We start from the raw sequence: 55107 nt of genomic DNA, 5'->3' as shown, positions 1-55107 counted from the left end.
CATGCTGGAAGTGAAGATCGCCGAGGTCAGCAAGACGCTGCTCGACAAGCTCGGTTCGAGCGTCAACCTGACCCGCCCCAGCAATGGCGGAGGCAATGTCTATTCCCTGCTATCCAGTTTCCTCAGCAATGGAGGCGGCTTGCTGCAGGCGCTGAAGATCGGCCGGACGGCGGTAAATCTCGATGGCCAAAAGGATGACGGCCTGGTACGGGTGCTGGCTGAACCGAACATCATGGCGATCAGCGGCCAACAGGCCAGCTTCCTGTCGGGTGGCAAGATCTTCATTCCTGTATCCCAGACCAACAACGCTGGCGTACCTACCATCACGCTGGAAGAAAAGGAATTCGGCATCGGCGTGAAGTTCACTCCTACGGTGCTGGACGGCACTCGCATCAATCTGAAGATGATCTCGGAAGTATCGGATCTGTCGCAGCTCGGTTCGCCGTTCACGACTGTCGGTGGCGTCACGGCAGTGCTGCCATCGCTGACGGTACGGCGGGCAGATACCACCGTCCAGCTCAACGACGGACAAAGCTTCGCCATTGCCGGCCTGATCAAGAACAATGTCACGGAAACCATGAAGCGCTTCCCTGGCTTGGGCGAGGTGCCGGTGCTGGGGGCGTTGTTCAGGAGTTCCGAGTTCCAGACCGATCAGACGGAACTGTTGTTCGTGATTACGCCGCATCTGGTGAAACCGCTGGCGGAAGCGCCTGTACTGCCAACGGATAATCATGTCGTGCCTAGTCGTGCAGCGGTTTATTTCAACGGCAGCCTGGAAGGATCCGCCCCAGCTCCGGCTCGGGCTCCAGCCCAAGCTCAAGCTCAAGCTCAAGCTCCAGTTCAAGCTCCAGCTCCAGCTCCAGCTCCAGCTCCAGCTCCAGCTCCAGCTCCAGCTCAAGCTCAAGCTCCAGCTCAAGCTCCAGCTCAAGCTTCAGCCATGGCGCCGGCAGCTGGTTCTGAAGATGCCGCCGCCACTCCTGAAACCAAATAAAAGGAAAGTCCATGAACAAGCTCGCAATCGCACTGTTGCTCGTCCTGACGGCGGGCTGCTCAACGGTGACCCCCAATTACGACACCAAGTTCGGCGAGGCCGTACGCGCAGCCAAACTCAAGATGACCATCAATCCTGACGCCGGCAAGAATCCGGACCAGGTGGCAGGCATGGATGGCAAAGCGGCCAGGGAGGCCATCAATCTGTATCACGGAAGCTTCAAGGCGCCGCCGCCAGCGGTCAACGTCATCAATATTGGCGGCAGTCTCGGCGCCACCCAGTAACGCCGGAATGATGCACCAGCGGTTTTAATGATGAAGGCGGCAGCATAAGCCGCCAGTGGAAAAAGGAAGGCCATTTTGTGGCTTTGCAGGAGAAGCAGGTTGTAACCAGGCAGTGTCAGGGTAGTCAATTTCGATTCACAATTAATCTGAAGAGGTCAAGAAATGAACGCTAATCTTAAATTGGTCAAACAGTCCATCGCTTCCTTTGCACAGGACGAAGACGGCGCTCAAGTCGTCGAGTATGCGCTGATCATCGCTGTCGTGTCGATCGCGCTGGTCGTGGCATTGAAGGCGCTTACTGCCAGCGGCGGCGGCTTTGCATCTTTTATTACCCGTGTAACAAACTGCCTGACGACAGCGACATGCGCTTGATGTTGGTCGGCATCGGCGAGGTGGCCGCACAGCCGCCTCGTTCAGCCAGTTCAAAAGGAGATTGTCATGCTTCATCAATTCTTGCGAGAGGAAGACGGCGCCCAGGTCGTTGAGTATGCCTTGATCATTGCGGTCATATCCATTGCACTGGTCGTGGCGCTCCAGGCTCTGACTACCGGCAACAGCTTCTCTAACTTCATTACCCGTGTTGCCACCTGCCTGACAGGCGGGACCTGTACTTGATTTTCTTGTCAAAGCCGGAGTCTCGAAAAATCTGTTCGCCGCAATTTTAAAAAGGCGTCACCGTGAACCGAGTTGCCATTCATCGCCAGTGTTACCGCCAGGACGGGGCCGTGATAGTCACCGTATCGCTCGTCCTGCTGTTTTTGCTGGGCTTCATGGCCATTGCCTTGGACTTTGGCCATCTTTTCGTCGTGAAAACAGAACTGCAGACGGCGATGGATAGTTGTGCGCTGGCGGCCGCGCAAGAGCTTGACGGCGAGAGCACAGCGCTGACGCGCGCCACCAATGCCGGCCTTACCGCCGGCAATCTGAATAACGTCAATTTCCAGTCTGCCACATGGAGCAGTCAAGGCAAGCTGGTCGGCGCCGATATCACGTTCAAGGATGCCGCCTATGTCGCTACTGCCGTTGCCGCGAACGCCAGGTATGCCCAGTGCCAGCACACGCAATCAGGCGTGAATATGTGGCTGCTGCAATCCATGGGCGCCTTTTCCGGCAACACGGCTGCTTACACGAATACCAAGAATGTCCTGGCGATGGCAGTAGCGACCCGGGCCAGCGCCCAGACCACCTGTCCGATTCCGGTCGGACTGAAGCCCAAGGCGGGCGGGACCGCGCCGAACTACGGATTCCAGGTCGGCGAGTGGGTCAACATGATCGGCAACGGGACACAGTCTAACGGCGAAATGGGCTGGTATAACCTGGACGGCAGCACGAGCGCCAGCGAGACCAAAAAGGAACTGGGCGAACCAGGATATTGCGGCACCAAGCTGGGCGACACCTTAGGCACGCCAGGCGCCCAGACTACCGTGGATACGCCGTGGAATTACCGCTTCGGCATATACAAGAACAATGATCCCGGGCCCAGCATCGATCATCCCGATTTTTCAGGTTATGCGTATACCTCGACCAATTGGAAGAACGCATCTCCGCAAAACGCCTGGTCGGGAACGCCGGCAGCGGGTTCGGCTCCGAGTGCAGCAAGTTTCATGGCCAAACGCGCGGCCTTTGCCTCTTATGACGACACGGGAACCAGTCTGAACGGCGGAGACAGCATTACGGGTTTGAGCACAAACGGCTTCAAGACATTGGCTACGCCGGGCGTCGGCGGACAGCACAATTTGTACGGCTTCAGCAGAAGGCTGGTGACTGCGCCGATCGTCGATACGTCGAACAAGGTCGTCGATTACGCATGCATGTTCATGCTGCAGCCGTTGAGCGGACCGACAGTAACAGTGCAGCTGGAGTTTCGAGGCAATGCCGGCAGCACCAGCAGCCCATGTACGACGAATGGATTGGCCGGCGGTACGGCCGGCCCGCTGGTTCCGGTTTTAGTGCGATAGGAGAGCAGCCATGAAAACCAGACAGAAAGGCACGGCGATCGTTGAATTTGCCTTGATCCTGCCATTGCTGCTGCTGCTGACTTTCATTACCACGGAATTCGGCCGGGCGATGTACCAGTACAACACGATCACCAAGTCGGTGCGAGATGCAGTGCGTTATCTATCGGTGCAGACGCCGGGAACCCATACTACCGAAGCACAGAATCTGGTGGTGTACGGGAATATTGCCGGCACCGGAACTCCCTTGGCGCTTGGCCTTACCGTGGCTAACGTGCTGACGCCGACCTGGCAGACCGCCGGCTCCAATCCGCTGATCAACACCGTGCAGGTGACGGTAAGCGGCTATAAATTCGTCCCTTTGTATGGCAGCGTGTTTGGCGTTGCGTTCGCAGACAAGACAGGCAAGATTTCCTACAGCAATATCAGTGCGACCATGCGGAGCCCGATATGAAAAAGCAATCTGGAGCCACCGTGGTGGAATTCGCGCTGGTGATGATCGTCTTCCTGACTTTTCTGCTGGGAATAAGCGACTTCAGCCGCATGCTGTTTACCTGGAGCGCGGCGGCTGAAGCCACCCGGGCCGGGGCGCGTTATGCGGTGGTCTGCGACGACACTGGCCAGAAGGCGAAAGTCCTGGCGAAGATGCAGGCGCTGCTGCCGCAGATCGCCGACATCAACCTGGCGTGGAGCCCTGCTGCATGCACCGCGGCGACCTGCCAAGGGGTAACGGTAACGATTACCAGCCTCAACTATCAGTGGATCTCACCCATCGCCGGCAGCGCCGCACTGGCCGCCATCCCGATGCCCGTCTTTTCGACCTATCTGCCGCGGGAAGTCATGCGGCTGGATCCGAACAGCGCTGCTATTTGTTCCTAACACCTAGGGAAAAGAAAATGAAGATCGCGGTGATTTCTCCCAATATCAACAACCTGCAGGAAATGGGCAGGATCCTGGGTACTTACTCGCATTCGGCTACCTTGGTTGAAGGCGGTAAAAGCCGGATGCGCATCGTCGCGGAACAGGAGCAGCCGGACCTGATGCTGGTCGAGGGCATGTGCTGCGATCCGGCAGAACTTGCCCAGGTCGAATATGTCACTACCCATCATCCGAGCATTGCCGTGATTTTGCTGTGCGCCACCCACACGCCGGAATTCCTGATCAACTCGATGCGCGCCGGCGTACGGGAAGTACTACCCTCGCCGGTAACTGCTGCGGCGCTGGAAGCCGCTGTCGGCCGCATCGCGGCCAAGCGCATCGGTGGTCGTGCCAAGACGCTCGGCAGGATACTGGCGTTCATGCCGTGCAAAGGCGGCAGCGGCGCTACTTTCCTGGCGACCAATCTCGGCTGGCAGCTGGCGGAAAGCAAATCGGTGCTGCTGATCGACCTGAATCTGCAGTTCGGCGAAGCGCTGTCGTTCGTGCATGATGGCGATCCCGCATCTACCCTAGCCGACGTTGCCCGCGACATCAGCCGGCTGGATGCTTCCTTCCTGGCTGCAAGCACCGTCAGGGTGGCGCCCAACTACAGCATACTGGCGGCGCCGGAGGATCCCGCGCAAGCCATGGAGTTGAAGCCGGAACATGTCGATGCCATCCTCAACCTGGCGGTAACGCAGTACGACTTTATATTGCTCGATGCAGGCCGGACCCTGGACACGCTGACGATCAGGGCGCTGGATCGTGCCGACCGCATTTTCCCGGTATTGCAGGCCGGCTTGCCCTATCTCAGGAATGCCAAGAAGTTGCTGGCGATATTCAGGTCTTTGGGCTATCCGGCGAACAAGGTCGAGTTGATTGTCAACCGCTTCGAGAAGGGCGGTGAAATCGGAATTGATCGTATCCGGAACTCCTTGGGGGCGGTCACCCTGCACACGGTTCCCAATTCGTACAAAGAGGTGAATGCCTCGATCAATCACGGCGACCCGATGATTGAAACGGCGCGTTCCAACGCCGTGACCAAGAACCTGGCGGCGTTCGCGCTGTCGCTCAGTCCCAGGGAAGAAGAAAGCCGCGGTTTGCTGGGCCGCTTGTTCAGGCGGGCGTAAACCGAGCCATATATTTCCAACCACTCCAGCGTGAGCCAGCGAGCATAACCGGAGCATATAAAATGTCTTTTCGAGAAAAACTGAACGCCGTCAGGGTAGAGCCGGCTGAGCAAGCCCAGGGGCAGGTCGCAAGCGATTCGTACAAGATGCTGAAAGGCAGGATGCATCTCAAGCTGCTGGACAAGTTCGATTTGACGGCGCTGGAAACCCTGGCGCCCGAGATGCTGCGGCAGGAAATCACCACGATGATCGAGCGCCTGCTGCAGGAGGAGCAAGCCTTGATCAACGACGCCGAACGACGTACGCTGATCCGCGACATCCAGCATGAAATGCTCGGCTTCGGCCCGCTTGAATTGCTGATGGCCGATCCGACCGTATCCGACATCCTGGTCAACTCCTACGAACAGATCTATGTGGAACGCAGGGGCAAGCTGGAACTTACCAACGTCACCTTTACCGATGAGAAGCACCTGCTGCGCATCATCGACAAGATCGTATCTTTGGTCGGCCGGCGGATAGATGAATCCAGCCCCATGGTGGACGCCAGGCTGCCTGACGGCTCCCGCGTCAACGCGGTGATTCCACCGGTGGCGCTAGATGGCCCCATGATGTCGATTCGCCGGTTTGCGCATATTCCGCTCAAGATGAACAATCTGGTCGAGGAATACAAGAGTTTGACTGCGGAAATGGCTTTCATGCTGGAAGGCTTGAGCAAGGCCAAGATCAACATGATCATCTCCGGCGGTACCGGCTCCGGCAAGACAACCTTGCTGAACATCCTGTCCGGATACATTCCGGTATCGGAGCGGATCGTCACTATCGAAGACGCGGCGGAGCTGCAGATGCAGCAGCCGCACGTGGTGCGCATGGAAACGCGGCCGATGAATATCGAGGGCAAGGGCGAGATTACCCAGCGCGCACTGGTGCGCAACGCGCTGCGCATGCGGCCCGACCGGATCGTGATCGGCGAAGTGCGCGGCGCCGAAGCGGCCGACATGCTGCAAGCCATGAACACCGGCCACGAAGGGTCGCTCACTACCATCCATGCCAATACGCCGCGAGATGCGCTTTCCAGGCTGGAAAACATGGTCGGCATGGCAAATCTGAATCTGCCGCACAAGGCCGCGCGACAGCAGATTGCTTCCGCCATCACGGTAATGATTCAATCCATCAGGCTGATCGACGGCAAGCGGAAAATCACCAGCATCCAGGAATTGACCGGCATGGAGGGCGATGTCATCACCATGCAAGAGATATTCGCCTTCAAGCAAACCGGCATTGGCATCGAAGGCGAGGTCCAAGGCTATTTTCATGCGACTGGCGTGAGGCCGAAGTTTGCAGAGCGCCTGCGCTCGTTTGGCGTGGTATTGCCGGACGCGATGTTCGATCCCACCAAACGCTATCAATGAAAGGAGCGGCAATCATGCTGCAATCAATTGGCGGCAACGTCTTCCTGATCTTGTCGGTGCTTGTTTTCGTCGCGGTGGTCCTGCTGCTGGAAGGCCTCTTCATGATGTGGAAATCATACAGAGGACCGCAAGCCAGGAAGATTGCCAAGCGCTTGCAGGCGCTCTCCGCTTCTCTTGATAAAACCAAGCAATCGCAACTGTTGAAACAGCGGATGCTGAGTGAAATTCCGGTATTCGAGCGGATATTGCTGAACCTTCCCAGGGCGCGCAGACTGGACAGATTCATTCTCCAGGCGGGGCTCGACTGGACCGTATCCAAGCTGCTGCTGTCATGCCTGGCATTGGGTGTAGCGGGGTGCCTGGCGATGACTTTCCTGGTTCATCAATCCATCCTGCTGGGGGGGGCGGTTGGCGTCGCGTTTGCGGCTCTGCCTCTGCTGTATGTGCGTCATAAGCGCAGCCGCCGTCTGACCAAGATTGAACAGCAGCTGCCTGATGTGCTTGACCTGATCACCAGGGCGTTGCGTTCCGGCCATGCCTTTTCGTCCGGCCTGCAAATGGCCGGAGAAGAAATGGCGGAGCCGATTGCCGGCGAATTCCGCATCGTCCACGATGAAGTCAATTTCGGCGTATCGCTGCAACAGGCTCTGACCAACCTGAGTGAACGGGTGCCGATCACCGATCTGCGTTATTTCGTGGTCGCGGTACTGATTCAGCGCGATTCAGGCGGAAACCTGACCGACGTGCTCAGCAATCTGAGCCGCTTGATCCGTGAGCGCCTGAAGCTGCTTTCCAGGGTCAAGGTATTGTCGTCCGAGGGACGGCTGTCGGCCTGGATCCTGGGGCTCATGCCATTCGCATTGGGCGCTGCCATGAGTCTCCTGAATCCGGATTTCATGGCGCCCTTGTGGCACGATCCTATCGGCATTGCGATCATTAAATACATGCTTATCTTGATGGTCGTCGGCATTTTTGTCCTCAGAAAAATAATCAAGATCCGGGTCTAAGGGAGAATGAAATGTTAATACTTTCCGTGCTCGTTTTCTTCACTGTAACGTTGGGGCTGGCGGGATTGTTTCTCTGGCTGGCGCCAACCAAGACAGAGCAGCGGCTGCAGGCAATGTCTAATCCGGCCGAAAAACCACGCTGGACAGAAACCATGGTCAATCTGGTCGGTCCCTTTGCCAATCTGTCTTCGCCAACCGGCAATTGGGAAGCATCGCCGCTACGGATCAAGTTTTTCAATGCCGGCATCCGGCATGGCGACGCCCGCCTGATCTATTTTGGCATCAAGACCTTGTTGCCGCTGGTCTTTGCGGCGCTGGCATTCCTGGCGCTCAGAACAACCACGCAATCTGATGGCATGGCGTTTTTGCTGTACCTGATGCTGGCAGCCATGATCGGCTGTTATCTGCCGAATGCGCTGCTGCACTGGAAGATAAAAATGCGCAGGCGCGAAATTTTCGAAAGCTTTCCCGACGCCTCCGATCTGATGCTGGTTTGCGTCGAAGCGGGTTTAGGACTGGATGCCGGCCTTACCAAGGTGGCTGATGAAATCAAGATCAAGAGCGTCGCCTTGGCAGAAGAACTGCACTTGACCAACCTGGAGATGAGGGCGGGCGGCACGCGGGAGAAATCCCTGCGCAATCTCGCGCTGCGCACGGGGGTTGAGGAAATAGGCATATTCGCCTCCATGCTGACGCAAGCAGACAAATTCGGAACAAGCATCGGCGAATCGTTGCGGGTATTTTCCGATGATCTGCGGCACAAAAGGCAAATACGCGCCGAGGCAATGGCCGCCAAGGTTCCGACAAAAATGCTGTTTCCCTTGGTGGTGTTCATATTCCCGTCAATTATCATGGTCATCATGGGGCCGGCTGTGATCCAGATTATCCGAACCATCATGCCAATGCTGAGTGGAATCCATTGAACTGCAATCAAGGTTGGGGATTTCCCAGCTGATGCTTGATTGCATACACATATAATTCAAGTCGATTACTCACGCCCAGCTTGTGGTATATGGATGTCAAATGGTTGCACAAGGTGTGTTCGGATATGTATAGCCGTTGCGAAAGCGCTTTGTTGGAAGCGCCGCTGCCCTCGACGATCGTGCGGATGATTTTTTGCTCCTTGACTGTCAGGGTGTCCTTCTTTTCCGTTTCGGGATCAGGCTTGCGGACGGCGATTGGATTCATGAGTTCGCCGAATACCCTGCCCAGCGTCTCACGGTCAAGCCACAGCTCGCCCTGATGGGTTTTTTCTATCGCCTTCAGCACCTGTTCCGCCGATACGTCTTTGCGCAGCACCCCGCGGGCGCCGCGAAGAACTGCGACGTCCAGCGTCGATTGTCGGCGTTCGGCGGTCAGGATCAACACGCGCGACACCAGATTCGACAGCAGGGCTGGAATAATATCGAGGGCGTCTTTCCCGTCCAGGTCAAGATCCAGCAAAATAACGTCCGGAACCAACTGACCGATTTTAGCAAGCGCTTCTTCGCAGGTTCTTGCGGTCCCGACCACCTCCATCTTCGGTTTTTCACCATCGATCAATTTACTCAATCCCCACAACATCGTCTGGTGATCGTCTATGAGCATTACGCGAATGGTTGCGTCCGCCGATTTCATGGCCTCACCTTTTTAGACGGGTATTTCGATCAATACGGCAGTGCCGCCGCCAGCGCCTTGCTTCACTTGGGTCTTGCCGCCTAGCGCGGTGGCCCGTTCAGTAATCGATCGCGGCGTGAAATCGACAGGCTGGACGCCAACACTTTCATTTTCAATTTGAATCCTGAGCCAGCCATCCGCGCACTGGAGCTTGACGAATCCGCTCTGCGCATCAGTGTGCTTGCAGATGTTGCTCAATCCTTCGCGCACGACCTGCAATACTTCCGCGGTCAAGCGGTCGCTCACATTAAGTTCGCCTTCCATGCTGACCCCGATGTCGATCCCGTAGAATTCCCGGACTTGCGCAGCCTGCTGGCGCAGAATGACGAGAAATATCGGTTCAGTCTGCCCCAGTTCGTTTTTAAACGTTCCGGCATAGCGGCGCAAATCGCCTATGACCTGTGCCGCCATGCTCATCAGTTTGTCGAGATCGTCGATGAGGGGATTGTCGGGAGCGGCTTTGTTCCGCACTGCGCTCAAGCCCATTTTCAAGCCGATATACGGCTGGATGGCCGTATCGTGGATATCCAACGCGATCTTTTTCCGTTCTTGCGAAACTGCCTCCGAGGCCATCCGGTCGAGCAGTTCGATGTTCTCGATAACGGGAAATGCTTGTTCGGCGATATGGCTCAGGAACAGGGCGTCCGCTTTGCTGAACCGGTGTCTGTGCGAGATTACGTAGATCCGGCCTTCTCCTTTTCTCAATGACAAAGGAACACTGATAAAGGCATCGGTCTCCAGAAGCTCGGCCATGTCCTGGCTTGTCTGCTCTGCGCATTTGATCCATTTTCCGCTGACCGTTCCATACGCCAAAGACCCGCCGAGTATGTACATGGTGGGGCCAAGTGGGCGGTTGTATACAACGATTTGATCTTGGGGGAAAGCCATCAGTCGTGATGCTGCCTCTGCACGAATTTGCACGGCATTGATTGACTGTTCTAGATCGCCTTCCTTGATTGTCCGTAATGAATCGGTCGCGGAATCTTTGTCCCGGATCACTAAAATACAGCTGCTGCCTTTGAAAAACGCCAAGGTCTTTTTCAGGATGGAGGTGATGGTGTGATCGACCCCGAAACGTGGATTCGATAGCCGGCTGACATCGCGCAGCAGGGCGATCCGGCGCTTCAGTTCTATTTTTGACTCGCCCCAACGCGCGCTCATGTAGCCGAATGTCAGCAAGAAGGTGGTGCGCAACAATAAGCGAGGAAGATCTTGCTCTGTCTCCAGCGCCAAGCCGCATGCGGCCAGCAATACCGCTGAAGCGACGGTGATTCGCGCACCTTCTTCGAAACCCCAGCGAAAAGACGAAGTGAGAATGGCGAAAAAGAAGAACAGGAAAAAAAAGCTGCTGACGCCGCCTGTGAACAAGACAATCAAGGCATACCAGCAGACATCCATCCAGTGGATCAGCTTGCTCTGAGAGAATGGTTTGTTAAGCAGCGCAAAAATATAAAGGGCAGTGCAGTGCAAAACATAGCCGGAAAAGACGAACCATGTAAAACGGTTAACGTCGCTCAAGCCCGAAGGGTCGATAAAAATCGCTAGCAGGCCGGACACGGCCAGTACCAGCCGCATCCTGCCAACCATTTGTGCGTCAGCGGCGTCCGTGGCAAGACTCGAAGCAACTTCGTTTTCTTTGCCTGGCCTGTGGACAGCCCTGGTGTTCTCGCGCCAAGACATTGAGCGTGATCCTCCCTGTGTTTCCTTGCGCGCGATTTTTTTTGTGCCCCTTATGGGCTGCGCCGATGTCCGGAAACGGTCAAACTATATTGTTGCTTTTTAATAATCTCAGTTTTTTTTGAGAAATATTTTTAATTGTTAATTATTGAATTAATTTATATTTTGATTGTTAATTTGTATATTGCCCCTCAGGTATACCTATGTCAATGCTGGAGTGAACGCATCTGTGGCAAAGCAATCAGTTGCCAACTAACAAATGAATCAGGACAGTCTCCATATCCCTATTGCGGACGGCAGGAAGCGGCACTGATTTGCGCTTTTCGACCCCCACCCGGATATGCTCGAAACAAAAGGGAATTGTCGAAACGACATAGCTGGCATAGCGGACCGCCTGCTGCCGGAAGTTTGGCATCCTGTCAGTTTCAGCATAGGCGATACGGGCTGACATCCCACATAAATTGAGGGCTGCGAATTTGCTGCGGCAAATGGTGGGAGGCAGAACTGATGCCAGGCTACAGTTTCATTCCATGCCGTGAACCGGCAGATGGGTTTCATTCCGTTGGCTAGCCGCGCTGGACACTATTGCCCAGTCGGCACGTAGAGATGAGTGGACAACCGGCCCCGACATCGCCGGAAGCGTACCGTCGCACCAATCCGCCCAATACCTGATGCTTGGCGGCAAGGGCGGTCATTTTCTGTTCTATTGGCACCGGCTTGCGAGCGACTAGCACCGCAGATGCCGTGCATCGCTGTTCAAATCATCGAGGCCGTCGGGATGGTCAGCATTGAGTAATTAGCAATTACCTTTTTTGGCCTGTCCTGGCGGGCAAAATCCATTGCCGGGTCCCCCCTGTCCGCGGCCTTGCGGGGCCACTATGGCGTCGGGATAATCCAGCCCATAGACTGCGCAACCTTGTATGGTAAGTACGAAAAAACTGCACAAGGCAAAAAGCTTTTTCATGGTTCTTTTCCTTTTTCTTGAATGATTGACTTCTCATTAAAACGTGCACATTTTGGCATATCGATCAGGGAGCTTGTCGATATTTGTATCCGGCTTGTAGCAATTCACAACAGATTACACATCCCATGCTCAGCAATGCTGGTTGCCATGGCGGTTACGAAGGGAGGAACGAACATTGTCATGCGGAGAAGAGTGGAGTGTCGAAACAATTCGATACATCTAATACACTTAATTCCTTAACTCTCCATTGGATTTGCGCGTTAATGGAACTGCAGTGTCAGTAAAATAGGCTCGCTTGATGGCGTTTCCCGCTAATTCGAAGACATGTACAAAGCGATTCAACTTCATAAGAGAGGAAAGATCATGTTTAAAAAAGCATGCATTGTTGGCGCCGCTTTGCTTTTAGCCAGTGCCAGCATTACCACCTTTGCCCGTGGCGGCGGCGGCTCACATGCCGGTGGCACGTCCACGCAACACATCAGTAGTGAAGGCTTGAAAAACACTAACGGGACTAATGCGCTTGACCGCGATAAGGGATTGCAGCGTTCGGCGGACCGTGAAAGCCAGAAGGGTTTAGCTCACAAAACAGCGAATAAGGGAAAAATGCATAAGCATGTCAAAGTGCATGAAAAAAATTGAGTCATCATTTCATTGCCCGAAAGCCCGCTTAACCACCGCGGGCTTTTTTTTGTCTGCAGGGCATGGGCTGGACCAGCGCGCATGCCGATGGACCTCAAGAGCGCAATGACCTGTGCAGGCAATCTATCCTGGCCGCAAGCGGATAAACATTGCTGCGGTGAGGAGCCTGTCCATTTGGGAAGGTTAAAGATTGTGACGTCTTGGCAAACCGGTCAACTGCAACTTTAAGCTCCCCGTTTAGAAAGCCGGACAAATGATCATCGTGCAAAAAAACATGCCATGTTCGTTTGCCAGAAGCAATTTTGAAAATAACTTTCTGGAGCAAGATTATGAAATGTTCTCTCATCGCGTCAGCAGTCATCGGCCTCGGGATAGGTATATCCGGTGCGGCGCATGCCATTGACGTCGGCATCAATATCGGGACACCGGTTCCAGTGATCGTTGCACCTGCGCCTGTCGTGGTGGTCGGCTGGCATGGCGATAGATACTACGATGGCCATCGATACTGGGAACGGCGCGAGTGGGAAGAGCGCCATCACCACGATGGGGATCACGACAGGGATCATCGCAGGGATCGCGATGAGAGGCGTGACCATTGCCCGCCGGGGCAGGCGAAAAAGGGCGAGTGCTAAAAGATATGCGCAGCGGCACTCGACACAGACGGTTTTTCACATCGGTGAAGATCGCCATGTCGATGGCTGCAGCCAAATTGCGCTATTGCGCTTGCTCATCTGCGTAAAATTTTTTTCGGTAATCGAAAAACACATTCAATCCATCAAAGAGGAAAGATCATGAACCAATTCAAGATAGGCGCCTTGGTGCTGGCGGTTACTGTGATAACAGCGGGTTGCGCCGATATGTCGGAAACTCAAAAAGGTACGGCGATGGGCGCCGGAGCAGGCGCCGTGCTGGGCGGTCTGGTCGGCGGCATCGCGGGGCCGGGCGGAGCCAAGCGGACGGCAATCGGCGCAGGCATTGGCGCCGCGATTGGCGCGGTTGGGGGCAATATCTGGTCTAACCGGATGGAAGCACAGAAAAAGGCCATGGAACAAGCAACCCAAGGTACTGGCGTGCAGGTTAGCCAGACCGCGGACAACCGCTTGAAAGTCAATATCCCAGCCGATACCGGTTTCGCCACGGGCAAAGCCGATCTCAATCCGTCCTTGCGTCCGGTACTCGACCAGCTGGCTTCAAGCCTGGCGCAAAATCCGGCTGCCTTGGTGGAGGTTTACGGCCATACCGATAATACCGGCACCGATGCCATCAACGGTCCGTTGTCGCGTCAGCGTGCGCAGAACGTCAGCAGCTATTTGAGTAGTCGCGGCGTTACGGCAAATCGCATAACCTCTGACGGGCTCGGCGCGAGCCAGCCGCTGGTTGCTAACGACACGCCTGCTAATCGCGCGATAAATCGTCGCGCTGAAATTTATGTCAGGGAACAAACGCCTCCTCAGCAAGGACAGCAAGCTGCGCGATGATTTCCGGCGGCGGGGAAGTCGGGCAGTACTGGCAGTGGAGCAGATATGCCGATTCGACGCCCGACGCTTGACGCTGTGAAAAGGTTGCAAATGCTGGAAAGCCCGCGGTAACGCGGGCTTTTTTTGTTGGCATGTACTGGCGAGCGAGCAGCTGCTCGCGGGCTTGGTGATGATCATGGCATGGCGTAGTACAACATCGCGCGCACGCACCAGGGCAAGATGTGCTGCGGGCGCACGCCGATCAAACATTTGTTGGCGGAAAGGAGGCGTGGCGCGATAAAATCACGGCATTGAACAACTGAATTTGATCTGACAACTGCACACGTCGGGCCGGGGAATGTCATATATGGACACCCTCAGTTTGCCAAACAATCAATCGATGATTTCAGAAGGTAAAGATTGCAGCCATATATCCAGATTTTCATTGGGGCGGACACCTCTGTCCCTGATGGAATATGCTGACTGGCGCCTCTATCAGATCACCGTACTTTTCGTACCCTGACATTCTCGGATGCCGCAGGGCACGATAGACGGATTCGCGCACGATAAATTTGCCGGTGCGAGAGAGGTTTTCGAGGCCAATTTCAAGAACGGAGAAGAATTGGGCGCCTCGTTCTGCGCGACAGTGGATGGCGAGACGGCGGTCGCCAGGCGCTGGCCCGAGTTCGCCGCCAACGGCAAGGATCGCATCACCGTGGACCAGCTGATGAGCCACTCCTCGGGTCTCTCCGGCTGGCGCCCGGCCGTCAGCGGCGCAGACTTCTACGATTGGGAAAAGCTTGCCTGAGCGCCGTTCCGATTTCATGGAATTTCCTGTTTCCGGGACGGAAGCGACATCGCTTGCAGAGTGCGTATTGCCGCCGCGATGTCGTCCCCGGTGTCGGCGATGAACCGGCGGTAGGCGGTCACCACGCTTTCCACTCCGCCCGATGCTGGCGAGGCTGCCTGCGTATGGCCCGACATCATTTTGCGGTCTGGCGATCGCTGCACTGTCCAGTTGATGACGGCGTCAGCGCGTCCGCCGAGTTCGGCATTCATGCGCATCACTTCGACGGTAACGCGGTACAACGGCGTCTCGCCGGACTTGCCTTGATGGTAGATGTCGATGGCGCCGAGGCTGGCTTGCAGCCGTTGCGACAGTGCGTCGCGCAGCTCGTCGGGCAGCGGCGCCGACCAGCGATCCAGTTCCATCAAGCTGAGCCTGCCGCCTCCTTTGTCCAGAAGCAAATTGCTGCGGTTGAGAGCTTCCGGGACGTGAATGGGGAGTACTTCGATCAATACCGGCTCTTTGCTCCGGATGACAGTCGGCGCGCTTGCAGCATCAATTGCCGGCCCCCGTGCCAGTGTGTAATAACGCGGCTCGGGTGAAGCGCATCCGGCTAATATGGCGGCAACGAGTATCAGTTCCGCAGACAGCGCAGACAGATTGGGAGAGTTGCTCATGGTCACCTCGAATCCGTCTTCCCGCGCAGCAAAGCTTCGGGATGGCGCTCCAGGTAGTCGGTCAGGGCACGCAAGGAGGCGGTGCTGCGCGTTATTTCCTGCATCATGCGGCGCGTATCCTGCTGCAGCGGCGCATCCGGGGCGAGCGTATCGTTAGCCGCCCGCAGAGTCTGGCGCGCGTCCTGCAGTGCGGCCATGGCTTGCGGTACGACATTGCCGTTGACCTGGGCCATCAGCTTGTCGGCATTGCCCAGCATCTTGTCCAGCGCCGCCATCGAGGTATGCAGGTCCCGGCCAATCTGCTCGAACGGCACCTTGTCGAGCTTGGTAACGATGGAGCCCAGCTTGGCCTGCAACTCGTCCAGCGTGCCCGGCGTGGTGGCGAGTTCGGGCATGGGACCGTCGACGCTGATTTTGGCCGGTGGCGCCTTGGGGAAAAAATCGAATGCCACGTAGAGCTGGCCGGTCAGCAGATTGCCGTTGCGTAGCTGTGCGCGCATGCCGCGCTTGTTCATGGTTTCGGCGATATCGTAGGCTTGCTGCTTATCCTCCAGGTCGCGCCGGCTGAAGCCCATGCGGGATGGGTAAAGTTCCACTATGACGGGAAAACGGAAGTTTTTTTTGTCGCGCTGATATTCAATCCCGATCGAGCGCACCTGACCCACCACTATGCCGCGAAAATCCAGCGGCGCTCCTGGCGACAAGCCGCGCACGGACTGGTCGAAATTGAGCACGGCAAGCGCCGGCTTCAGTTCGTCGGGCGCCTTCATGGCCTCTGTCTGGTCGCTTGCCAGCATGAATTGCGTGTCCGCGCTGGCAGCGGCAGCGGCCTTTGCATTGTCAGGTTCCTGGAAGGCCACCCCGCCAAGCAGCATGGTGGCGAGCGCCTGCGTATTCACCTTGAGACCGCCGGCGTCCAGCTTGATGTCTATGCCGCTGGCATGCCAGAAACGGGTGTTGGCGGTGACCAGCTTGTCGTAGGGCTTGTCGACGAACACCCGCAAGGAGAGGTCGCGGCCGTTTGGTTCAAGCTGGTAAGCCACTACCTGGCCTACCTGCATGCGCCGGTAGTAGACCGGGGAACCGATGTCGAGCGAGCCGAGGTCTGCAGCTTGCAGCAAGAATTGCTTGCCAGGGGCATCGGTGGTTACCGCCGGCGGTACTTCCAGCCCGCTGAAAGCATGGCTCCGTGCTTCCGACGTGCCGGCGTCCACGCCGATATAGGTGCCGGACAACAGCGTCTCCAGGCCTGAAATTCCCGAGAAGGCAAAACGGGGGCGCACTACCCAGAAGCGTGTATCTTTGGCCAGGAAGTTCTCGGCATCGTTGCTCAGGGCGATGGTGGCGACCACGTGGGAACGGTCCGGCGCCAGGCGCAGGGACTTGACCACGCCGATGTCAACGGCCTTATAGCGCACCGGGGTCTTGCCGGGCGCGAGTCCGTCCGCGGTGCGGAAGCTCACGCTGATCTCGGGGCCGCGTTCGGCCAGCGTGTGTATCAGCAGGGATAATCCAGCGACGGCGGCGACGATGGGAACCAGCCATACCAGCGAGGGTAGCCAGCGCGCGCGCTGGCGGAGTTCCGGGTGCGTCGGCGCCGGCCGTATCGGGGGATTGGAAGAATCAGGTTCAGTCATCGTTTGCGTCCAGCGTATCCCACAGCAGGCGGGGATCGAAACTCAGGGAAGCGAGCATGGTGAGTACTACCACGGCGGCGAAAGCCAGGGCTCCGGGGCCGGGAATGATGGTGGCCAGCTTGCCGGCGCGTACCAGCGCGGCCAGCATGGCGACGACATAGATATCGAGCATCGACCAGCGGCCGATTGCTTCCAGCAGACGATACAAGCGGGTTTGCTGCCGGATGCGCCGGATAGAGCGGAAATGTACTGACAGCAGCAGCATCGTCAAAGCCATCATCTTCAGGAGCGGCACCACCACGCTGGCAATCAGCACCAGGAAGGCTAGCGCCTTGGAACCTGAAATCCAGAAATAGGCGATGCCGGAGAGGATCGTGTCGTACGAGGTCCCGAGGATAGACTGCGTGGTCATCATTGGCAGCAGGTTGGCAGGAATGTAGAGAATCGCGGCAGCGATCAGATAGGCCCAGGTGCTTTCCACGCTATCTGGTTTCCGGCGATGTAAAACAGTTTGGCAGCGCGGACAGGGCTGGGCTTCAAACGCATGCGGGCTGAGCAGGCCGCAGGCGTGACAAGGCAGCATTCCCATCGACGTCGCGGTGGCTGCCAAAGACAGCGGCACGCTCATCGCGGCGGTCCCTTCGCCAAGTACTGCCACAGGTCGCGCGGATCGAACGACAGCATGGTCGCCAGCACCACCACCAACGCGCTGAACGACCACAGCGCCGGGCCGGCCAGGATATCGGCTACGCTGGAGAGCTTGACCAGCGTCACCACCACGCCGAGCAAATAGACTTCGATCATGCCCCACGGCCGTGTCAGCTGGATGCCGCGGACGATGCGCGCGAAACCTGTCGGCACGCGGCGCCGTCCCATCTGCACCAGCAGGTAGAGCATCATCATCATCTCTGCCAGCGGGAACAGGATGGTGGTCGCAAACACCAATAGCGCCACCAGCACCATGTGATCTGCATACAGCGCTTGCACCGCCCCCCATAGCGTGGTTTTCGCGCGTATGCCCTTGAGCTCCATCTCGACAATGGGAAAAACGTTGGACAGCAAAAACAAGATCAGCGCGGTCGCCACCAAAGGCAGAAGCTGCTGATAGGCGCGCCTGCTCTCGCGGTATAGCGAGCCGCCGCAGCGCCGGCACAGTGCCTGCTCGCCTGTGGCAAGATCGGCGCGCTGGTAAACGGCGTCGCAGTATTCGCAAGCGACCAGGTGTTGACGGTCCGCACCTGGAGCCGAAGCCGCAACATCCCGGTTTGGCGTCATTTCAGCTGCTCAAGCAGTGCGTCTGCCCCTTTTTCGATACCGGCTTTCGATGCCGCCAGCGATCCCATGCTGGCCCCCAGGTTCCAAGGGCGGGGGTATTGCTTGGTAATGAAGGCGTTGAGCAGGCGGTCGCTAGCCGCATCGTAGACCTCGACAGCGTAGATGACGGAGCCCGTCAGCGTTCCTTCCCGGTTGCGCGCATTCTGCACGCCGTTGTAGATGCCGCCCGCGATATCAAATCGTGAAAGCGTCGCCAGCACCGGCGTGTTGGTTTCCGCACCGGTCAATATCAATTTCAGGCGCAGCGTGTTGGGAGCAGGATCGCGGGAGAGCATGAAACGCGGCGCCAGCTTTTCTGCGAATTGAACCTGCATGTAGCTGGCAAGAGCATCCTTGTCCTTTTCCGTCATGTCCCCGAACTGTTGATCCGCTCCCCGGTAAACCACGACCTGATCAATGATGACCGCGTTATATTTTTTCCAGTCGACAGGAGTCGAATAACTATAGGGAACACGTCCGCTATCGTTGTTCCGGTTGGGCGCCAGCCTGGATGACGACGAGATTCCCGAGTACGCATTCGGTTGCGTGGTGCTGCAAGCGGCAAGCGCCATGCAGAACGCTGCAATCGCCGCCAGCCGGCCCGCCTTGATGGATATGTACATTTCAATTCCTTTTCAGATTTTCCCGGGATGACAGTCATCGCCTGGCACAGCTTGAGTCGGGGCGCCCGGCTGACGCCGGAGCCAGGCCCCGGCCCCGGCCAGCCCTTCACGCCTGCTCAGGGAGCGAATATAGCACTGAATCTCTAATTTGCAAACCGTCTGGTCGGTTTGTTGTGTAGTTAAGAAATTTCCCTGCGACCTTTGCTGCACGGGGCGCTGTGTCAGGCGGTTAAGCTCAGGTGGTTTTTTCGGGGCAAGGGGAGCGATCAGGACCGCCATCGCTGGAAGCGCTCGGCTTCCGGCGACAGGGCTGGTGCAAGGAAGTTTTTTCTGGTCTTAGCGGGATGCTGGCCACCGCTTGTTGTCTAGCAGGCGGTCAAACAGTTGCTGGCGCTCCTCATCCGAAAGCGAACATTGCCCGAGCAGGGCATTCAGAAGCAATCCCCTGGCGGCATACCAGCGCAGGACCGCCAGTTCAGGATCGACGGCCTCAGCCCTGATGGCTTCGAGCTTCCTGGCGTCAATCTCTTTGAACATGGACATGAGGCCAGGTTCTTCGCTGATGGCGCCGAGAATGGCAAAGGCAACCGATTTTTGCGTCATGATCGCTTCGCGGGCTACCGCGATCTGTGTCGACAGATTGGCTTCCGGCGAGGTCGTCCCTACCTCGGCCATATAGCTCTGAGAAAATTTCTCGAAATACTCGGATTGATATTCCAGCAATGCCTTCAGCACGGCCTCTTTCGACCGGAATTGATGCATCAGCCCGCCCTTGCTGATGCCTGCTTCGCGCGCGATAGCATCGAGCGTAAGCCGGCGAGGGCCATCGCGCGCGATGATCGCCAGGGCTGCCTGGATGACGACCTCGCGCGTCCGTTCCGATCGGGTAATGTTATCCATACTCTGTCTCCAGCGCAGATGAGTGACTGCCAAACTCACCACAATAGCTCGAAATCTCGGCGGAAACAATCTTTCTGGTCGGTTTTTTTGCCGCTTGTTACGGTGTACGAAGAGCTGAGACCTGCCTGCATACACATGCAGGCAGGGCGGCGCAGCTTTATGCGATGTGGGCGGCGAACCCTAGCTGGTCCGGCGCGATATCAGGCCGCAGCGTCAGTGCCGGGATGTCGTAGGCGCCGGCATTTTGCGGCAGAAATGGTATTGGCGCAGTTTTCCACAAGTCGTCAAGGCGTTGGCCGAGTTCGCCGCAAATCCTTGTAAATCCTGCTTCGTCGATGCGATCGGTCCGGTAGGTCACGAACGGCGGCAAGACCTCGAAGCCAGGGTAATACAGAATTCCGTGCTGGATGGGGAACAGCACATCATCCATCGGGCCGTTGATGCCGCGCGGGCCGTAGTGAGACTCCCAGCCGCCGGCGGTGACGATCAGCATCGCGCGCTTTCCCGCCAGCGTGCCTTCGCCATAACGGTCGCCCCAGCGCGCGTCGGAATGCTCGCCCACGCCATAGCCGAAGCCATAGGCATAGACGCGTTCCACCCAGCCTTTCAGGATCGCCGGCATCGAGAACCACCACAGCGGGAACTGCAGGATGAGCGCATCCGCCCAGCGCAGCTTGTCCTGTTCGAGTACGATGTCTTCGCTCTGCCGGCCGTTCTCGAACGCATGCTTGGAATCAAGGACCGGATCGAAGCGCGCATCAGGCCGGCGGTCCGTGCTGTCGTCTGCGTCGAGCGAAGCTTTCCACTGCATTGCATACAAGTCTGAAACCTGGACCGCGTGCCCGGCGTCCTCAAGGCGTTTAACCGAGAAATTCTTGAGCGAGCCGTTCAGGGACTTTGGTTCGGGATGGGCATAGACGAAAAGGATATTCATGGCAGGGCTTTCAACAGTAAGGGAGAAAGCAGCTTAGGATTTTGTAAGGTATATTGGAAATGAATTTTCAATATTCCAGGTATTACCATGAATAATCTCAGACGGCTGGACCTTAACCTGCTGGTGACGCTGGATGTCTTGCTGGCGGAGCACAATGTGACCCGCGCAGCGCAGCGCCTGAACTTCTCTCAGCCATCGGTAAGCGTTCATCTCGCCAAGCTGCGGGATATCCTGGGAGACCCGCTGCTGCTGCCCGGGCCGCGGGGCATGCAGCCCACCGCTAGGGCTAACGAGTTGCGAGAACCTTTGCGGCAGGCGCTTGATGCATTGGAGCGTGCGGTGTCGCCTGCCAGCCCCTTCGATCCTGCCAAGGCCAGCCATACCTGGCGGGTTGCGGCGACCGATTACAGTGAATCGACGGTCCTGCTGCCCGCTTTGAGCGGCTTGCGTGCGGCGGCGCCTGGCACGCGGCTGGCAGTCCTGGAACTTGTCCCTCCACGCATAGCCAAGCAAGCAGAGCAGGGGGAGATCGATCTCGCCTTCCATACCAGCGAGGGCGCTCCGTCCGGCCTGCGCCGCCGGGCGCTCTTTACGGAGCGGTATGTTCTGGCGGGCCGTGCGGGTCATCCGCGCTTGCAGCGGCGGCCGACGCTTGCGCAGTTCTGCAAGCTAGAGCACGTGATCGTGTCGCCGGACGGCGGCGGATTTCTCGGCGTCACCGATGAAATGCTTTCTGAGGTCGGCCTGGCGCGCCGGGTTGTGCTTTCCGTTCCGCACTTCCTGTTTGTCAGGTCGGTCCTGGAAAGCACCGACCTGGTGGCGATGCTGCCGTCACGCCTGGTTCGCAACACCAGTGCGCTGCAGCTGGTCGAGCCGCCGGTGGATGTGCTGGGCTACGAGATGGCCATGCTGTGGCATGAGCGTTCCCATCGCGACCCCGCGCACCAATGGCTGCGTGAGTACATCGCAAATTCCGTGTGATCCGTTTAACCCTGATTCGGAAGCCCCGCTAGACCGGCAACTGCCTAGGAGCTGGTCCATTCCACAAGCTTGGCGACGGTATTCATGTTGCGCGCAGTTCCATTTGCTGCGGCGGCAATCTTCAGTTTTGAGTCCGCCATGCCGGCGCCATAGTGCACGTAGATCTCACGCACACCCGGCGCAACTTCTTCATCCTGCTGGCCGCGCATATCATCCAGTGCATCCGGCGCTGGCGGAGCGTCAAGGAATATCGCTACCGTCCGGTTCGGCGCCGCCGACTTGAACGGATTGCCGTCGAGGATGGCGGCCATTTCCTCAGCGGTGCGCACCAGCACGCCGACGGGCTTTCCGGCATATGCCTTGAGACAGGCTTCCAGTTTCGCTTTCACCGATGCTTCTGAAAGCTTGCTGGCAAAAACGACATTGCCGCTGGCAATGTAGGTTCGCACTTTGGCAAAGCCCAAGGATTCGCACATCGCCTTCAGTTCTGACATTGGCAGCTTGCCGGTGCCACCGACATTTACGGCTCGCAACAAGGCAACGTAGCTGTACATGCAGGTCCCCTCTCGTTCAAGATCAGAAGTGCATTATTCTACCTATCTGCATGGAATTGTCTCGCGTTAATTTAATGGATTGGCGCGCATGATTCTTCTGTGCATCGTGCGGCCGGATGCCATTTCGCCGGCGAGCCGTGTTCGGCTTGAATATGGCGCAAACATATCCTATTCTGGCTTGGCGATACTACGATAAAACATCGCAAATCTGCACAAGAAGCCGAGCAAGATGATGATGGCCGCCAACAAATCCATTAACACTCCACCGCTTTGCTCCTTACCCCGGTACCTGAAAATTCGGAGATCACCGACGTGTATGTCGACCAGATCAGCAGTCCTCCAAATCCTCGAAAAAAATTTCTTTAACCGTTACGCACTCAATCGGGGAGCCGATATGAACCGGTTTCTGGAAAATTACTCCCCACGTGTTTGAGTTGCAGCTCTCCTTGTCCGCAAGGATGCAAATAGCCAGCTGTTTTTATTGCCTGGCAGGAGCGTCCGGCATGATAGCCCGGGGCGGACTTGACCGATTCCATGATGGACAGCCCCATCATTTTTGAGAAGCAATATTTTTAAAAGAGAAGATATTTTATTTTCGCCTGGTGCCGGAGCAGGACGATCAATCTCACGACGCACCCGGCCAGATTCTGTTTAAAAGAAAGGATGCCTATCATGAAAAGCCTTGTTCTTATTTCTATAATAAGCGTGTTTGCATTGGCGGCTTCAGCACAGACGGCGCCGGACAATCAGACTGTGAATGTCACCGGCCCAGCGCTGCGCATCGAACTCCCCAATCACTATCATCGGATGCAAGCCGACGAAGCCCATGACTACCTGCGTTCATACAGTCTTTCAAATGGCATGACGCTAGGCCTGTTCTACAGAGGGCCGCAGCTTTATGCCGAAGTGGAAGACCAAGGACGGCATGCCATTGTCGCTACTGCACCGAATGTTTTCGTGGCCCTGGATCAACAATTGAAAATGACGATCAATCTTCATGGGAACGATGATGCAAGCGGAGAGCTGGTCATGGTCGTTCCGCGGCACCAGCTGGCAAACGGCGACGTGGCCGGCAAGCAGCTATTGAAGTTTGCATTTCGCTAGGAACGCCAGGTTTCCTTCCAGGGAGGGACGGATAATGCAGATTTGGAAATAGCAGGTATAGGCGGGCGTTGCTATCAAAAGCCCTGCTGGAATTTACAATGGCGCGTTTTCCCTTCTTTCCCGACTGCGGGAGGGGGGGCATCCAAGTCCTATCCGGCTCGCTCAATCGCTATATTTTCCATGACCCTATCGCGCCGTTTGGCTGCCGAGGCAATCGGCACTGCTTTCCTGCTTGCTGCCATCGTCGGCTCCGGCATCATGGCCGCGCGCCTGTCCGGCGCGAGCGAGGGCCTCGCCTTGCTGGCCAATACCTTGGCCACCGGCCTGGCGCTGATGACCTTGATACTCACTTTCGCCCCGATTTCCGGTGCGCATTTCAATCCTGTCGTGACATTGCTGGAAGTGTGGCAAGGAAAAATGCCGTGGCGTGATGTGCCGCCGTATATCGCTGCGCAGACGATTGGCGCCTGTGCTGGCGTGGCTGCGGTTGATGTGATGTTTGGATTGCCGGTTTTCTCGGCGGCGACGCAAGTCAAATCCGACTGGCCGCAACTGTGGAGTGAATTTATCGCCACCTTTGGCCTGATTGCTGTGATTGTCGGCTGTTCGCGCAGACGTCCGGCGACAACGCCTTTTGCGGTTGCCGCCTACATCGTGGCGGCGTGCTGGTTTACTTCTTCATCTTCCTTCGCCAATCCGGCGGCGACGCTGGCGCGGGCGATGAGCAATACGTTTACCGGCATTCGGCCGGCCGACGTGGCCGGCTTTGTTGTCGCCCAAATCACGGGGGCAAGCTGCGCTGCCGTGGTGTTTGACTGGCTGTTCCAGCCTGCCGGCAAGTTTGATCTGAGCGCAAAGCACGAGTCAGCTGCTGACGCTGGAAACGAGATGCTTTTATAAGCGCTGCTTTTTCCGAGGCGTCTTTTGGGATTCCCATATCTTTCCTGGTTCTAGCACTGCCTGCATCATAGTTGCTTTAAAATGCTCCGCGTGATCGCGTCTTGCATCCAGGCATACGCCCTATGCGATGGACTGCCGGACGCACGATTATGCCGATGCCAGACGCATCCGGGATGAACTGCGAAAATCTTGATGGATAGGACGCTGATGCTTACTTTAGGGCGGTGCTATAGAGTGGTTTTGATGTTTCTTGCCTGTGCCGCTACCGATGCGCAGGCAGAGCAAGGCAATCTGTTTGGCCTGATAGAGAGCCAGCCGATCAGCGAAGCATGGCTGAATGGCGGCTTCTATTCCGAGCACTTCGATCGCGACAAGGGATTGAACAACAATAATTACGGCCTTGGCGGCGAATACCGGTTTTCTACCGTGGCGTCGGCCACTGCCGGCAGGTTCTACAACAGCGACCGGGAATATTCAAATTACGTCGGCGTGTACTACCAGCCGGTATATATCGGGCCGGTGCGCCTGGGCGTGGTTGCCGGCGGCTTCAACGGCTATCCGAAAATGCGGCATGGCGACTGGTTCCTGGCGGCGATTCCGGTTGCCAGCTTCGAGTACAAACAGGTCGGCTTGAATCTGGCGATCATTCCCAGCTATAAGGACAGGCTGTACGGCGCGCTGTCTTTCCAGTTGAAAATCAAGGTTTTCTGATCGCGCTGCGATGCTCGATGGCGGCGGCTTCGGTGCGAGCCTGGATTTCCAGTTTTTTTACGTTGCCGCCGTTGAGTGCGCCGAGAAAGGCGACCAGATCGCGTTTTTCATCCACGCTCAAGTGCAGCGGCTTAAGCAAGTTGTCTTTGCCGGGATTATCTATGCCTCCGCGCTCATAGAACTCGACAACCTGTTCCAGGGTGGTCAGCGAGCCATCGTGCATATAGGGAGCCGTGAGCGCAATGTTACGCAAGGTCGGCGTGCGGTAGGCCCCGCGGTCGGCGGCGTTGTGCGTGACCTCATAGCGGCCGGTGTCGCTTGGCGTTGGCTCGGACACGCTCTGCAAGGTGCGCTCGTCCACGTCCACGCGCAAGCCGGGCACGAGCTGGATGCTGTGCTTTTCCGCGGTTTTTTCCATGCTGCGCAACCAGCCGATCCCGGTGTTGTGAAAGCGGCCGTCGGCAAACAACGCGCTTTTCTCGCCGATGCCATGGCAGGCGATGCAGTTGGCCTTGCCGGAAAAAATCCCGAAGCCGGCCTGCTCGCTGCTATTCATGGCGGCTTTCTCCTGGCCGAAGTACCAGCGGTCAAAACGGGAATTCCCCGATAGCAGGGTACGTTCATAACTCGCAAGGGCGGCGGCAATGGTTTCCTGATTGGCTCCAAATCCGTTGAATGCGGTTTCGAACATGTCCCGGTAATCCGTCATGGCTTTGATTTTACGGATCACATGATCGGCGCCAGGATTCGCCATCTCATTGGCTGCCAGCAAGGGGCCCCAGGCCTGGCTTTCCAGGCTGGCTGCCCGGCCGTCGTGAAACAGCTGCCTTACATAAGCGACGTTAAGCAGGGTAGGGGCGTTGCGGCGCAGGCTTTGTCCTTCGAAGCCGATCGGAGTCGCCAGCTCATTGGATGTGAATCCCTGTTCAGGGAGGTGGCACATGGCGCAAGACATGGTGTTGTTATACGACAGGCGCCTGTCCATGAACAGCTTGCGGCCCAGTGCGATCTTTGCTGGCGATGGAAAATTGGCGGCTGGCGGCATGAGCGGCGGCAGGCCGAGCATGCTATCCGGAACGGCGGCATGCGCCGGAATTTTTTCATCTGCGCGCCGGCATGCGCTCAAGCTGCTTGCCAGCAGGCAGAGCACGACAAGCAGGAATTTCATCGTTTGATGTTCTGCTCCATCAGCAAGGTCTGGATGTCGTTGAACATCATTTCTTGCCGCAGGAAGGCCGGACTGTATATTTCGCGGACCTGGCCGTGCGCATCGATCAGGAACACCTTGAGCATATGGCTCAGCATTGGAATCCGCTGTCCATCGGGTTGCGCCGCTGCCACCGAAACATCTTGCCCGAAGCCTTCCAGCAGCGGCAGCAAATCGCTGCGCGTGCGGCTGGTCAGGAAATGCCATGGCACGCCCATGGTATCGCGCGCATCTTTACCGCCATAGTTGCGCATGGCCTCCGGCGTATCGTATTGCGGATCGAAACTCATGCTGACAAAGCGCACCTTGTCGCGCATGCCGGGGCTGCCTTCGATGGTTTTTTTCAGATTGTGAAAGGTCGCGTAAGCCAGCGGACAGCCTTGGGCATCGGTGCAGTAGGTATAGATGAAAGAGAAGAGCGTGATTCTGCCGGTGGTATACCGCGACAATTTTTGCCGGCTGCCGTCGCTGTCGAGCACCAGTCCCTCGGGCGTGCCCAGGATCCGTTGCAGCCGATAACTGCCGGCTGGAGGCGTGGCAAAGCCGCTACGCTCCAGCGCCAGTGTACTGCTTGTGCAAGCCAGCAGAGTGAGCGAGAGCGCCAGCATGGCCGCAGCCGGTAGCCGGCAGCCTTGCGGGACGGAACGGACACTGCTGCTTCCATGGTGCAGATGCTGCAGGAAAATGCCGAAGCTCAAGAGACGTCCTGGGAGGACTTGGCGCCAAACTTGATATGGTGCGCCCGGCCCAGTTTCAGCTTGTAGAAGTCGAGCGACCATTGTTCCTGCAGCTGCTTGCCGTTCCAGCTGAACAGTTTCAGGAATTGTTCGTCATCCGCGCCCTTCTTGTCCCAGTTGGCGAGCAGGGAACTGCTGACGTAGACGCGCTTGCCGTCCCAGCTCTGCGATACCATGTTCGCTTGCGCCCCGGTATGCTTGGCATAGATTTCCTTCGGCGCTTCCGGATTGCGGAGGTCGAAGTAGCGCGTCATGCCATCCATGAAAGTATTGACCCACAAGCCTTTACCGTCGGCGCTGATCGAGATGTCGACCGGCAGCGGCACCTTGGCCGGGTCGCCGATGTTCCCCACGTCCTTGGCTTGCCATTCGCCGCGCGCATCTTTCTTCACCAGCCACAGCTTCGAGGTCAGCGCCGTGGCGGTGATCGCCCAGTCGTCGCCATCCTTCAGCGACCAGCGCACCTCCAGCGGGGCTCCCGGCACCTGCATGATTTTTTCCGGCTGCATGGTTTTCAGGTTCCACATCACCATGGTGTTGCCGAAGTGTTTCATGGCTGACGGATCCTTGAGCAGCTTGCCGAAATCCATCATGTAGTTATTCCAGCCGGTAAAGCTGGATGTCAGCAGTGCGTTCATGGCGGGATTGACGCCGATATCGTAGCCGTAGCCATCGCCGCCCTGCGTGGTCGGCATGTTGTACTTGCTCAGGAATTCGCCTTTGTTGTTGTACAGCGCCATGCCGGTGGCGCCGCCGTGATCCTTGCTGTTGGAGAGCGCGCCGACCAGCATGCGGCCCGGCAGCGCATAGAAGGTATGCGGTCCGACCAGCCCCGATTTACCGGCAAAGTCGCCGATGGTCTTGACCAGTTTCGGCCTGGCCGGATCGCTGTGGATATCGAACACGTAGATCTTGTTGTCATCCAGGCCACCGGCCCAGAGAAAGCGCCGGTCGTCGGTAAAGCCGGTGTGATGGGCTTCGCCACGCGCGCCGACGGAAATGGTGGCTATCACTTTGCCGTAGTTTTTCGAGGATGGGTTGACGTCCACCGTCACCAGTTTGTCGAAGCCGTCTCCCAAGCCGCGCACGCCGAGTGTCCAGACATAGGCAAAGTCTTCCTGGCCCTTGATCAGATTGGACATGTAGGGGGAGTTGCAGGTTTCATCAGCCGTAGCCGGCCGGCTGGCGAATGTGCCGCAAACAAGAATCGCCGCGCAACTCAAGGTCGCTGCGAGAGAGTATTTCCCGAAGTAGCTGTTAGCCATTGCCTGCCTTTGAAATCAATGAATAGGATGAATCTCTTGGATTTCTTGGATCGAAATCGAGGCAATACTAGCTCGTATCATATTGTCATCATAGCTGCCAGATTTGACAGGTGCCGCCTCTGTTGGCAAACGCTGGTTCAGCAACCTGCCTGGTTGCGGCTGACGATCGCACATCTGATCGCGAATCTGATCGCGAATCTGATCGATAAATAGCTTGATTCTTTATTTTTTCACGATTAAGATAATTAACAAATAAGTTAATAGATTGGTTGGTGAAAAATGGCAGCATCTCTCGACAAGATCTTTGAAGCGCTGGCTTCGTCGCCAAGACGCCAGATCCTGGCTTACCTTACCGAGGCTGAACTCAGTACCTCCGAGCTTGCCGAGCGCTTTTCGATGAGCGCGCCGGCGATTTCGCGGCATCTGTCGGTGCTGGAAGCGGCCGAACTGGTAACCAGCGAACGCAAAGGACAGTTCGTCCTCTACAAGCTCAACGCTGACAGCCTGGTCAACAGTCTCACCGGTTATGCGCTGGAACTCTGTCCAGTAGGCCGTCCGCTCAAGCAGGAATCCCGCGTCATTGCCAAACGCCGCAAGGCTGAATAAACGAGAGTGTCCAATGCCAAGCCTGACTCAGACTGTCGATACCTTTCCCTCCGTCCGGATCCCCTCTGAATCTGGTGGCTTAGCCGTAGAAGTGTGCTTGATCGCTCAAATGGGCCACGGTGCGGGCAGCCACCTGTTTGCAAGTGTAGCTTCCAGGCAGCGGCAGCATGGCGCTTTTGTGGATGAGCTGGATGAACCCTCCGTCAAACTGGGCGGGACCAATTTTCTCAAAGGCGACGCCACTTCCCTGTATTCGTTTGTGGTCGGACCCGCTGGACATCCGTTTCACCGCCATGCCGGCCATCGGATTTTTACCGCAGTGTCTGGCAGCGGCGGTGCGCAGCTGCGCTTTTCCAGCGTATCGACGCAGCAGATTGCAGAGGATCCGCACAATTTCGTCAGGGCCTTGCGTTTTATCAATATTCCTCCTGACTGCATGTTCACGGTACGTTTCGGGGGTGAAACCTGGCATCAGTTTTCTCCTTTGTCCCGCAAATCCATGCATCCGGCATTCTTTGCGCTTTCTTGCCATACCAATGAGCTGGGCGGGAATTTGCCGCATGACTTGAAACAAAAGGTCCTGGCTAATGAGGCCAGCATTCCGGCATTGACCGAACTGCTGCCACCTGAGGTTGCGGCGCTTCTTGAGGCGCAAGAATTTGATGCGGCGTCGATCCCCGCGACGACCCTGTCGCTGGAGGCGCCGCCAGGAACTTTGCGGCGTGTGCTCTGCAATGCGGCAAGGAGCAGCGTGGGTTGGCTGCGCGGAGCATGGAGTTCGTGGCAGGGAGCTTCCGGTTTCTTGTCTTACGGCGGATCGGGCCGCGCCGTCAAGGAGCTCAAGGCTGCGCCCGCGGGCTCCTTGCTGAACCAGCAGCTGGCCGGCATGCCGGTGCATCATGATGATACATTTTCCCTGCGGATCACGGGCGCCAGTTTCAAAGACGCCAGCGCCGCGCAATTGCTGGCCTCTGTCCTGGAAGGTTTTTTGCTTAACCGGCCAGGTGGCGTATCCAGCCTGATGGCGTTGCGGAATGCCTTGGTCAAGCCTTTGGGCTTGCGTACTTCTCCGCTGGGATGTCCGGTTTCATCGCTCCTGTCCGCCGATATCGATACATTATTTGCTAAGCGTTATCCGGTTTTCGACCAGTCGCTCAATCCGGCCGACACGCGGGCGCAAGTCATTCTTGGCGCCAACGACAAGCATCTGCTGTTCAGGTCATGCGTCGCCGTTGAAATCGTTGACGAGCATCATGTAGACATAACCCTTGGCACCCGTGTCCACTGCAAGAATCTGTTCGGCAGGTTTTACATGAACGCTATTGCCTACACCCATCGCCGCTACGTCGCGCCAGCCATGCTAAGGCTGGCGGTGGAATTTGCGTTGGGGGAGGTGGAGGACTTTCAGATGCACAGCCGGCTGGCGCCGGCCTGAGGCTTGCAGGATTAGGGAGTGCGCGCAAATCCCTTCGCGGTAAGCCATGCCGCCATCAGGCTGAAATATTCTGGCGCATCAGGCGCCTGGGCGCTGAATGCCTTGGGGTCGATCTGGAATTCGAGCGGTGCGGACAGCATCATGTCGTGATCCGCGCCGGCGATCACCGCGGTGTCGATATTGGGATGCTGAGATGCGTTTTTCCGCAGGATCTCCGCTGACAGTCTGGCCGGCACCCATGGGTCGTTTGCGCCATAAATAACCAGGGCAGGCGCGTGCACGGAACTGAGCGTCCTTAACGGGTCGTGCCTGATTTCTTTCGCCCAGCGAGATTTTTCGGGATCCTGGAAGGTCTTGTCAAGATAGGTAAGGTCAAACCATGGCTTGTCGACGACGGCATCGAGCCTGGCCTGTGCGGTCGCGCGATCGAGCCTGCCGCGCTCGAATTCGTCGACCGCTGTCCGCGCTGCGACAGCCATGCCTACATCGGCTTCCGAATAGCCTTTTATCCGCAATATGTTCGCTACCGCGAAATTCATCTGCACGTCCGGCGTGGTCATCGGCGCCGAAATGGAAATGGCAAAGGCGGTTTCCGGATTGCGGGCCGCGGCAAGCAGCGATAGCCATCCTCCTTGGCTAAGTCCCCAAAAGCCGATGCGCCTGGGGTCGATCCGCGGATCCTGCGCGAGCATCCGCTGCGCCGCGATGCCGTCGTCCGCCAGGGTGTCATAGCCGCTGTCGGCGAGCGTGCCGCCCGATTTTCCGCTGCCGCGCCGGTCGTAAACAAATACGGCGACGCCGAGCGCAGGAAGGGCCTGTATCACATGGCGATAGAGTGCCTGATCCCGGGTCGGCACCGAGGCGGCATGCAAGACCACCACGGCCGCTACTTTGTCCGGCAGCTGCGGAACGTAAAGCGTCCCGCTGAGTTCGACCTGGCCGTTATTGAAATGCTCTTCCGTCACCGTGGGCGATGTCGATGCCGGCGCGCTCCATAAGGCCGCCGGACTGGGCGGTTTGTCCTGCGCCCGTGCCTTGATCGCAGGCGCCAACGTGGCCGCCAGGATTAGCGCGCTTCCGAATGCGCTCAAGGTGCGGGAAATTTTTTTTGATCTTGAAATGCCAGGTGACGCCATTCTGCTATCTCCTTTACCTGAGGCCGCTGCAAGCTACCCATGGCGTCGTTTTGCCGACGCAGGCTGTTGCGCTGTCGTGGCGACGCCGGGAAAGATGCTCGAATACATCTCGCTAAATAGTTTCATTATGGCAAATATTTCTCGCTTTCGGCAGCGAGCTGTTCAAATTGCATGTGGTTTTTTACCGGATTTACGGCAATTTCGGCCATCCCGATACCGGCAACAGCGGCTGTCTGTATAATCTCGCACTTCGTTTTGCACGCATATCACGCTGGCATCCACACTTCAGGTTTGCATTTATACTGGGCCGATGGGGGAAATCTGCATCGGCATATCCGGCTGGCGTTATCCACCTTGGCTACATGACCTATATTCAGTGTTTGCGTGGCAGCGAGAGGCCGTAGGCCAACGTTTCTGCATGCGGCGTCTGGTCAAGCCGATTCGTCAGCGCCGTATTTCGCCCCGTTTCCTGTTGCAGGCATGTGAATGCCAGGCATTGCGTTGTGGGTCGGCCTATGATGAATGATGAATTGCATGTCCGAGGGCGACCGCCCCCGGCAAATAGAAAGCAAGAGTTTACACAGTGACTTACAGCATCAAGGAAATCTTCTACACACTGCAAGGCGAAGGCACGCATGCCGGCCGTCCTGCGGTGTTTTGCCGTTTCAGCGGCTGCAATTTGTGGAGCGGGCGGGAAGAAGACCGCAGCACGGCGGTCTGCCAGTTCTGCGACACCGATTTCGTCGGAACCGACGGCGAGGGCGGCGGCAAGTTCAAGACCAGCGCTGCGCTGGCCGACACCATCAATGCGCTCTGGCCGACGACTTACACTGGCAGCAAGTTCGTGGTGTTTACCGGCGGCGAACCCTTGCTGCAGCTGGACGCGGCGCTGGTCGACAGCATGCACGCGGCTGGCTTTGAAATCGCCATCGAAACCAACGGCACGCTGGAGCCGCCGCCGGGCATCGACTGGATTTGCGTCAGCCCGAAGATGGGTTCGGTGCTCAAGCTGCGCAAGGGAAATGAACTGAAAGTCGTGATTCCGCAGCTCGGCCAGTCGCTGGCGGCATATGAATCGCTTGATTTCGATCATTTCTATGTGCAGGCCATGGATGGCCCGCAACAGGCGCAGAATGTCCAGTTGGCCATCGAGACCTGCAAACGCAATCCGAAATGGAAACTGAGTCTGCAGACGCACAAGCTGCTGCAGATTCCCTGAACCGATTTTATAAAGAAACGATTACCTATGCTGACCATCACCCGCAAACTGGAATTTGATGCCGGACACCGGATTCCCGACCACAAGAGCCAGTGCCGCAATCTGCACGGCCACCGCTACACCCTGGAAATCACTCTGGTGGGGGCGGTCATTGAAGTCGAAGGTAGTTCCGACAACGGCATGATCATGGACTTCTCCGATATCAAGACGCTGGCCAAGCAGCATCTGGTGGATGTCTGGGACCATGCTTTCCTGGTCTACGAAAAGGATGCCGCGGTACGCGATTTCCTGGCCACGCTGCCGAATCACAAGACGGTCGTGATCGACCGCATCCCGACTGTCGAGAACCTGGCGCGTACGGCTTTCGATATCCTGAAAGCTGCCTACAAGGATCACTTCGGCACCGGCCTGCATCTGCAAAAACTGGTGCTGCATGAAACGCCGAATTGCTGGGCCGAGATTTCCGAAGACCGCTGATCGCTGTCCTTTTGCGCTGTTTTTCGCGCTTTTTTTCGATTAAGTTTACCCCTTGACTGCCTATGCGTGACGCGATTTACATGCAACAAGCCATTTCCCAGGCGCGCAATGCCTGGGCCCTGGGCGAAGTACCGGTGGGCGCGCTGGTAGTGAAAGACGGCCAGGTCATCGCCACCGGCTTCAACCAGCCGATCGGCAATCACGATCCGACCGCGCACGCCGAAATCATGGCGCTGCGCGCCGCCGCCGCCATCCTCGGCAACTACCGTCTGCCCGGCTGCGAAATATATGTGACGCTGGAACCGTGCGCAATGTGCGCCGGCGCCATGCTGCATGCCCGGCTGGCGCGCGTGGTGTATGGCGCCAGCGATCCCAAGACCGGCGCCTGCGGCTCGGTGCTGAACCTGTTCGAACAGGAAAAGCTGAACCATCACACCGAACTGACGGCTGGCGTGCTGGCAGATGAGTGTGGCACACTACTCAAAGAATTTTTCGCCGAACGGCGCCTTGCCCAGCAAAAAACATGACTGAAGATACTGCAATGCGTACTCCAATGCGGCCGCCTGAACCGATAGGCGTGGCAGTGATCGCTCCCGGTGGCTACGCCAACGATGAAGAGGCTTTTGCGCGCGGCATCCTGGCCCTGCAACAGCAGGGCTGCGTGGTCTATGATTATTACGACCCGGCCAAGAAATTTCAGCGTTTCGGCGGCGCCGATGCGGCGCGGGTCGAGCAGATTTACCAGGCCATCGACAATCCGCATGTGCAGATCGTGCTGGTATTGCGCGGCAGCTACGGCATGTCGCGCTTGCTGCCGCTGCTGGATTTCCGCCGCCTGGCCGCCAGCAAGAAAATCTTCGTCGGCCATAGCGACGTCACCGCCTTGCACCTGGCCCTGTTTGCGCAAACCGGCGCCGCCAGCCTGGCGGGGCCGATGCTGTGCGCCGATTTCGGCAGCGCCGAACTGAGCGAATTTACGATGTCGCATTTCTGGCAAGCGCTGCGTCAGCCGGAGCAGGTGATCCAGGTCGCCGCCGCCGGCAATCCGACGCTGCGCGTCAGCGGCACGCTATGGGGCGGCAACCTGGCGATGCTGACGCATCTGGTCGGCACTTCCTATCTGCCGCAGATCGAAGACGGTATCCTGTTCCTGGAAGACATCGGCGAACATCCTTACCGCGTCGAACGGATGATGCTGCAGCTGCACTACGCTGGCATCCTGGGGCGGCAGCAGGCGATCGTGCTGGGCGCTTTTTCCGACTACCGGCTGGCGCAGCATGACAACGGCTATGACTTCGACGCCATGCTGGCCTATCTGCGCGCCAACATCTCGGTGCCGATCCTGACCGGTCTGCCGTTCGGCCATATCCGCGACAAGGTGACCTTGCCGGTCGGCGTGCAGGCGCAGCTGGATGTCGATGCGAACGGTTTCCGGCTGGCTTTCCAGAATCCGCTCACGCTGGCTGCCTGAAGCCTTGAACAGCGCGACCGGCCAGCTGTACAGGCAGCGCGGCCGGCGCCGTCACTGGGCTGCCGCGTGGTGCAGCCACTCCTGAAAGACTTGCATGGCCGGCGTTACCTGCTTCGACTTGAGGCGGGTCAGCCAGTAGCTGCCGCTGCCTATCTCCACCTCGAACGGCCGTATCAACCGTCCCTGCTGTAACTCCCGGGCGAACATGCGCGCCGGCAGCAGCGCTACGCCGGCGCCCTGGGCCGCGGCTTCCGCCATGGTCAGCGAGGAATCGAACACACTGCCTCGCAATACCGGACAAGCCTGGCCGGCGGCTGCAAACCAGATGGCCCACTCGTCGCTGCGATAAGAACGCAGCAGCATCTGGTTGCCGAGGTCGGCCGGCTCGCGCAGGTAGGGCGCCAGAGCAGGGGAGCACATCGGCGACAGCGGCGCCTCCAGCAATGCTTCGGCGTCGGTGCCGTGCCAGGCGCCGTCGCCAAAGCGGATCGCATAATCGAGGCCTTCGCCGGCGATATCGACCCGGTTATTGTTGGTGAACAGGCGGAAATCGACGAACGGGTGGGCTTGCTGGAAATCGCGCAGGCGCGGAATCAGCCAGCCGACCGCGAAGGTGCCGACCGCGCCCACCGTCAATACCTCGCGCGAGCGGCCGCGGCTGTCCTGGAACTGTTCCAGCACCGAAGCTATGCGACCGAAGGATTCCGCCAGCACCGGCAGCAGCGCGATGCCCTCGGCTGTCAGCGCCAGGCCGCGCGGCAGCCGGCGGAACAGCTGGACCCCCATGCGTTCTTCCAGGTTTTTCACTTGTTGGCTGATCGCCGCCTGGGTGACGTTCAGTTCCGAAGCGGCGCGGGTAAAGCTGAGCAGGCGCGCCGAGACTTCAAAAGCGCGCAGCGCATTCAATGGAAGATGCATGATTTTTCCTTAAAGACCTAATTTTTCTTATGGCTTCACTAGGATATTGTAGCTTGAGTGATTGTGAGCGAATGCTTATCGTGAGCGCCTTGTCCATCGAATTAGGAGCGGAAATATGAATCGACGTGAATTCGCCGGCAATATCGGCATGGCATTCGGCGCGCTGGCCATTGGCGCCTATACACAGAAATCCTGGGGCGCCACCAGCAATCCTGCAACGGACGCAATCGTTGAACAGCTGCGCCAGATCGAAGCCAAGAGCGGCGGCCGGCTCGGCGTCGCCATCTTCGACAGCGGCTCCGGACAAACCTATGCCTATCGCGGCGGCGAACGTTTCCCCATGTGCAGCACCTTCAAGCTGCTGGCGTCGGCGCTGGTCTTGAAGCGTGTCGACCAGGGCAAGGAACAGCTGGCGCGGCGCATCCGCTACCAGAAGGCCGACCTGGTGCCCTATTCGCCGGTGACGGAACAGCATACCGGCGCCGGCGGCATGACGGTGGCCGAACTATGCGAGGCCGCCATCACGCAAAGCGACAATACTGCCGCCAACCTGCTGCTGCACAGCTTCGGCGGGCCGGCGCAACTGACTGCCTATATGCGCGCATCGGGCGACAAGATGACCCGCCTGGATCGCATCGAGCCGCATCTGAACGAGGCCGCTCCGGGCGATCCGCGCGATACCACCACGCCAAGCGCCATGGTGTCCAGCTTGCGGGAGATCTTGCTTGGGAGGAATTTATCCACCAGTTCGCGCGAGCAGCTGACGGACTGGCTGCTGGCAAACAAGACCGGCGACAAACGCCTGCGCGCACTGCTGCCAGCCGGCTGGCGGGTAGCGGACAAGACCGGCACCGGCGACCAAGGCACCGCGAACGATATCGGCATGCTGTTGCCGCCGGGCCGTGCGCCGCTGCTGGTGGCCAGTTACCTGACCGGCGCGCCGGCGCCGGCTGCCGCGCGCGATGCGGTGCATGCCCAGGTCGGGCGGCTGGCGGCATCTCTGGCGGCGCCGGCGCTTTAGCGTTTACCGCCGATCAGGGCTGAATTGTGGGAAATGTGGCGGTAAGTCGTTGTTTTATATGGACTCATGCGGTGCACAAATGCGGATACTGTATAATGCCGCCACATTACCTGACCCCATGATTCAATTAAGAAAAGAACCATATTAGATGCTGTCCACCGCAAATATCACGATGCAGTTCGGCCCCAAGCCGCTGTTTGAAAACATTTCCGTCAAATTCGGCGATGGCAACCGTTACGGCCTGATTGGCGCCAACGGCTGCGGCAAGTCCACCTTCATGAAGATCCTGGGCGGCGACCTCGAGTCGTCGGCCGGCAACGTGATGCTGGACCAGAACGAGCGCCTGGGCAAGCTGCGTCAGGATCAGTTTGCGTTTGAAGAGATGCGCGTGCTGGACGTGGTCATGATGGGCCACACCGAAATGTGGGCGGCGATGGCAGAGCGCGATGCGATCTACGCCAATCCGGAAGCTACCGACGACGATTACATGAAGGCGGCCGACCTGGAAGCCAAGTTCGCCGAATACGACGGCTATACCGCGGAAGCGCGCGCCGGCGAACTGCTGCTGGGCGTGGGCGTGGCGATCGAACAGCACCAGGGCCTGATGAGCAGCGTTGCTCCCGGCTGGAAGCTGCGCGTGCTGCTGGCGCAGGCGCTGTTTTCCAATCCGGACATCCTGCTGCTGGATGAGCCGACCAACAACCTCGACATCAACACCATCCGCTGGCTGGAAGATGTGCTGAACCAGCGCAACTCCACCATGATCATCATTTCCCATGATCGCCACTTCCTGAACCAGGTGTGCACCCACATGGCCGACATGGACTACGGCACCTTGAAAGTTTATCCGGGCAACTACGACGACTACATGCTGGCTTCCTCGCAAGCCCGCGCGCAGCAACTGTCGGTAAATGCCAAGGCCAAGGACAAGGTCGCCGAGCTGCAGGATTTCGTGCGCCGCTTCTCGGCCAACAAGTCGAAGGCGCGCCAGGCTACTTCGCGCGCCAAGCAGATCGAGAAGATCAAGGTCGAGGATGTCAAGCCATCCAGCCGCGCCAATCCGTTCGTGCGTTTCGACGGCGAGAAAAAGCTGCACCGGCTGGCGGTGGAAGTGCAAGGCATCAGCAAGGCCTATGACCGTCCGCTGTTCAAGCATTTCAGCATCATGGTGGAAGCCGGCGAAAAAATCGCCATCATCGGCGCCAACGGCGCGGGTAAGACCACGCTGTTGCGCAGCATCGGCGGCCACGATATCGCAGGCCTGGATGCCGACAGCGGCATGGTCAAGTGGGCGGAAAACGCCAATGTCGGCTACATGCCGCAAGATCCGACCGAAGACTTTGCGACCGACAAGACGCTGACCGACTGGATGGGTCAGTGGACCCAGGAAGGCGACGACGACCAGGCAGTGCGTTCCAGCCTTGGCCGTTTGCTGTTCAGCGGCGATGACGTCAAGAAATCGGTCAAGGTGCTGTCGGGCGGCGAGAAGGGCCGCATGATGTACGGCAAGCTGATGCTGGGCCGCCACAATGTGCTGCTGCTGGACGAGCCGACCAACCACATGGACATGGAATCGATCGAATCCCTGAACATCGCGCTGGAAAAATATGCCGGCACGCTGATTTTCGTTTCGCACGACCGCGAGTTCGTTTCATCGCTGGCGACGCGGGTATTGGAAGTCAAGGAAAACGAAGTAGTCGACTTCCAGGGTTCTTACGAGGATTACCTGAGCAGCCAAGGTATTGAATAAATCTCCTGGATCAAGGGCGGCAAGCGCTGCGCCCTGATACAAAAAAAGCGTGGCGGATATTATCTGCCACGCTTTTTTTCATTGCAGCGGATTTATAGCGGCGGCCGTTCGCCCAGGTACAGCAACTGATCCAGACGGCCGCGCAGGCTGCGCGCGATTTCTTCGCCCTTGGCCTTGAGCACCGCCTCCAGGTATGCCTGGCGCAGTTCGCGGAAGTCCTCCACGCTGCTGGCGCGTTCCACCTTCAGCTGCAGGCCGTAGCCGCGCAGGCCGATCATGCTTTTGATGGTGTCGTTATAGAAATGATAGATCGCTTCAAACTGGGTTTGCCCGGGAGGGAGTATCTGCTCGAGCGGGATGGGGGCGGCGGGAGCGATGCTCTTGGCGGGCGCGGCTGCAGCCTGAGGCGCGGGAGCCGCGGCCGGGACTGCCGCTGTTGTCGCTGTTGCCGCAGTCGAGACGGCGGCGGCGCCATCGTCGCCGCTGGCCTGGATCAGGCCGGCTTGCAGCAACTCCTCCAGGTGTTCCTGGCCCAGTCCGAGGCCGGCCACCTTCCTCAGCAGTTCGTCGCTGCTGGTTTTGCCGTCCACCAGCAACAGCAGTGTGCGCAAACGAGGCGCAACAGTCTGGCCGCGGGTTGCTATTTCTGTACGGCCGCGCTCCGTCTTGTCGAAAATAATCATGATGTCCCTGTGTTCTTCTAATACGTCCGAAATATGCCCGAAGCCTCACAAGCCATATTTCTGTGACAATCTTCTCTGACAATTGTGAAATAATAGTACGGTAGTTCACTCAAAGTTGCAATAAGGTAATGTTGAGGCAATCTTCCAGAGATGGCGGTAGAATTCTCCTCCAGATTTCCACGCGAATAAATTACCGCAAAATATCTTGCCGCGGCTTCTGTCGTATCATGACGTTTTACTGCAGCACATGTCGATCTCTTCCATCTCATCCGCAGCCACCATCACTATGCAATCCCAAGCCATCAAAACCGTTGAATTCGAGCGGCCCCACATGGAGCTAGGCAGCAGTTCAGTTACCTGCGGCACAGCGCATGCCTGGGCTCGCGTCCCCGAAACCCCCACGCCAGAACAGAAGACAGCGCTCAAGGAGCGCATCAAACGCTTGCTGAAAGAACAGCAGGCGGTGCTGGTCGCCCATTATTACGTCGATGCCGATTTGCAGGACCTGGCAGAAGAAACAGGTGGCTGCGTTTCAGACTCTTTGGAAATGGCCCGCTTCGGCCGCGACCACCCGGCCAAGACGCTGGTGGTGGCCGGCGTCAAGTTCATGGGCGAAACCTCGAAAATCCTGAGTCCGCACAAGCGCGTGCTGATGCCGGACCTGGACGCCACCTGTTCGCTCGACCTCGGCTGTCCCGCAGACGAGTTTGCGGCGTTCTGCGATCAGCATCCGGACCGCACCGTGGTGGTCTACGCCAACACCAGCGCCGCCGTCAAGGCGCGCGCCGACTGGATGGTGACATCATCGATCGGGCTCGACATCGTCGCCCACCTGCATGCGCAGGGCAAAAAGATCCTGTGGGCGCCGGACAAGCACCTCGGCGGTTACATCCAGAAAAAGACCGGCGCCGACATGCTGTTGTGGCAGGGCTCCTGCCTGGTGCATGACGAATTCAAGAGCGTGGAGCTGGAATTGCTGCGCCAGCAGCATCCGCGCGCCAAGATCCTGGTGCATCCGGAATCGCCGGCAGCGGTGGTAGCGCAAGCCGATGTGGTCGGCTCCACCACCCAGCTGATCGCCGCCGCCCAGACGCTGGATGCCGACGAGTTCATCGTCGCCACCGACAACGGCATCCTGCACAAGATGAAAATGGCAGCGCCGGGCAAGCGTTTCATCGATGCGCCCACCGCCGGCAACAGCGCCACCTGCAAGAGCTGCGCGCACTGCCCGTGGATGGCGATGAACGGCTTGCAGAACCTGGCCGACGTGCTGGAATCCGGCAGCAACGAAATCCATGTCGATGCCGAAACCGGCCGCAAGGCGGTGGTCTGCATCGACCGCATGCTGGACTTCGCGGCCCAGCGCAAAGCCAATGTGCGCCCGTCCAGCGACCTGGCGCAAGAACAAAAACTGTTTTCAGGAATCGGACCCGCATGAGTACTTCTTCCCATCAGTCAGTCAGCAATTTAGTGAATCGTTTCGCGCCGTTTGACGCGGCCTTGCAAGCGGCTTTTGAGAGCAATATCAGCATCGCCCTGGCGGAAGACGTCGGCAGCGGCGACCTTACCGGCAAGCTGGTGCCCGAGCAGCAGATGGTGCGGGCGCGCGTGATCGTGCGCGAAGCCGCAGTGCTGTGCGGCGCGCCGTGGTTCGAAGCGGTGATGCAGCGGCTCGATGCGCGCATCCGCATCGACTGGCGTTATGCCGAAGGCGACATGATGAGCGCCGACAGCGAAGTCTGCTTGATCGATGCGCCGGCCCGGGCCTTGCTGACGGCCGAGCGCTGCGCCTTGAATTTCCTGCAGTTGTTCTCCGGCGTGGCCAGCGCCACCCGGGTTTACGTCAACGCCGTGGCTCATACCCGCGCGCATATCCTGGATACGCGTAAAACCATGCCTGGCCTGCGCCTGGCGCAGAAGTATGCGGTGCGCGTCGGCGGCGGCCACAACCAGCGGCTGGCGCTGTATGACGGCATCTTGATCAAGGAAAACCATATTGCGGCAGCCGGCGGCATTCCAGCTGCGATGAAGGCGGCGCTGAGTCTGGATGCGGATGTCACGATCCAGGTCGAAGTGGAAAACCTGGTGCAGCTGGATGAAGCCTTGAGTTCCGGCGCCACCTCGGTCCTGCTCGATAATTTCAGCCTCGACGCCATGCGCGATGCGGTCAGGCTGACCGACGGCAGGGCGCTGCTGGAAGCTTCCGGCGGCATCAACATGGATAGCGTGAAGGCAATTGCCGAGACCGGCGTCGACCGGATTTCGATAGGCAGCCTGACCAAGGATATCCGGGCGACCGACTATTCGCTGCGGATCATCGAATAAGCGGGATTGCAGGGCCATGCGGGCGCATGGCTCAATCTCACATTCTTAATGAATGAGCTTTGCCGCCGTGAATGCCAGGGCGGTCAGGGAGATGGCGGTTCCGATGAACCACCTGAGCAGGGTGGATTCAAGCTTGGACACGTCTTCCTTGGTGGCCATATGGTCCAGGCGAGTTTCTATCCGCGCCAGGCGATCGCGGGCTTCTTCTGCAAACTCTTCAAGTTTGATGATTCTGGTTTCCATACAATGATGGTAACGCCAGATTATCGTGTAATCAAGCATCCCGGTGGCGAGAATGGCTAGCTTAAGGCTTTCGCTTATAGTGCCGGGTGGCAGGCTCCTGCTCACCCGGTTTACCAACGGATTTATTGGATTTTACCTTGCGCAAAATCCATAATCAGCCGCGTCGATAAATACAAACGCGGAACAATGCTGTTCAGCAAGACAAACTCGGCATCGTTCGAGTGCGCGCCGTAGCCGGTCAAGCCCATTCCTTCGATCACCGCGGCTTTCGATTTCAGCCCGGCGAATGCCGCATCGGTGCCGCCGCCGCTGGCGACATCCACTATGGTCATCGGCAGGTCGAGTTCCTGATAAATCTTCTTGCCATAGGCGGATACGGCGCGCGAGGCGGCGTTGGTTTCCAGCGGCGGCCGCCGCATTTCAAACTTCATGTGGACCTTGGCATCCGGGATCAGCTGTTTCTTGACGCCTTCCTGCAGCTGCGTCTGTAGCTGGTCGAAATCGCTTATCTTCAAGGCGCGGGCATCGGCTTGTGCGCTGGCGCTGGCCGGGATTACGTTGCGGTTGGTGCCGGCCTGGGCCACGGTCCAGTTCAGTTTCAAGCCGCGCTCCGGTTGCGACAGGGAGCGCAGCTGCAGCAGCTGGTGCGACAGTTCGTATAAGGCGTTGATGCCTTTTTCCGGCGCGGCGCCGGCGTGCGAAGATTTTCCCTCGACCGTCAGATAGGCGGCAGCGATGCCGCTGGTCGCCAGCCGCAGCTGGCCTTGCGGGCCGCCGCCTTCGTACGAGAATACCGCATCCTGTTCGGCGCCGAGCTTGGTATGCAGGCTGCGGCCGCCGGGCGAGCTGATTTCTTCGTCGCCATTGATCAGCACCGTCAGGGTGTCGTAATCCTTGAAGCCGATTTTCTGCAGGATCGCGATGGTATGCAGGATGGTGGCGACGCCTTGCTTGTCGTCGGCAATGCCAAGGCCGTAGGCTTTGTCGCCGTCGACGCGGTATTGCTGGTCCTTCAGCATGCCGCGCAGGTAGACCGTATCCATGTGGGCGATCAGCATGATCTTGCGCTTGCCCGTACCTTTGAACTCGGCATGGACGATCTGTCCGATTTTTTCCGGCGTATCGCCCATGCGGTAGATTTCAGGCGCGTCCAGCAGCTCCGCCTTGCCGCCCAGCTGTGTCAGGCGATCGCGGATCAGGCTGGCGATCTTGGCCAGGCCCTCGAGGTCGCCGCTGCCCGATTCGATGTTCACCAGGTCGCGCATGGAATCCATCATCGCCGGCTTTTCTTTTTGCGCCAGCTCGTACACCGGGGCTACCGGAGCCGCCTGCGCCAGGCCGGCACTCCAAGCCAGCGTCGAAAAGACCAGCGCGCCCAGCAGATTTTTTCCCAGGGAAGAGGGTGTTCGTTTCACGTTTTTGTCTCCGACTTGTTATTTGTTGTTTAAATAATATCATATTGACTGCAAAAAACAGCCGGCGATTCCTGTCTCAAGTGTCATCAGACATTCTGCAGATTGTCGTGGCGTGTCTCGCGCATGCACAGTACAGCCGCCAGGCTGAGCGCCGCGGCCACCGACACATAAGCGCCGACATAAGCGAGGCCGCCACGCTGCGCCAGCAGTTGCGCGATATAGGGCGCAACAGATGCGCCGAGGATGCCGCCGATGTTATATGACACGCCGGCGCCGGTATAACGTACGCTGGTGGGAAACAGTTCCGGCAGCAAGGCTCCCATGGGCGCGAAGGTGACGCCCATCAGGAACAGGAAGATGATCAGGAACAGCGCGATCTCTACCGTATTGCCGCTGCCGAACAGCGGCTGCATGGTAAAGCCCGCTGCGATGGCTGCGACGGTGCCGGCGATCAGCACCGGACGCCGGCCGAAGCGGTCGCTGGCCAGTGCCGACAAAGGTGTCGCCAAAGCCATGAACACCACCGCCAGGCACAGCAGCGCCAGGAATTCCTGGCGCGGGATGTGCAGGGTGCTAACGCCGTAGGACAGCGAGAATACGGTCGCAATATAGAACAAGGTGTAGCAGACAATCATTGCCACCGAGCCCAGCAGCACCGGACGCCAGTGGTGCTGGAACAGGGTGACGGCCGGCACCTTGACGCGCTCGCGTTTCTCCAGCGCGGCGGCAAACACCGGCGTTTCAGCGATCTTCAGCCGCACATACAGGCCCAGCACGACCAGCACCGCGCTAAAAATGAAAGGGATGCGCCAGCCCCAGCTTTTGAACTGTTCATCCGACAAGCTCAAGGCCAGAGCAAGGAACAGGCCGTTCGCCATCAGGAACCCGACCGAAGGGCCGAGCTGCGGGAACATGCCGTATCTGCCGCGCTTTCCAGCAGGGGCATACTCGGTTGCCAGCAGCGCCGCGCCGCCCCATTCGCCGCCCAGGCCTATGCCTTGCGCGAAGCGCAGCACGCACAGCAGGACCGGCGCCAGCGCGCCAATCGAAGCGTAGCCTGGCAAGAAGCCGATCAGCGTGGTGGCGACGCCCATCACCAGCAGCGAAAGCACCAGCGTCGATTTGCGGCCGATGCGATCGCCGAAGTGGCCAAACAGAAAGGCGCCGACCGGGCGCGCGATGAAGGCGATGCCGAAAGTGACGAAGGCCGACAAGGCTTGCGCCGTCGGCGAATCGTGGGGAAAAAATACCGGGCCGATGACTAACGCGGCAGCGGTTGCATACACATAGAAATCGTAGAATTCGATGGCGGTGCCGATGAAGCTGGCAAAGATCACTCGTCTTGCGCTATTGCTTGCCGGGGCGGCGGATGCGATTTGCTGCGACACAGTATTCATCGTTTTTCCTTATGATGGTCTCGCCCTAAGCATAGCTGAGATGAGCGGAAAACGACACCGCTGCGGCGGCCGCCTGTCCGATTTACCCCGCCGGCGCCGGCAGCCTTTGCAATACGCGCACTTCGGAATCGTAGATGATCCAGGCTTGCACCACGAACCCGGCCAGCGCCAGCACCAGACAGGCCGCTTCGCCCCAACGGGCGCCGACCAGGCCGCCGAGTGCGGCGCCGATCGGCCGGGCGCCGGTATTGACGGTCAGGAAAATGGCTGACACCCGCCCCAGCATGGCGCCAGGCGTGACAGTCTGGCGCAACGTGGTCGAGGTGATCACCCAGATGATCGGACCGACGCCGAACAGGAAGAAGGACAAGGCTGCCAGCACGCCGCTAGGCACGGCCAGCGTCGCCACCATGGTGAGCGCCGCCAGCACCGAGACAGCCGGGCCGAGCTGGATCGCACGGCCGAACGGCAGCTTTGCTACGATCCGCGGCGTCAGCAGGGCGCCCAGCATCATGCCGACGCCATAGGCGCCTAGAGTCAAGCCCACTTCGCCGGCGCTGAGGCCGAGCTTGCGCACTGCATAGGGCACATAAGCGGCCTGCAGCACGAACCAGGAAATGTTCCAGGCCACGGCAGTCAGCAGGATCGGCCGCAGCAAATTGTCGCGCCAGACCATGTGCGCGCCGTCGCGCAGTTCGAGCAATGGATGACGCGGCGCTGCAGCTGCGCGCTGCGGTTCGCGCAGTTGCAGCAACAGCACCACGGCAGAGCCGGACAGCATGGCCGCCAGCACGAACGCGGTCGGGGCGCCGGCCCATGAGGTCAGCGCGCCGCCCAGGGCGGGGCCGGCGGCAAAGGCGGCGCTGCGGGCCAGCTCCAGGCGACCGTTGGCTTTCGCCAAATGCTCGCGCTCCACCAGCGCCGGCACGATGGCCGGCGCGGCGACGCTGAAGCCGACGGTGCCGACTGCGCCGATGAAGCCGAGCACCGCTAACAAGGGTATCGACAGATGGTTGGACAGAAGCGCCGCCAGCACGCCCAGCAAGGCCAGCATGCGCAGCGCCTCGGCGATCACCATCAGGCGCTTGCGCGAAGTGCGGTCGGCCAGCAGGCCGAACGGTATCGACAGCAGCAGGAATGGCAGGGATTGCACGGCGGCCAGGGTGCCGATCTCGCCCGGGCCTGCGCCCAGCAGTAGCACCGCCATGATGGGCGTGGCCGCCAGGCTTAGTTGCTCGGCCGATTGCGCCGCCAGGTTGGACCAGGTAAGGGCGACCAGGGCGCGTGGAAGTTTTGAAGTCATGAATTTCTTACGGTTTTCTGAGGTAACGGAAGTGTAGTGCCGATGCCGGCAGCCGACACTCCGTTTCCTGGCGCGCAATTCGCATGCGCGCCGGTTGATGCCTGAACTAGTGGCGTTGCGGCGTCAGCACGGTGGGTAGGGCCTTGGCCAGCGTTTCCGGATAGTCCTGGCTGTAGTGCAAGCCGCGGCTTTCATGGCGCGACAAAGCACTTTCGACGATCAGCGACGCCACCTGCACCAGGTTGCGCAGTTCCAGCAAATCGCGGCTGATGCGGAAGTGGGCGTAGTACTCATCGATTTCTTCCTTGAGCAGGCGGATGCGATGCTGGGCCCGCTCCAGGCGCTTGTTGGTGCGCACGATGCCGACGTAATTCCACATGAAGCGGCGCAGTTCGTCCCAGTTGTGGGAGATCACGACTTCCTCGTCGGCGTCGGTGACGCGGCTTTCATCCCAGGCAGGCAGCGGCACGGCTGCCGGCTTCTCCTGCTGCTCGATGAACTTGGCGGTGGCGCGGCCGATCACCACGCATTCCAGCAGCGAATTGCTGGCCAGGCGGTTGGCGCCGTGCAGGCCGGTATAGGCGGTCTCGCCGACCGCATACAAGCCGGGCAGGTCGGTACGGCCGCTGAGGTCGGTGACGATGCCGCCGCAGGTGAAGTGCACCGCGGGCACCACCGGGATCGCCTGTTTGGTGATGTCGATGCCCAGCTCCAGGCAGCGCGCATAGATGGTGGGGAAATGTTCTTTCAGGAATTCCGGCGACTTGTGGGTTATGTCGAGGTCGACATGGTCGAGGCCGCGTTTTTTCATTTCGAAGTCGATCGCCCGCGCCACCACGTCGCGCGGCGCCAGTTCGGCCCGTGCATCGTGCGCTGGCATGAAACGCAGGCCGGCGTCGTCGCCTTCGGTATCCGGCAGTTTCAGCACGCCGCCTTCGCCGCGTATCGCTTCGGTGATCAGGAAGGACTTGGCGTAAGGATGGTACAGACAGGTCGGATGGAATTGGATGAATTCCATGTTGGCGACCCGGCAGCCGGCGCGCCAGGCCATGGCGATGCCGTCGCCGGTGGCGCTGTCGGGATTGGTGGTGTACAGGTAGACCTTGCCGGCGCCGCCGGTGGCCAGCACCGTGTGGCTGGCGGCCAGCGTCAGCACCTTGCCGGTCTTGACATTCTTGGCGTACAGGCCGAGGCAGCGCGGCGCATTCTTGCCGTCTGCGCCGGTGGCCACTTTCTTGGAAGTGATCAGGTCGATCGCGTAATGATCTTCCAGCAGCGTGATGTTGGGATGCGCGCGTACTTTCTGTTCCAGTGTCACCTGCACCGCATGGCCGGTGGCGTCGGCGGCGTGGATGATGCGGCGCTGGCTGTGGCCGCCTTCGCGCGTCAGGTGGAAACCCATTTCGGCGCTGGCGTCGGGCGTGAACGGCACCCCTTGTTCGATCAGCCATTCGATCGCGGCCTTGCCGTTTTCGACGATGAAGCGGGTCGCGCTTTCGTCGCACAGGCCGGCGCCGGCCACCAACGTGTCGTTGATGTGTTCTTCGTGGCTGTCGCCGGAATCGAGCACGGCGGCGATGCCGCCCTGGGCCCAGTTGCTGGCGCCGTCCAGCAGGGCGCGTTTGGAAATGACCGCGACCTTGCTGGTCTCGGCGAGGTGCAGGGCGACTGACAGGCCGGCTAGGCCGCTGCCGATAATGGCGACATCGAATTTCATGGCGAATTGTTGGTTATTGTTTTCATCGGGTATCGCCCCTTGCTGATGCTCGGGGCGATGTCTCTATCTATTACCTATCCTTTACTGCGGTGCTGCCTGATGCGGTTTTATCCGGCGATCACCGGCTTCACCTTGGCCGCCGCCTGTTTGGCGCGGATGCGAGCGGTCTCGACGTCGTCCGCGCAAGCGAGGGCGACGCCCATGCGGCGCCGTGCGAACGATTCCGGCTTGCCGAACAGGCGGATATCCACGCCCGGCACGCGCAGCGCATCGGCCACGCCTTCGAAGGCAATGCCCTTGGCGTCGTGCTGGCCGTAGATGACTGCCGATGCCGCCGGCGTACGCAAGGCGACATTGACCGGCAGGCCGAGGATGGCCTTGGCGTGCAGTTCGAATTCGCTTTGCTGCTGGCTGGCCATGGTGACCATGCCGGTGTCGTGCGGACGCGGGCTGACTTCGGAGAACCAGACCATGTCGTTCTTGACGAACAGTTCGACGCCGAACAGGCCGAGGCCGCCCAGGTTGTCGGTGACCTTCTTGGCGATATCGCGCGCCTTGAGCAGCGCTTCCGGATGCATCGGGTGCGGCTGCCAGGATTCGACATAGTCGCCCTGCACCTGGATATGGCCGATCGGCTCGCAGAAATGGGTGGCGACGCTGCCGTCCTGCTGCAATGCGCGAACCGTCAGCAAGGTGATTTCATAATCGAAATCGATGAAGCCCTCGACAATCACGCGGCCGGAATCGACCCGGCCGCCGGCGGCGGCATAGGTCCAGGCGGCTTCCACTTCAGCGGCGCTGTCGATCTTCGACTGGCCTTTGCCGGAAGACGACATCACCGGCTTGATCACGCATGGAAAGCCGATGGCCGAGCAGGCGGCCTTCAATTCATCCAGGTTGTTGGCGAAGCGGTAAGGCGAAGTCGCCAGCGCCAGCGTCTCGCCGGCCAGGCGGCGGATGCCTTCGCGGTTCATGGTCAGCCAGGCGGCGCGCGCGGTAGGAATCACCTTAACCTTGCCGGCGGCTTCCAGGGCGACCAGGGTTTCGGTGGCGATGGCTTCGATTTCCGGCACGATCAGGTCCGGCTGTTCTTGCGCGATCAGCGCTTCCAGCGCGGCGCCGTCGGCCATGTTGATGACGTGCGAGCGATGCGCAACCTGGTGGCCAGGCGCATTCGGGTAACGGTCGACGGCAATCACTTCAACGCCCAGGCGCTGCAGCGAGATGATGACTTCCTTGCCGAGTTCGCCGGAGCCCAGCAGCATGACTTTGGTGGCGGAAGGGGAAAGCGGGGTACCGATTCTGGTTGGTGTCTTCATATTGGAAAAGAGGAGCGCGGCGTTAAGCAGCGCGATAGTCATGGATAAGGTGAGTGGTGGCAGCGATGAGGCGTATGAGGGAGGTTTCTAATCTAAAAGCGGCGGGCTACAGGTTCAGTTCAAGGTTATCGGCTGCCAACGCCTGACAATACCAAAAATCGAGGCGCGTGGACAGTTGGCAAAATGAAAAAAGCCGCCAGAATCATCCGGCGGCTTCGTTTGCGCTGCTCAGGCATAGCCGTAAGGATATGCCATATTTTTCATTAGCGCTCGGCTTGGTAAATATCGTAGTCCTTGGTTTCCTTGATAAACAGCATGCCGATGACGAAGGTGGCAGCTGCAATCACGATCGGATACCACAAACCGTAGTAGATATCGCCCTTGAAGGCCACCAGCGCAAACGCCGTGGTTGGCAGCAAGCCGCCGAACCAGCCGTTGCCGATGTGGTAAGGCATCGACATAGAGGTGTAGCGGATGCGGGTCGGGAACATTTCAACCAGCATCGCGGCGATCGGGCCATACACCATGGTGACGTAGATCACCAGGATGAACAGCAGCAACAGCACCATCGGCTTGTTCATCTGTTCCGGATCGGCCTTGGTCGGATAGCCGGCTGCCTTGATGTCGCCCGACAGTTCGGCCGAGAAAGCCTTGTCCTTGGCAGCGGCGTCTTCTTTCGACAGGCCCTTGGCATCGTACGAAGTCAGGATCTTGTCGCCGATCTTGATAGTAGCTACCGAACCTGCTTCGCCGACGACGTTTTCATAGTTGACCGAAGCCGCTGACAACTTGGCTTTGGCGATGTCGCAGGACGATGTGAATTTCTTGGTGCCGGTCGGGTTGAACTGGAACTGGCAGGCGGCTGGATCGGCGGTGACAATCACCGGCGCGCTTTTCAACGCTGCTTCCAGCGCAGGATTCGCATAGTGAGTCAGGCCGGAGAAGATAGGGAAATAGGTCAGCGCGGCAATCAGGCAACCCGCCATGATGATCGGCTTGCGGCCGATCTTGTCGGACAGCGTGCCGAAGATCACGAAGAACGGCGTACCCAGCAACAGCGCCAGTGCGATCAGGATGTTCGCGGTCGACATGTCGACCTTGAGCGACTGGGTCAGGAAGAACAGGGCATAGAACTGGCCTGTGTACCAGACCACAGCCTGGCCGGCGGTCAGGCCGATCAGCGCCAGGATCACCAGCTTCAGGTTTTTCCATTGGCCGAAGGCTTCTGTCAGTGGCGCCTTGGAAGTCTTGCCTTCTGCTTTCATGCGGGCAAACGCCGGCGATTCATTCATCGACAGGCGGATCCAGACCGAAACCGCCAGCAGGATGACGGAGACCAGGAAGGGAATACGCCAGCCCCAGGCTGAAAACGCTTCTTCGCCAACGGCGCTGCGTACGCCCAGGATCACCAGCAGCGACAGGAACAGGCCCAAGGTCGCGGTGGTTTGAATCCAGGAGGTGAACGCGCCGCGTTTGTCGTTCGGCGCATGTTCGGCGACATAGGTGGCGGCGCCACCGTATTCGCCGCCCAGAGCCAGACCCTGCAAAATCCGCAGGGTGATCAGGATGATAGGCGCGGCGATGCCGATCGAGGCGTAATTAGGCAGGAGGCCGACGATGAACGTCGAGGCGCCCATGATCAGGATGGTCACCAGGAAGGTGAACTTGCGGCCGATCATGTCGCCCAGGCGGCCGAATACCAGCGCGCCAAACGGCCGCACGATGAAGCCTGCGGCAAATGCCAGCAGGGCAAAAATGAAGCCGGTATTAGGATCGGTGCCGGAAAAGAATTGTTTGGCGATAATTGCCGCCAGCGAGCCGTACAGGTAGAAATCGTACCATTCGAACACAGTGCCCAGGGACGACGCAAAAATAACCTTGCGCTCCTCTGAGGTCAGGCCGCGGTTGGCGGGTTTAATCCCGCCTGCGGTAGGTTGTAGTGTAGCCATGCTGGTCTCCTAGGATATTTATATTTGGTACAGCTAATCCGGAGTGTGCGGCCCGAACCTTACGCGGGACTTGCTTGAAACTTACAGAAACTTACACGGAAGAAATGTCTAACTATTATTAGTTGCCTCCTGTCAACTTTGACAGCTGTGCCGATTTTCCGGCGAAGTTACAATAACTCCGTCTTCTACACTCTCCCCGAGTTTGGATTCGGCCCGTGACCGCAAGGTATCGCGGGCCTTTTTTTGTCTCTGCTTCAGGGGCCGGGAGCGATAGTGATCATGCCGCCGTCATGCCGCTGTCATCTTGGCTGCGTAAAATGCGAGGTGTTGACTTAGTGCTCACTCATAAAGCCGAATTTAGCTGAACCCAGCCGGATGCGTGTTTTTCGAAGGGTGTCTTGCCATCAGCAGGTTAGCCGGTAGCCTCGATCACCGGCACCAGATATTCCGTTGCCTAATGAACCCGCTGCCGCAAGGTGTGCGGGTTTTTGCGTTATCGCGGCTGTGTCCGGGGGCGAATTCACCCGGGCGCTATAATGTCTGACCATCCGCGCGACGGCGGCGCAACCCCAGACCTTGATCGAAAAACCATGCCATTTCCCGCAGACCTTGTGACCGATGCCGGTTTACCGCTACTGCCCGACTCAGTCAGTCAGGCCGGGCTGCGCTATGCCGTCGATGGCGGCCAGCTGGCCGGCCTGAAAGCCGCCGGCATCGTGCTGCCGGCTTCGCTGGCCAACGCCGTGCTGAAGCGCCAGGTCGAGTTTGCCGCCGGCCGCTTGTGTGCGCTGCGGGCCTTGCAAAAACAAGGTTATACCGGAGCCGAGACGCTGGCAATCGGCGAGCATCGGGCGCCGCTTTGGCCGCAGGGCTATATCGGTTCGGTCAGCCATGGCGACGGCCTGGCCGTGGCAGTGGCGGCCGCGAGCGAGGAATGGCACGCCCTGGGCATCGATATCGAAACCATGCTCAGCCGCGAGGCGGCGCAACCGCTGGTCGAGCACTTGATGACAGCAGCCGAACTGGCCATCGGCAGCGCCGCCGGCTTGGCGCTGGAGCGCTGGCTGAGCCTGGTGTTCTCGGCAAAGGAAAGCCTGTTCAAGGCACTGTATCCGTTTGTCGGTCGTTACTTCGACTTCCTCGACGTCGAGGTGTGTGAGCTGGATGAGGCGCATGGCAGCCTCATGCTGAGACTGCTGAGCAGCTTGTCGCCGCAGTGCGTCAAAGGCAGCCAGTATTGTATCCGCTACCGTTATTCAAGCAATAACATCGCCACCCTTTGCCTATTCTGACAGCCTGATCGATAGCTGCGAGCGACTGGATATTTGCGGTGCGGCATCTATACTGGAAATCTTCTGGAGGTTTTTATGAAGGCAGCCAAGATCATCGAAATGTGGGGTAGGGCGAGTTGCCAGGTGCCGCTGACCAGCGACGACGACATCGTACAGATGTTCGCCAATGAAATCGCCAAATTGTCCTATAAGCTGACAGAGGAAGAGCTGTACCGGCTGATAGCGGTTGGCGCGCTGGTCTACCAGCGGGGATTCCGCGAGTTTGACGGCAATGTCATGGCGGATCTGTTGATCCGGACCCTGCGCGAGGGTGGACGAGCGTAGAGCGGTTCCAATCCAGTCTTGCTGGTCCAATGAAAAAGCCTGCGTCCTCACGGTTCGCAGGCTTTCATGATGTCGGCCAAAGCGGGTGTCTAAAGCTGCTTAGACGGGGGGGCGCCTAGACCCGTACAATTTTTTCACCGGTCTGATCAATCACAAATTTTCCTTCCGCATACGGAGTCAGCGCCCGTCCGTCAGCCAGCTTGTAGATTTCACGTCCCGGCAGGGAGGCGACGGTGCCGTTTGCAGTCGCTCTTTCAATCGAGTCTTTATAGCACTCGACATGATAGGCGTTCCCTGTTTCTTTGCCTTTGGCGTCGAATTTTTCTGTTAAATCCATAAATGTCTCCTTGTGCGCGAGGTTGGAATACCTGCGGTAACGATACCAGATTTTATTTCACGGTTGTAGTAATCAATGCATTCATCCTGCGTCGCGCCTCCCCCGCTTTGCTGCTATCCATTGCCGCTGGTCGTTGCGGCGCGTACCATGAGGGTCGCAGCATGGCAAATTCTACAGAGGAAGCAGTAATGAACGACGGTTTGACAAGAGATGAATACGACGCCCTGGGACAGATAGGCAAGGGGGCGCACGGCAGGGTGAGCGCTTGCGTGGCAAGGAATACCAAGCGCCTGGCTGGACTGAAATACATCGCGTATGAAAAAAACGGCGGCCTGTCATTGACCGAGAAAGGGCAGCAGACCCTGTTCATCAGGAATTGCATAGACGGCCTGCGCGCCGTAGCGAACGATCCCGGCGCCAAGCTGGCGGCCGACGTCGCCATGTTCCTCGGCAAAAAGGGCCACATCAGCGCCAGGCCGGCTGGCGACGGTTTCGACATCACCGATAAAGGGCGCGAATCGCTGGCGGATATTGACTCTGCGGCCAGCTAGGCGCCGTTCGCGAGGCGCAAGGCCGGCTTGTTTTCCGTAAAAAACAAGCCCGGCAAGTTATGCCAGGAGTATCAAGCTTGTGCGTTCGGTAAAAATCTATATGAATCAAAGACTTGATTGAAATCATTGATGGTTATCCACAGGACTATCCACAATTTCTGTGGGTAACTTTTGCTGTGGATAATCTTTGTCTGATCTTGCTAGGAGTCTGACTTTGCATACCAAGCCCCTGTTGAAAATCGGCCTGCTAGGCTACGGCTTTGCCGGCGCCACCTTCCATGCACCGCTGATCGGCCACTCCGGCCGCACCGAAGTTAGCGCCATTGCCAGCAGCCAGCCGGACATTGCCCGGCAAGCTTGGCCGCAGGCGCGTATCGTCGCCGATCTGGATGCCTTGCTGGCGGATCCGGCCATCGACTGTATCGCCATTGCGACGCCGAACGACACCCATTTCGATTTCGCCCGTCGCACGCTGGCTGCCGGCAAGCACGTGGTGGTCGACAAGCCGGTCACGCTGACGGCAGAACAGGCGCGCATCCTGGCGCGCGCCGCGCGCGACAGCAAACTGCTGCTGGCGCCGTTCCACAACCGGCGCTGGGACGGCGATTTCCGCACGGTGCAGGCGCTGTTGGCCAGCGGCCGGCTTGGCCACATCACTCATTTTGAATCGCATTTCGACCGCTTCCGGCCCGCCGTGCGGCAGCGCTGGCGCGAAAATGCGCTCAGCGGCGGCGGCTTGCTGTACGACCTCGGCCCGCATCTGGTCGACCAGGCGCTGCTGCTGTTCGGTGCGCCGCACAGCGTGAACGCCACCGTGGCGGCCTATCGCGAACATGCCGAGGCGGACGATTATGTGCACCTGCAGCTGGGCTATCCCGACAAGCAGGTAGTGTTGCATGCCAGCGCCTTGAGCGCGCTGGAAGCGCCGCGCTTCGTGCTGCATGGCCGCCGCGGCAGCTACCTGAAAACCGGCCTGGACAGCCAGGAAGACCAGCTCAAGGCTGGCCTGAGGCCGGGCCAGCCGGGCTGGGCCAGCAATCCGCCCGGCCTGATCCGGGAAGTGGACGGCGTGCTCGACGTACGCGGCGAACTGGCCACCCTGGATGGCGCGTATGTCGAGTTTTATCGCGCAGTGGCGGCATCGATACAGGATGGCGCACCGTTTCCAGTGGCGCCGGACGCTGCCGTCAGCGTCGCCGAAATCCTTGAACTGGCGCGCCAGAGTGCTGAAGAAGGGCGCCGGCTGCCTTATGCTGCAGAGCAATGGTAACGCTATCATTTATGTGAATAACTGTTATGCGTTAAATAAATTGGCGGCTTGCAGGTCGGCTCTATATAGTTGCACCTGTCTCCTCCAACACCTCCTAAGGTTTGGATTCAAGCCCGCACCGCAAGGTCCGCGGGCTTTTTTTTGTCTGGGGAGTTTGTGGCAAGTTCGCAGTATTCGGCGAATGTACCTTGCTTTCTTGGCAAAAGCTGTGTAGCATCCAGAAATCGCCTGTCGCATTTAGCTGTAAAAATACAGATAAATACGATACGGGCCAATACAAGAGTAGATTCGTTACACGTCGGAACCACTTTCCAGATAGGTCTGGGTTTCGGGAATCTTCTCCTGTATTGATGAATGCAAAAAACCTGCTTGCCTTGTGGCCGCAGGTTTTTTTTACGTCTGATACCGTATTTTTACTATATTGCAGTGCGCAATATTTCACCTTATAGTTGTTTCGTCTCCTCCAACTCCCCTATGGATTGGATTCAGCCCGCGCCGCAAGGTACAGCGGGCTTTTTTTTGCCTGCTGCA

59 protein-coding genes and 1 pseudogene (2 of these 60 cut by a window edge) are annotated in these 55107 nt (G+C 58.6%); 36 read left to right on the top strand and 24 right to left on the bottom strand.

Annotated features, from left to right (window positions below; all coding sequences use genetic code 11):
• The 11 genes from BCF11_RS01805 to BCF11_RS01755 form a co-directional block, all read left to right on the top strand.
• Positions 1-991 carry the 3' portion of a type II and III secretion system protein family protein gene (locus BCF11_RS01805; protein ID WP_098493234.1) on the top strand. Its footprint begins 656 nt before the window's first position, so the window shows 991 of its 1647 coding nt (coding positions 657-1647); its start codon lies off the left edge, out of view; its stop codon occupies positions 989-991.
• An 11-nt stretch (positions 992-1002) separates the two neighbouring features.
• Positions 1003-1275, top strand: a complete 273-nt coding sequence (locus BCF11_RS01800) for a hypothetical protein (RefSeq protein WP_098493233.1) — start codon at positions 1003-1005, stop codon at positions 1273-1275.
• 162 nt (positions 1276-1437) lie between these two features.
• Complete coding sequence (locus tag BCF11_RS01795; RefSeq protein ID WP_098493232.1) at positions 1438-1647, top strand: Flp family type IVb pilin; 210 nt, start codon at positions 1438-1440, stop codon at positions 1645-1647.
• A gap of 66 nt (positions 1648-1713) precedes the next feature.
• Positions 1714-1890: a Flp family type IVb pilin gene (locus BCF11_RS01790; RefSeq protein ID WP_098493231.1), complete on the top strand. Its 177-nt coding sequence runs from the start codon at positions 1714-1716 to the stop codon at positions 1888-1890.
• A 110-nt stretch (positions 1891-2000) separates the two neighbouring features.
• Positions 2001-3233, top strand: coding sequence for a Tad domain-containing protein (locus BCF11_RS01785; RefSeq protein ID WP_233212335.1), 1233 nt, complete (start codon positions 2001-2003; stop codon positions 3231-3233).
• Positions 3234-3243: 10 nt separating this feature from the next.
• The gene (locus BCF11_RS01780) at positions 3244-3684 is read left to right on the top strand and encodes a TadE/TadG family type IV pilus assembly protein (RefSeq protein ID WP_098493230.1); all 441 of its coding nucleotides are present in this window, start codon (positions 3244-3246) and stop codon (positions 3682-3684) included.
• A complete protein-coding gene (locus tag BCF11_RS01775) occupies positions 3681-4109 on the top strand; it encodes a TadE/TadG family type IV pilus assembly protein (protein ID WP_098493229.1) in 429 nt (142 codons plus the stop codon). Before BCF11_RS01780 ends, BCF11_RS01775 begins: the two co-directional genes overlap by 4 nt.
• 17 nt (positions 4110-4126) lie before the next feature.
• A complete protein-coding gene (locus tag BCF11_RS01770) occupies positions 4127-5278 on the top strand; it encodes an AAA family ATPase (RefSeq protein ID WP_098493228.1) in 1152 nt (383 codons plus the stop codon).
• A 62-nt stretch (positions 5279-5340) separates the two neighbouring features.
• Positions 5341-6687, top strand: a complete 1347-nt coding sequence (locus BCF11_RS01765; RefSeq protein ID WP_098493227.1) for a CpaF family protein — start codon at positions 5341-5343, stop codon at positions 6685-6687.
• A 14-nt stretch (positions 6688-6701) separates the two neighbouring features.
• On the top strand, positions 6702-7694 hold the full coding sequence (locus BCF11_RS01760; protein ID WP_098493226.1) for a type II secretion system F family protein: 993 nt from the start codon (positions 6702-6704) through the stop codon (positions 7692-7694).
• Positions 7695-7705: 11 nt separating this feature from the next.
• On the top strand, positions 7706-8617 hold the full coding sequence (locus BCF11_RS01755; protein ID WP_098493225.1) for a type II secretion system F family protein: 912 nt from the start codon (positions 7706-7708) through the stop codon (positions 8615-8617).
• 7 nt (positions 8618-8624) lie between these two features.
• On the opposite strand, the gene BCF11_RS01750 is transcribed toward BCF11_RS01755, so the two are convergent.
• Positions 8625-9311, bottom strand: a complete 687-nt coding sequence (locus tag BCF11_RS01750; RefSeq protein ID WP_098493224.1) for a response regulator transcription factor — start codon at positions 9309-9311, stop codon at positions 8625-8627.
• 12 nt (positions 9312-9323) lie between these two features.
• Positions 9324-11030: a sensor histidine kinase gene (locus BCF11_RS01745; RefSeq protein ID WP_098493223.1), complete on the bottom strand. Its 1707-nt coding sequence runs from the start codon at positions 11028-11030 to the stop codon at positions 9324-9326.
• 1324 nt (positions 11031-12354) lie between these two features.
• Here BCF11_RS01745 and BCF11_RS01735 point away from each other — a divergent pair.
• The 5 genes and pseudogenes from BCF11_RS01735 (at position 12355) to BCF11_RS01720 (ending at position 14895) form a co-directional block, all read left to right on the top strand.
• A complete protein-coding gene (locus BCF11_RS01735; protein WP_098497271.1) occupies positions 12355-12630 on the top strand; it encodes a hypothetical protein in 276 nt (91 codons plus the stop codon).
• A gap of 329 nt (positions 12631-12959) precedes the next feature.
• Entirely contained in the window at positions 12960-13262 is a 303-nt protein-coding gene (locus tag BCF11_RS01730; RefSeq protein WP_098493221.1) for a hypothetical protein, read from the top strand.
• A gap of 159 nt (positions 13263-13421) precedes the next feature.
• Positions 13422-14108 (top strand): OmpA family protein, encoded by a 687-nt coding sequence (locus BCF11_RS01725; RefSeq protein WP_098493220.1) that lies wholly within the window; start codon positions 13422-13424, stop codon positions 14106-14108.
• A gap of 189 nt (positions 14109-14297) precedes the next feature.
• Positions 14298-14410 (top strand): annotated as a pseudogene (locus BCF11_RS28570) (IS481 family transposase); the annotation flags it as partial.
• A gap of 209 nt (positions 14411-14619) precedes the next feature.
• Positions 14620-14895, top strand: a complete 276-nt coding sequence (locus BCF11_RS01720; protein WP_199110711.1) for a serine hydrolase — start codon at positions 14620-14622, stop codon at positions 14893-14895.
• 14 nt (positions 14896-14909) lie between these two features.
• On the opposite strand, the gene BCF11_RS01715 is transcribed toward BCF11_RS01720, so the two are convergent.
• From BCF11_RS01715 to BCF11_RS01685, 7 genes are all read right to left on the bottom strand, one after another.
• Positions 14910-15551 (bottom strand): membrane integrity-associated transporter subunit PqiC, encoded by a 642-nt coding sequence (locus BCF11_RS01715; protein WP_098493219.1) that lies wholly within the window; start codon positions 15549-15551, stop codon positions 14910-14912.
• Positions 15552-15553: 2 nt separating this feature from the next.
• A complete protein-coding gene (locus BCF11_RS01710) occupies positions 15554-17188 on the bottom strand; it encodes an intermembrane transport protein PqiB (protein ID WP_098493218.1) in 1635 nt (544 codons plus the stop codon).
• Complete coding sequence (locus BCF11_RS01705) at positions 17181-17909, bottom strand: paraquat-inducible protein A (RefSeq protein ID WP_233212334.1); 729 nt, start codon at positions 17907-17909, stop codon at positions 17181-17183. Before BCF11_RS01705 ends, BCF11_RS01710 begins: the two co-directional genes overlap by 8 nt.
• A complete protein-coding gene (locus BCF11_RS01700; protein ID WP_098493216.1) occupies positions 17813-18463 on the bottom strand; it encodes a paraquat-inducible protein A in 651 nt (216 codons plus the stop codon). Before BCF11_RS01700 ends, BCF11_RS01705 begins: the two co-directional genes overlap by 97 nt.
• Complete coding sequence (locus BCF11_RS01695) at positions 18460-19125, bottom strand: DUF3313 domain-containing protein (protein WP_098493215.1); 666 nt, start codon at positions 19123-19125, stop codon at positions 18460-18462. The genes BCF11_RS01700 and BCF11_RS01695 overlap by 4 nt, the downstream gene beginning before the upstream one ends.
• A 336-nt stretch (positions 19126-19461) precedes the next feature.
• Positions 19462-20025, bottom strand: a complete 564-nt coding sequence (locus tag BCF11_RS01690; RefSeq protein ID WP_098493214.1) for a TetR/AcrR family transcriptional regulator — start codon at positions 20023-20025, stop codon at positions 19462-19464.
• Between the two features lie 157 nt (positions 20026-20182).
• Entirely contained in the window at positions 20183-20959 is a 777-nt protein-coding gene (locus BCF11_RS01685; protein ID WP_098493213.1) for an NAD(P)H-dependent oxidoreductase, read from the bottom strand.
• A gap of 87 nt (positions 20960-21046) precedes the next feature.
• Here BCF11_RS01685 and BCF11_RS01680 point away from each other — a divergent pair, with 87 nt between their 5' ends.
• Complete coding sequence (locus BCF11_RS01680; protein ID WP_098493212.1) at positions 21047-21940, top strand: LysR family transcriptional regulator; 894 nt, start codon at positions 21047-21049, stop codon at positions 21938-21940.
• 44 nt (positions 21941-21984) lie between these two features.
• On the opposite strand, the gene BCF11_RS01675 is transcribed toward BCF11_RS01680, so the two are convergent.
• Positions 21985-22494 (bottom strand): DUF1697 domain-containing protein, encoded by a 510-nt coding sequence (locus BCF11_RS01675; protein ID WP_098493211.1) that lies wholly within the window; start codon positions 22492-22494, stop codon positions 21985-21987.
• A gap of 672 nt (positions 22495-23166) precedes the next feature.
• On the opposite strand from BCF11_RS01675, the gene BCF11_RS01670 reads away from it, so the two are divergent.
• The 3 genes from BCF11_RS01670 (at position 23167) to BCF11_RS01660 (ending at position 25209) form a co-directional block, all read left to right on the top strand.
• On the top strand, positions 23167-23598 hold the full coding sequence (locus tag BCF11_RS01670; protein WP_143751229.1) for a hypothetical protein: 432 nt from the start codon (positions 23167-23169) through the stop codon (positions 23596-23598).
• A gap of 180 nt (positions 23599-23778) precedes the next feature.
• Positions 23779-24498 (top strand): MIP/aquaporin family protein, encoded by a 720-nt coding sequence (locus BCF11_RS01665; protein WP_098493209.1) that lies wholly within the window; start codon positions 23779-23781, stop codon positions 24496-24498.
• 243 nt (positions 24499-24741) lie between these two features.
• A complete protein-coding gene (locus BCF11_RS01660; RefSeq protein ID WP_098493208.1) occupies positions 24742-25209 on the top strand; it encodes a hypothetical protein in 468 nt (155 codons plus the stop codon).
• Here the strand turns inward: BCF11_RS01660 and BCF11_RS01655 are convergent.
• From BCF11_RS01655 to BCF11_RS01645, 3 genes are read right to left on the bottom strand one after another with little or no spacing between them, the layout of a single operon-like run.
• Positions 25196-26377, bottom strand: a complete 1182-nt coding sequence (locus BCF11_RS01655) for a cytochrome-c peroxidase (RefSeq protein ID WP_098493207.1) — start codon at positions 26375-26377, stop codon at positions 25196-25198. The two genes, BCF11_RS01660 and BCF11_RS01655, sit on opposite strands and share 14 nt — an antisense overlap.
• Positions 26374-27114, bottom strand: coding sequence for an SCO family protein (locus BCF11_RS01650; RefSeq protein ID WP_098493206.1), 741 nt, complete (start codon positions 27112-27114; stop codon positions 26374-26376). The genes BCF11_RS01655 and BCF11_RS01650 overlap by 4 nt, the downstream gene beginning before the upstream one ends.
• Positions 27111-28418 (bottom strand): selenium-binding protein SBP56-related protein, encoded by a 1308-nt coding sequence (locus tag BCF11_RS01645; RefSeq protein ID WP_098493205.1) that lies wholly within the window; start codon positions 28416-28418, stop codon positions 27111-27113. Before BCF11_RS01645 ends, BCF11_RS01650 begins: the two co-directional genes overlap by 4 nt.
• A gap of 279 nt (positions 28419-28697) precedes the next feature.
• On the opposite strand from BCF11_RS01645, the gene BCF11_RS01635 reads away from it, so the two are divergent.
• Both BCF11_RS01635 and BCF11_RS01630 read left to right on the top strand, forming a co-directional pair.
• Positions 28698-29024, top strand: a complete 327-nt coding sequence (locus BCF11_RS01635; protein ID WP_098493203.1) for a metalloregulator ArsR/SmtB family transcription factor — start codon at positions 28698-28700, stop codon at positions 29022-29024.
• Positions 29025-29037: 13 nt separating this feature from the next.
• A complete protein-coding gene (locus BCF11_RS01630) occupies positions 29038-30459 on the top strand; it encodes a DUF2867 domain-containing protein (protein WP_098493202.1) in 1422 nt (473 codons plus the stop codon).
• An 11-nt stretch (positions 30460-30470) separates the two neighbouring features.
• On the opposite strand, the gene BCF11_RS01625 is transcribed toward BCF11_RS01630, so the two are convergent.
• On the bottom strand, positions 30471-31511 hold the full coding sequence (locus BCF11_RS01625) for a S9 family peptidase (RefSeq protein WP_158229125.1): 1041 nt from the start codon (positions 31509-31511) through the stop codon (positions 30471-30473).
• Between the two features lies 1 nt (position 31512).
• Between BCF11_RS01625 and BCF11_RS27875 the strand changes: the two genes are divergently transcribed.
• From BCF11_RS27875 to ldcA, 5 genes are all read left to right on the top strand, one after another.
• Positions 31513-31836: a hypothetical protein gene (locus BCF11_RS27875; protein ID WP_158229124.1), complete on the top strand. Its 324-nt coding sequence runs from the start codon at positions 31513-31515 to the stop codon at positions 31834-31836.
• A 342-nt stretch (positions 31837-32178) separates the two neighbouring features.
• Positions 32179-32814: a 7-carboxy-7-deazaguanine synthase gene (queE, locus tag BCF11_RS01620; RefSeq protein ID WP_098493200.1), complete on the top strand. Its 636-nt coding sequence runs from the start codon at positions 32179-32181 to the stop codon at positions 32812-32814.
• A gap of 27 nt (positions 32815-32841) precedes the next feature.
• Positions 32842-33291, top strand: coding sequence for a 6-carboxytetrahydropterin synthase QueD (gene queD, locus BCF11_RS01615; RefSeq protein ID WP_061942139.1), 450 nt, complete (start codon positions 32842-32844; stop codon positions 33289-33291).
• A 62-nt stretch (positions 33292-33353) separates the two neighbouring features.
• On the top strand, positions 33354-33818 hold the full coding sequence (gene tadA, locus BCF11_RS01610) for a tRNA adenosine(34) deaminase TadA (RefSeq protein WP_098493199.1): 465 nt from the start codon (positions 33354-33356) through the stop codon (positions 33816-33818).
• A complete protein-coding gene (gene ldcA, locus BCF11_RS01605; RefSeq protein WP_233212333.1) occupies positions 33815-34762 on the top strand; it encodes a muramoyltetrapeptide carboxypeptidase in 948 nt (315 codons plus the stop codon). The genes tadA and ldcA overlap by 4 nt, the downstream gene beginning before the upstream one ends.
• A gap of 51 nt (positions 34763-34813) precedes the next feature.
• On the opposite strand, the gene BCF11_RS01600 is transcribed toward ldcA, so the two are convergent.
• Positions 34814-35680 (bottom strand): LysR family transcriptional regulator, encoded by an 867-nt coding sequence (locus tag BCF11_RS01600; RefSeq protein ID WP_098493197.1) that lies wholly within the window; start codon positions 35678-35680, stop codon positions 34814-34816.
• Between the two features lie 115 nt (positions 35681-35795).
• Between BCF11_RS01600 and bla the strand changes: the two genes are divergently transcribed.
• Together bla and BCF11_RS01590 are read left to right on the top strand one after the other, a co-directional pair.
• Positions 35796-36701: a class A beta-lactamase gene (gene bla, locus BCF11_RS01595; RefSeq protein ID WP_098493196.1), complete on the top strand. Its 906-nt coding sequence runs from the start codon at positions 35796-35798 to the stop codon at positions 36699-36701.
• 148 nt (positions 36702-36849) lie between these two features.
• Entirely contained in the window at positions 36850-38451 is a 1602-nt protein-coding gene (locus tag BCF11_RS01590) for an ABC-F family ATPase (protein WP_061942132.1), read from the top strand.
• A 92-nt stretch (positions 38452-38543) separates the two neighbouring features.
• Here BCF11_RS01590 and BCF11_RS01585 read toward each other — a convergent pair whose 3' ends face one another.
• On the bottom strand, positions 38544-39134 hold the full coding sequence (locus BCF11_RS01585) for a hypothetical protein (RefSeq protein WP_098493195.1): 591 nt from the start codon (positions 39132-39134) through the stop codon (positions 38544-38546).
• A gap of 286 nt (positions 39135-39420) precedes the next feature.
• Between BCF11_RS01585 and nadA the strand changes: the two genes are divergently transcribed.
• Together nadA and nadC are read left to right on the top strand one after the other, a co-directional pair.
• Positions 39421-40572, top strand: coding sequence for a quinolinate synthase NadA (nadA, locus tag BCF11_RS01580; protein ID WP_098497270.1), 1152 nt, complete (start codon positions 39421-39423; stop codon positions 40570-40572).
• A complete protein-coding gene (gene nadC / locus BCF11_RS01575) occupies positions 40569-41459 on the top strand; it encodes a carboxylating nicotinate-nucleotide diphosphorylase (protein ID WP_098493194.1) in 891 nt (296 codons plus the stop codon). The genes nadA and nadC overlap by 4 nt, the downstream gene beginning before the upstream one ends.
• 45 nt (positions 41460-41504) lie before the next feature.
• Here the strand turns inward: nadC and BCF11_RS01570 are convergent, their stop codons facing one another.
• The 7 genes from BCF11_RS01570 to BCF11_RS01540 form a co-directional block, all read right to left on the bottom strand.
• A complete protein-coding gene (locus tag BCF11_RS01570) occupies positions 41505-41702 on the bottom strand; it encodes a hypothetical protein (protein ID WP_098493193.1) in 198 nt (65 codons plus the stop codon).
• 122 nt (positions 41703-41824) lie between these two features.
• Positions 41825-43117: a M20/M25/M40 family metallo-hydrolase gene (locus BCF11_RS01565; protein ID WP_098493192.1), complete on the bottom strand. Its 1293-nt coding sequence runs from the start codon at positions 43115-43117 to the stop codon at positions 41825-41827.
• A gap of 86 nt (positions 43118-43203) precedes the next feature.
• The gene (locus BCF11_RS01560; RefSeq protein ID WP_098493191.1) at positions 43204-44514 is read right to left on the bottom strand and encodes an MFS transporter; all 1311 of its coding nucleotides are present in this window, start codon (positions 44512-44514) and stop codon (positions 43204-43206) included.
• 82 nt (positions 44515-44596) lie between these two features.
• Positions 44597-45817 (bottom strand): MFS transporter, encoded by a 1221-nt coding sequence (locus tag BCF11_RS01555; protein WP_199110709.1) that lies wholly within the window; start codon positions 45815-45817, stop codon positions 44597-44599.
• A gap of 106 nt (positions 45818-45923) precedes the next feature.
• Entirely contained in the window at positions 45924-47534 is a 1611-nt protein-coding gene (gene nadB / locus BCF11_RS01550) for an L-aspartate oxidase (RefSeq protein ID WP_098493189.1), read from the bottom strand.
• A 107-nt stretch (positions 47535-47641) separates the two neighbouring features.
• On the bottom strand, positions 47642-48853 hold the full coding sequence (gene purT / locus BCF11_RS01545; protein ID WP_098497269.1) for a formate-dependent phosphoribosylglycinamide formyltransferase: 1212 nt from the start codon (positions 48851-48853) through the stop codon (positions 47642-47644).
• 263 nt (positions 48854-49116) lie between these two features.
• Positions 49117-50802: an MFS transporter gene (locus BCF11_RS01540; RefSeq protein ID WP_098493188.1), complete on the bottom strand. Its 1686-nt coding sequence runs from the start codon at positions 50800-50802 to the stop codon at positions 49117-49119.
• 590 nt (positions 50803-51392) lie between these two features.
• Between BCF11_RS01540 and BCF11_RS01535 the strand changes: the two genes are divergently transcribed.
• Positions 51393-52094, top strand: a complete 702-nt coding sequence (locus BCF11_RS01535; RefSeq protein ID WP_158229123.1) for a 4'-phosphopantetheinyl transferase — start codon at positions 51393-51395, stop codon at positions 52092-52094.
• Positions 52095-52169: 75 nt separating this feature from the next.
• The gene (locus tag BCF11_RS01530; RefSeq protein ID WP_098493186.1) at positions 52170-52418 is read left to right on the top strand and encodes a hypothetical protein; all 249 of its coding nucleotides are present in this window, start codon (positions 52170-52172) and stop codon (positions 52416-52418) included.
• A gap of 115 nt (positions 52419-52533) precedes the next feature.
• On the opposite strand, the gene BCF11_RS01525 is transcribed toward BCF11_RS01530, so the two are convergent.
• Positions 52534-52755 (bottom strand): hypothetical protein, encoded by a 222-nt coding sequence (locus BCF11_RS01525; RefSeq protein WP_092398501.1) that lies wholly within the window; start codon positions 52753-52755, stop codon positions 52534-52536.
• Positions 52756-52943: 188 nt separating this feature from the next.
• Here BCF11_RS01525 and BCF11_RS01520 point away from each other — a divergent pair, with 188 nt between their 5' ends.
• The 3 genes from BCF11_RS01520 to BCF11_RS27355 form a co-directional block, all read left to right on the top strand.
• Positions 52944-53306, top strand: a complete 363-nt coding sequence (locus tag BCF11_RS01520) for a hypothetical protein (protein ID WP_098493185.1) — start codon at positions 52944-52946, stop codon at positions 53304-53306.
• Between the two features lie 214 nt (positions 53307-53520).
• The gene (locus BCF11_RS01515) at positions 53521-54576 is read left to right on the top strand and encodes an oxidoreductase (protein ID WP_199110706.1); all 1056 of its coding nucleotides are present in this window, start codon (positions 53521-53523) and stop codon (positions 54574-54576) included.
• Between the two features lie 354 nt (positions 54577-54930).
• On the top strand, positions 54931-55107 hold the 5' portion of the coding sequence (locus tag BCF11_RS27355) for a hypothetical protein (RefSeq protein WP_143751228.1). Its footprint extends 165 nt past the window's final position; 177 of the gene's 342 nt are visible here — the first part of the coding sequence; the start codon lies at positions 54931-54933; the stop codon falls past the right edge of the window.

Source organism: Collimonas sp. PA-H2, assembly GCF_002564105.1.
Lineage (GTDB): Bacteria > Pseudomonadota > Gammaproteobacteria > Burkholderiales > Burkholderiaceae_D > Collimonas.
The sequence above is the reverse complement of the archived record's forward strand: the minus strand, read 5'-3'. Positions and strand labels throughout refer to the sequence as shown.

What these genes read in the sequence shown, in the direction of transcription:
- BCF11_RS01800 (WP_098493233.1), top strand. Translation starts at nt 1,003, where the DNA reads ATGAACAAGCTCGCAATCGCACTGTTGCTCGTCCTGACGGCGGGCTGC.
- BCF11_RS01795 (WP_098493232.1), top strand. Translation starts at nt 1,438, where the DNA reads ATGAACGCTAATCTTAAATTGGTCAAACAGTCCATCGCTTCCTTTGCA.
- BCF11_RS01790 (WP_098493231.1), top strand. Translation starts at nt 1,714, where the DNA reads ATGCTTCATCAATTCTTGCGAGAGGAAGACGGCGCCCAGGTCGTTGAG.
- BCF11_RS01780 (WP_098493230.1), top strand. Translation starts at nt 3,244, where the DNA reads ATGAAAACCAGACAGAAAGGCACGGCGATCGTTGAATTTGCCTTGATC.
- BCF11_RS01775 (WP_098493229.1), top strand. Translation starts at nt 3,681, where the DNA reads ATGAAAAAGCAATCTGGAGCCACCGTGGTGGAATTCGCGCTGGTGATG.
- BCF11_RS01770 (WP_098493228.1), top strand. Translation starts at nt 4,127, where the DNA reads ATGAAGATCGCGGTGATTTCTCCCAATATCAACAACCTGCAGGAAATG.
- BCF11_RS01765 (WP_098493227.1), top strand. Translation starts at nt 5,341, where the DNA reads ATGTCTTTTCGAGAAAAACTGAACGCCGTCAGGGTAGAGCCGGCTGAG.
- BCF11_RS01760 (WP_098493226.1), top strand. Translation starts at nt 6,702, where the DNA reads ATGCTGCAATCAATTGGCGGCAACGTCTTCCTGATCTTGTCGGTGCTT.
- BCF11_RS01755 (WP_098493225.1), top strand. Translation starts at nt 7,706, where the DNA reads ATGTTAATACTTTCCGTGCTCGTTTTCTTCACTGTAACGTTGGGGCTG.
- BCF11_RS01750 (WP_098493224.1), bottom strand. Translation starts at nt 9,311, where the DNA reads ATGAAATCGGCGGACGCAACCATTCGCGTAATGCTCATAGACGATCAC.
- BCF11_RS01745 (WP_098493223.1), bottom strand. Translation starts at nt 11,030, where the DNA reads ATGTCTTGGCGCGAGAACACCAGGGCTGTCCACAGGCCAGGCAAAGAA.
- BCF11_RS01735 (WP_098497271.1), top strand. Translation starts at nt 12,355, where the DNA reads ATGTTTAAAAAAGCATGCATTGTTGGCGCCGCTTTGCTTTTAGCCAGT.
- BCF11_RS01730 (WP_098493221.1), top strand. Translation starts at nt 12,960, where the DNA reads ATGAAATGTTCTCTCATCGCGTCAGCAGTCATCGGCCTCGGGATAGGT.
- BCF11_RS01725 (WP_098493220.1), top strand. Translation starts at nt 13,422, where the DNA reads ATGAACCAATTCAAGATAGGCGCCTTGGTGCTGGCGGTTACTGTGATA.
- BCF11_RS01720 (WP_199110711.1), top strand. Translation starts at nt 14,620, where the DNA reads ATGCCGCAGGGCACGATAGACGGATTCGCGCACGATAAATTTGCCGGT.
- BCF11_RS01715 (WP_098493219.1), bottom strand. Translation starts at nt 15,551, where the DNA reads ATGAGCAACTCTCCCAATCTGTCTGCGCTGTCTGCGGAACTGATACTC.
- BCF11_RS01710 (WP_098493218.1), bottom strand. Translation starts at nt 17,188, where the DNA reads ATGACTGAACCTGATTCTTCCAATCCCCCGATACGGCCGGCGCCGACG.
- BCF11_RS01700 (WP_098493216.1), bottom strand. Translation starts at nt 18,463, where the DNA reads ATGACGCCAAACCGGGATGTTGCGGCTTCGGCTCCAGGTGCGGACCGT.
- BCF11_RS01695 (WP_098493215.1), bottom strand. Translation starts at nt 19,125, where the DNA reads ATGTACATATCCATCAAGGCGGGCCGGCTGGCGGCGATTGCAGCGTTC.
- BCF11_RS01690 (WP_098493214.1), bottom strand. Translation starts at nt 20,025, where the DNA reads ATGGATAACATTACCCGATCGGAACGGACGCGCGAGGTCGTCATCCAG.
- BCF11_RS01685 (WP_098493213.1), bottom strand. Translation starts at nt 20,959, where the DNA reads ATGAATATCCTTTTCGTCTATGCCCATCCCGAACCAAAGTCCCTGAAC.
- BCF11_RS01680 (WP_098493212.1), top strand. Translation starts at nt 21,047, where the DNA reads ATGAATAATCTCAGACGGCTGGACCTTAACCTGCTGGTGACGCTGGAT.
- BCF11_RS01675 (WP_098493211.1), bottom strand. Translation starts at nt 22,494, where the DNA reads ATGTACAGCTACGTTGCCTTGTTGCGAGCCGTAAATGTCGGTGGCACC.
- BCF11_RS01670 (WP_143751229.1), top strand. Translation starts at nt 23,167, where the DNA reads ATGAAAAGCCTTGTTCTTATTTCTATAATAAGCGTGTTTGCATTGGCG.
- BCF11_RS01665 (WP_098493209.1), top strand. Translation starts at nt 23,779, where the DNA reads ATGACCCTATCGCGCCGTTTGGCTGCCGAGGCAATCGGCACTGCTTTC.
- BCF11_RS01660 (WP_098493208.1), top strand. Translation starts at nt 24,742, where the DNA reads ATGTTTCTTGCCTGTGCCGCTACCGATGCGCAGGCAGAGCAAGGCAAT.
- BCF11_RS01655 (WP_098493207.1), bottom strand. Translation starts at nt 26,377, where the DNA reads ATGAAATTCCTGCTTGTCGTGCTCTGCCTGCTGGCAAGCAGCTTGAGC.
- BCF11_RS01645 (WP_098493205.1), bottom strand. Translation starts at nt 28,418, where the DNA reads ATGGCTAACAGCTACTTCGGGAAATACTCTCTCGCAGCGACCTTGAGT.
- BCF11_RS01635 (WP_098493203.1), top strand. Translation starts at nt 28,698, where the DNA reads ATGGCAGCATCTCTCGACAAGATCTTTGAAGCGCTGGCTTCGTCGCCA.
- BCF11_RS01630 (WP_098493202.1), top strand. Translation starts at nt 29,038, where the DNA reads ATGCCAAGCCTGACTCAGACTGTCGATACCTTTCCCTCCGTCCGGATC.
- queD (WP_061942139.1), top strand. Translation starts at nt 32,842, where the DNA reads ATGCTGACCATCACCCGCAAACTGGAATTTGATGCCGGACACCGGATT.
- tadA (WP_098493199.1), top strand. Translation starts at nt 33,354, where the DNA reads ATGCGTGACGCGATTTACATGCAACAAGCCATTTCCCAGGCGCGCAAT.
- ldcA (WP_233212333.1), top strand. Translation starts at nt 33,815, where the DNA reads ATGACTGAAGATACTGCAATGCGTACTCCAATGCGGCCGCCTGAACCG.
- BCF11_RS01600 (WP_098493197.1), bottom strand. Translation starts at nt 35,680, where the DNA reads ATGCATCTTCCATTGAATGCGCTGCGCGCTTTTGAAGTCTCGGCGCGC.
- bla (WP_098493196.1), top strand. Translation starts at nt 35,796, where the DNA reads ATGAATCGACGTGAATTCGCCGGCAATATCGGCATGGCATTCGGCGCG.
- BCF11_RS01590 (WP_061942132.1), top strand. Translation starts at nt 36,850, where the DNA reads ATGCTGTCCACCGCAAATATCACGATGCAGTTCGGCCCCAAGCCGCTG.
- BCF11_RS01585 (WP_098493195.1), bottom strand. Translation starts at nt 39,134, where the DNA reads ATGATTATTTTCGACAAGACGGAGCGCGGCCGTACAGAAATAGCAACC.
- nadA (WP_098497270.1), top strand. Translation starts at nt 39,421, where the DNA reads ATGCAATCCCAAGCCATCAAAACCGTTGAATTCGAGCGGCCCCACATG.
- nadC (WP_098493194.1), top strand. Translation starts at nt 40,569, where the DNA reads ATGAGTACTTCTTCCCATCAGTCAGTCAGCAATTTAGTGAATCGTTTC.
- BCF11_RS01570 (WP_098493193.1), bottom strand. Translation starts at nt 41,702, where the DNA reads ATGGAAACCAGAATCATCAAACTTGAAGAGTTTGCAGAAGAAGCCCGC.
- BCF11_RS01560 (WP_098493191.1), bottom strand. Translation starts at nt 44,514, where the DNA reads ATGAATACTGTGTCGCAGCAAATCGCATCCGCCGCCCCGGCAAGCAAT.
- BCF11_RS01555 (WP_199110709.1), bottom strand. Translation starts at nt 45,817, where the DNA reads ATGACTTCAAAACTTCCACGCGCCCTGGTCGCCCTTACCTGGTCCAAC.
- nadB (WP_098493189.1), bottom strand. Translation starts at nt 47,534, where the DNA reads ATGAAATTCGATGTCGCCATTATCGGCAGCGGCCTAGCCGGCCTGTCA.
- purT (WP_098497269.1), bottom strand. Translation starts at nt 48,853, where the DNA reads ATGAAGACACCAACCAGAATCGGTACCCCGCTTTCCCCTTCCGCCACC.
- BCF11_RS01540 (WP_098493188.1), bottom strand. Translation starts at nt 50,802, where the DNA reads ATGGCTACACTACAACCTACCGCAGGCGGGATTAAACCCGCCAACCGC.
- BCF11_RS01535 (WP_158229123.1), top strand. Translation starts at nt 51,393, where the DNA reads ATGCCATTTCCCGCAGACCTTGTGACCGATGCCGGTTTACCGCTACTG.
- BCF11_RS01530 (WP_098493186.1), top strand. Translation starts at nt 52,170, where the DNA reads ATGAAGGCAGCCAAGATCATCGAAATGTGGGGTAGGGCGAGTTGCCAG.
- BCF11_RS01525 (WP_092398501.1), bottom strand. Translation starts at nt 52,755, where the DNA reads ATGGATTTAACAGAAAAATTCGACGCCAAAGGCAAAGAAACAGGGAAC.
- BCF11_RS01520 (WP_098493185.1), top strand. Translation starts at nt 52,944, where the DNA reads ATGAACGACGGTTTGACAAGAGATGAATACGACGCCCTGGGACAGATA.